Genomic DNA, 56,060 nt, shown 5'->3' with positions numbered 1-56,060 from the left:
GCGGTCGATCTTGAGCTGCTGCGCCGGCAGCTGGCGCAGGTAGTTGAGGCTGGAATACCCCGTACCAAAGTCGTCGATGGACAGGAACACGCCAATGCGCGCCAGCCCGTCGAATGTGCGCTGTGTTGCCTTGATGTCCTCCATGGCGACGGACTCCGTGATCTCGCACAGCAATTGCGACGCATCCAGGCCATGGAATTTCAACGCGTGCTCGATGCGGTCCGCCAGGCCGCTTTCGCGCAGCTGGTGCACCGACAGGTTGATGGCCACCCGCATTCGCATCCCGCTGCGGGCCCATTCGGCTGTCTGGCGGCAGGCTTCATTGATCACCCAGTTGCCCAGCTTGTTGATCAGGCCGAAACGCTCTGCCAGCCCGATGAACACCAGGGGGCTCACCATGCCGTGGCGCGGATGGTTCCAGCGCAGCAGGGCTTCCACACCACTGATCTGGCCGCGCGTGCCGTCGATCTTGGGCTGGTAGTGCAACTGCAGCTCACCCCGATCTATGGCGAGGCGCAGGTCGCTTTGCAGCTCCAGCTGCTCGGATGCATCCGAGCCCATGTGCGGCTCGAACAGCGTGTAGCAGCCGCCGCCCGCGCGTTTGGCAGCGTACATGGCCGCATCGGCGTTGGCGACCAGCTTGGTGCGATCGCCGTGATCGGGGTGCACCACAATGCCGATAGAGCAGGTGATCTGCACCTGCTTGCCCGAGACTTCAAAGGGGCGTGACAGCGACGCGAGCACGCGGTTGGCCACCGAAACGCACGCAGCCACATCGGTCACGTCCTCCAGCAGCAACAGGAATTCGTCGCCGCCCACCCGGGCCACGGTGTCGCACTCGCGCGCCTCCTGACGCAGCCGGTCGGCCGCGCTGCGAAGAATGGCATCGCCCGCAGCATGGCCGAATGAGTCGTTGATGGGCTTGAACCCGTCAAGGTCCACAAACAGCACGGCCAGCCGGTCCACCACGCGCAGGTGGTTGGTGCGGTCCAGCCGCAGCAGGGCATGAATCAGCCGGTCTTCAAACAGCAAGCGGTTAGGCAGACCGGTGAGGGCGTCTGCAAAGGCGCGCTTTTGCAGCTCGTCATTGGCGGCCCGCAGGCGCGCGTTGCTCTCCTTCAGTGACCGGGTCAGGTTCTGTGCCGTGCTCTGCAGCCGCGCATCCAGGATGGAGGTGAACAGCGTGCTGATCAGCAGCATGCCCGTGGCGATCAGCACCAGCGCTGTCAGTCCCGGGCCGCCCAGGGCGCCGGCGCTGCGGCAGACCGTCCCCGCCACAAAACTGGCGGCAGCCATGCCCGTATAGTGCATGCCGCAGATGGCGATCGCCATCGCGAACGAGGCGGCCACCTGCCAGGCCACCCGACGCGATGGCCGCACCCGGCGCAGCAGCTGGAAGATCAGCAGCGCCGCCGCAGACGCCGCCACGGCAATCAGCACCGACAACGCGACGATGCCTAGGTTCCACACAATTCCCGGCACCATGTCCATCGCGGCCATGCCGATGTAGTGCATGCCACTGATGCCCGCGCCCATCGCCAGCGCACCCAGCGCCAGCGGCAGGGGGCCGAAGCGCTCGCGGCTCGCCAATCCCAGGGCTACCGCTGCAGCGGCCACGGCCGCCAGCCAGGACAGCAGGGTCAGGCCTGCGCCAAAGCCAATCTCAATGGGCAACTGGAAAGCTTGCATGCCCAGGAAGTGCATGGACCAGATCCCCGTACCCATCACCAAAGACCCCGCAGCCCACCACGCGATTCCCACGCGCCGCTGAGACGTGCGCACGCGCCCCGCCAGGTCCAGCGTGACATAGGACGCCAGCATCGCAATGGCAAACGACGCTGCCACTACGTACAAGTTGTAGCTGAAGGGCATGAACGAACTCATGGGGCTGTCCGGGAAAGAAGTGTGAGTGATCGGGTCAGCGCGCCGCAAGGGCTATCAGCCAGCACGAAAAAAACGAGGAGGCTGGCTGCCGTGAGGCGGAGCGAGGGGATAGAGTACAGGGGGCTGCCGGGGAAGCGCCGGGCTGGAGGGCCTCGAACAAGAAGGCCGGGGGGCATCGCGGAAATGCCGCTCAGACGCTATTTGTGGGCCCAATAGCACACAAATTGTACCAATTTGTTGCAATTTCATGCCCGAATGCTTTAGAGGGAGGTGCCCACAATGGCCTTCGAGCGCGCGCCGGCCCGGGCTACGGTGTGGGATGTTTTTGTGCAAATGAGAATTGTTCTATTCTGGAATATCCTCGCGGTCCGCCTTGGCGCATGGCCCGGGGCGCGTCCATCACTTTGTCCGCCCGCCTTCCTCAGGAGATCCCTCCCATGACCACCCGCACCGAAAGCGACACCTTTGGCCCCATCGATGTCCCAGCCGACAAGCTCTGGGGCGCGCAGACGCAGCGTTCACTGCAGAACTTCGACATCTCGGGCGAGCAGCAGCCGCGCGAGATCATCAAGGCCCTGGCCCAGGTCAAGCGCGCCTCCGCCGTGGTCAACCATGCGCTGGGCCTGCAGGACGCCAAAAAGACCGAGGCGATCGTGGCCGCGGCCGATGAGGTCATTGCCGGCCAGCATGCGGGCGAGTTCCCGCTGGTGGTGTGGCAGACCGGCTCCGGCACGCAAACCAACATGAACGTGAACGAGGTACTGGCTAACCGCGCGAGCGAACTGCTGGGTGGCCCGCGCGGCGCCGGCCGCCTGGTGCACCCCAACGACGACGTGAACCGCAGTCAGTCGAGCAACGACGTGTTCCCCACCGCCATGCATGTGGCGGCCGTGGAGGCGCTTACACGCAAGCTGCTGCCCGCGATTGCCAAGCTGCGCTCCACGCTTGCGCAAAAAGCGCAGGACTTTGACGGCATCGTCAAGATCGGCCGCACGCACTTGCAGGACGCCACGCCGCTCACGCTGGGCCAGGAGTTCTCGGGCTACGTGGCGCAACTGGACCATGGTGAGCGCCACGTGCGCGCCGCGCTGCCCCACCTGTGCGAACTGGCCCTGGGTGGCACTGCTGTGGGCACGGGCCTGAACGCGCCCAAGGGCTATGCCGAGCAGGCCGCCGCCGAGTTGGCACGCCTCACCGGTTTGCCTTTTGTGACGGCGCCCAACAAGTTTGAGTCGCTGGCCAGCTGCGATGCGCTGGTGCATGCGCACGGCGCGCTCAAGACCCTGGCCGCCAGCATAATGAAGATTGCCAATGACGTGCGCTGGCTGGCCAGCGGCCCGCGCAGCGGCATCGGCGAGCTGAGCATCCCCGAGAACGAGCCCGGCTCGTCCATCATGCCCGGCAAGGTCAACCCCACGCAGAGCGAAGCCGTGACCATGCTGGCCGCGCAGGTGTTTGGCAACGATGTGGCGATCAACTTCGGCGGGGCATCTGGCAACTTCGAGCTCAATGTGTTCCGCCCCTTGGTGGCGCACAACTTTTTGCAGAGCGTGCGCCTGCTGGCCGACGGCATGGTCAGCTTCAACGACCACTGCGCCGTGGGCATCGAGCCGAACCGCGAGCGCATTACCGAATTGGTAGACCGCTCGCTCATGCTGGTGACCGCACTCAACACCCACATCGGTTACGACAAGGCTGCCTTCATCGCCAAGAAGGCGCATAAGGAAGGCACCAGCCTACGCGAAGCCGCAGTGGCGTCGGGCCATGTCACGGGCGAGCAGTTCGATCAGTGGGTGGTGCCGGGCCACATGGTCGGCCGCTGACGTGGGGCCGGGCAGTAATACCGCTGCACCGCCTTCGTCTGCGCTGCTGGCCAGCTTTCGCGACAGCTACCGCGATCTGCTGCGCTACCTGTCGCGCCGCACTGGCAATGCCGACGACGCGCGCGACGTGGCACACGACACGTGGCTGCGCCTGGCCGACATGGACCTGCGTGGCGAGCGGCCCGTGGCGTGTGAGTCCGAAGCGCGCGCCTATGTGTTCACGATGGCGCGCAACTTGGTCATCGACCGCCAGCGCCACGCGGGCGTCGTGGCGCGCCATGCGCAGAGCGACGGGCCGGGCAGCGGAGGCCTGGGGGCTGTGACTGCCCATGGGCCGGACGAATGCGAGGCGCTGATGTACCGCCAGGCGGTGGAAGCCGTCGAAGCCGCGCTCGCCACGCTGCCCGAGCGGGCGCGCCAGGTGTTTTTGCGCCACCGCGTCAACGGGGAGGACCAAGGCGCGCTGGCTGCCGACTACGGCATCTCGCGCAACATGGTGGAGCGCGACATGATGCTGGCCATGGACCGCGTGCAAGCGGCCATGGAGCACTGGCATTCAGCGGGGCGTGCGCCTGGGGCCGTGGTGCCACACGACGCGCCTGCGCGCGTGGGCAGGCGCCGGTCGCTGGCCGCGCTGCTGGGCGTTGCGGGGCTGGCGGTGAGCGGGCTGGGCGCTTGGAGGTGGTGGCGCGTGGCCGTAGCGCAGTGGCAGCAGGTCGCCTCCACAGGCCGATCGCAAACGCTGCGCGACCACCCGCTGCCCGATGGCAGCCGCATTACGCTGGACGCGCAAAGCCGCGTGCATATGGCGTACTACGCGGGCCTGCGGCGTGTGCATCTTTTGGCGGGTGCTGCGTTTTTCGACGTGGTGCGAGCCCCCGAACGCCCCTTTGTGGTGGAGGTGCTCGACGAAGTGACCCACGGTGCGGTGCGCGTCACGGTGCTGGGCACCCGTTTTGGTGTGGAGCGCAGCGCAGGCGGGGTGGATGTGCAAGTGGAATTGGGCCGCGTACGGGTGGAGTCGATCGGGCCGGAGGGAGGTGTGGTGGACACGCGCGAGTTGGGCGACGGTCAAACCCTGCGCGTGCAGCCAGGGGTGCCTGTGATGCAGACAAGTTCGACCGTGCGCGACGCGGCAGCGTGGCGCCATGGTGTGCTCGCCTTCACGGATGTCCCGCTGGCCGAAGCGGTGGAGCGGCTGCGCCGCTATTTGCCGCGCGCCGTGCACCTCGATGCCCAAGCCGCTGTGCTGCGCCTGACGGGCCAGGTGCGCATTGCGCAGGCCGATGACTTCGTGCGTGCGCTGCCTGCCGTGGTGCCGGTGCAGGTGCGAGTGGTGGACGGGCGGTGGCAGGTGGCCGGCCGATGAGGCACCCCGGGGTGCGCCATGGCCTGCAGACCCTGGGCGAGATTTTTCTAATTGAAATTGGCCTCTGGCGCTTATCCAGCAAGCGCTGGCAGCTATGAATTTTGATTTTTTACGTCGTCTGGTGCAGACGGCGTGCATATGGGTTCAGGAAGTGACTGTGCCTGTTCGTTGTATTGGGGAAAGGACGACACACCATGAACCGACCCCAGCATCTCACACCGGGCTTTGCGCCATTCCTTCCATCTCTTCCATCCCCGCCATCAAGGCCCTGTCGTTTTGCACGCCATACCCTGGCCATGGCCATATTGGCTGTGGCGGCCGTGCAGGGGCCTGTTGCCAGCGCGCAGGGCATGGCGGCCACGGCCCCAACGGCGGCGGCCACTTTCAACATTCCTGCACAGCCGCTGCCTGAAGCGCTGGCGCAGTTCGCGCGCCAGTCGGGTGCGCAACTGGCCTACCCGCCCGACCTGGTGCAGGGCCGCCGCGCCCAGCCCGTGCAGGGCGCCCGCAGCCCAGATGCGGCGCTGGCCGAGCTTTTGCGCGGCAGTGGTTTGCGCATGCGGCGCGATGGCGCCACGCTGGTGCTGGAGCGCGCGCCAATGGATAGCAATGCCGCATTGCCCGAGGTGCGTGTGGCCGCCGAGGCGGAGGTGGAAACTGCCACGGGCCCCGTGCGCGGCCTGGTGGCCCGGCGCAGCGCCACCGCCACCAAAACGGACACGCGCTGATCGAAACGCCCCAGACCGTCACCGTCATCACGGCAGATCAGATGCAGGTGCAGCGCGTGCGTGACCTGGAGCAGGCGTTTGAATACTCGGCAGGCGTGCGCCCCGTGTCGGGCTACAGCGGCTCTTACGACGCGATCTACAGCCGGGGCTTCTGGGCAGACGCGCGCAACGGCAGCCTGTTTGCTGACGGGCTCAAGGTGTCGGACAACTCCTGGGCGTCCGGCAAACAGGAGCCCTATGGGCTGGAACGTGTGGAGCTGGTCAAAGGCGCGGCGTCGGTGCTGTACGGCATGTCGGCCCCTGGCGGCGTGCTGGCCACGGTCAGCAAACGCCCCACGGCCGATGCCGTGCGCGAGGTGGTGGCCGAGGTTGGCACCTACGGGCACAAGCAGATCGGCGTTGACCTGGGTGGCGAGGTAGCCCCTGGCAGCGACTGGACCTGGCGCCTCACGGCCTTGGGCCGCGACAGCGATACGCCCGTGCGCCCCTTGCAGGACGATGCCCTTTACATCGCACCCGCGCTGCGCTGGCAGCCCTCGGCGGCCACGTCGCTCACGCTGCTGCTGCAGCACCAGCAGCGGCGCCTGGGCTATTCCTACCCGCTTCCGCAGGTGGGCACGCTGCTGCCGGGCCCGGGCGGGCAGCGCATTGCGCGGTTCCGATTTGTGGGCGAGCCCGGTTTTGACCGGCAGGATGTAGAGCAGACCACGCTCACGGCGTTGTTCGAACACCAGGTGAACGAACAGGCCAGCATCCGCCAGGGGTTGCGCTTCTTTGATTCAGAAGCCGACATCTTCTTCACCAACACCACGGCCGATGCGGCTGTGCCCACGCGCGTGCAGCGCCGTGCCATCGACGAGTTCGAGCGCGTGCGGGGCTTCTCTTCGGACACCAGCTGGCAGCAGCGCTGGCGCAGCGGCGACGTGCAGCACACCCTGATTGCCGGGTTGGACTACACGCGCTACCGCTCCGAGTCGGAGTGGTATGCCCGCTCGCTCGCGCCATTGGATCTGTACCAGCCGCAGTACGGCGCCGTGCCCGGGGCGCCTGCACCGCTGGCGTTCTCGTCAACATCGCAACGCTGGCAGGCGGGCCTGTATGTGCAAGACCAGATCAAGCTAGGCGAGCGCTGGGTGGCCCTGGCCGGCCTGCGCCACGATTGGAGCGATTACCGCACGCGGCCCTTCTTCACGGCCGGTCCGTGGTCGGTGGAGCGTACCGATGCGTTCACCGGGCGCGTGGGCGTGGTGTATCTGGCCCCGGGTGGCTGGGCGCCGTTTGCGGGCTACAGCCAGTCGTTCCAACCGCAGGGTGGCGTCAATGCGCAGGCCCAGCGGTTCAAGCCCACCGAGGGCGAACAGTTTGAAGTGGGCGTGCGCTGGCAGCCGCAGGGCGAGGGCGGGATGCTGCTGTCGGCAGCTGTGTATGACCTGCGGCAGGACAACGTGCTCACGCCCGACCCGGCCAACCCGCTGTTCAACGTGCAGACGGGCCAGGCGCGGTCCCGCGGGGCCGAGCTGGAGGTACGCGGCCCCGTCACGCGCCATCTGGAGCTGGTGGGCGCCTACGCCTACACCGACCGCCGCATCACCCGCAGCAACCGTCCCGACGAGGTGGGCCGCCGGGCTGCAGAGGTGCCTTACCACCAGGCCTCCGTGTGGGGCAACTACCAGCTGGCAGCCTGGGGCCTGCCTGAGTGGACAGTGGGCGCTGGCCTGCGCTACACGGGTGACATGGTGGACGGCACGGCCAATGCCTACCGCGTGCCGGGCTACAGCGTTGTCGATGCCATGCTCGCTTGGCAGCAGGGCCCCTGGCGCGTTGCGCTGAACGTGCGCAATCTGGCGAACAAGCAGTTCCTGATCTGCAACGGCGCGCAGTGCCGCGACGGCAACCCGCGCACGGCCACGCTGTCCGCTTCGTACCGCTGGTAGCGGCGACTCACCCGGCTCGCGCTGAGGGGTGTGGGGATATGGCTGCACTCACTGCGCGGCCTGCAGTGAACTGCCCGCACTGCGTTAGGGCGGGGTGGTGCGCAGAGTACGCTCCGTTCGTACAGGGCGTTCGCGGCGCGGTTTGCGCAAAAACTCCAGCAGCCGCCGCTCCGCCGCGCTCAGCCCGCGTGGCGATGCCGCACCGCCCAGCCGGTCCCACACGGCTTGTATACCGGGGCCCGCGTCGGACGCCAGGCGTGTGCCCAGTTCCAGCACGGCAGGGTGCACGTACGATTTTTTGCACACGGCAGGCGTGTTGCCCAGTTGGCGCGCCACTTCGGCCAGGATGGCCTTGGCGCTGTAGCGCTGGCGGGCATCGGCCCCTGTGTCGTCGCAGCCGGCCTGGGGTGTGCAGGCCAGACGCGTCAGCTCCAGCGCCTGCGCGGTGCCGTGCCAGGTGCGGAAGTCCTTGGCGGTGAAATGCTCGCCGTCCCCCGCACCACGGCTTTTGGTGATCTCGCGCAGGTAGTCGTTCACGTCGCTCGACCCCACGGTGCGCGGCGTTCCGTCTTCGTCCACGTACTGGAACAGCTCCTGTCCTGGCAGCTGCTGGCAGCGGCGCACCACGCGGGCCACGCGTGGGTCGTCCAGCGCGGCTTCCTGCTGCACCCCGCTTTTGCCGCGAAAGCGCAGCGTCAGCTGGCTGCCCTTCAACCGTGCGTGCCGTGTGCGCAGCGTGGTCAGCCCGTAAGAGCGGTTGCTGGCCGCGTACTCCTCGTTGCCCACCCGCAGGTAGGTGGTGTCCAGCAGGCGCACCAGCGTGGCCAGCACCAGGGTGCGCGTCAGCGGCCGGCCCTTGCGATGCGCGGCCAGGTCGCGTGCCACGCGGCTGCGGATGCGGGGTAGCGCGCGGCCAAAGGCCTGCATGTGCTCGAATTTGCCGGCGTCGCGCTGCTGGCGCCAGTCAGGGTGGTAGCGGTATTGGCGCCGCCCGCGCGCATCCAGGCCGGTGGCCTGCAGGTGGCCGTGGGGCAGGGGGCAGATCCACACATCGGTGTAGGCGGGCGGAATGGCCAGGCGCTGGATACGCGCGATCTCCTCGGGGTCCTTCAGCCACTGGCCATCTGGCAGGCGGTAGCGAAACGCCTTGGCTCCGCTGCGTATGCGCGTGAGGCCGGGAAGCGAGGGGCTGACATACACCAGCCCGCCGGGCAGTGGCTGGGGACGCGGCGGCGCGGCGGCTGAAGAAGGGGGGGCGGTGGGGTGGGCGGTACGTGCGGTTGGAGCAGTACCGCGGGGTTTCGCGGCTTTCGCGTGTTTGACGGGTTGGGCTGGTATGGGCGAAGGCATCGTGGAGCGACGGCAGGTAGCGCCCGCAAGAGGGCCACCCATCACACCGCCGCGCGCCCGCGTGTGGTGTAGGCGCGCTGCGTGTACGGGGGTGGGCGGCAGGCTCCCCAATCCACAGGGCTAATGGTGAGTATTTGAATGAAATTGGCCTCTAGCGCTTTATGCATAAGCGCTAGCAGCTATGAAATAGAGAGCGCCGTCGAATCCCCTTGCGCACCCTCTCAGTCACTGGTAGCCCTTGTCCGTCGCGGCAGCCCGGGGCTGCAGGCTCTAGCCGCCCGGTGCGCCGGGGCCGCCGGGCCTGCCCGCAGGCGCAGCGGCCAGCGCGCCGTTGATTGTGCGACAGGTGCCTTCCAGCGCCTTGCCGTCCGGGAGGGTCAGCGTGACTGTGTCCCCTTCCGATTTGCCTTGGCAGGCGGTATAGGCCTCGGGCGGGGGCGACGGTGGTGTGGGGCGGCCCTGCTGCGCAAAGCCGGCGGTCATGAAGCCGCACAGGGCGATACAGGAAACGGTGCGCGAGATGGTCGCGCTGAGGGTGGTGGTGCGTGCGGTGGCGGTGCGTGGGGTGGACATGGTGGTGTCGGTGGTTGAAAAACGTCGTACGAAAGGATGACCGATGGCGCCGTTGCGCCGGGACTGGCTTACGCCGCAATGGAAATCGTGATGCTGGCGGAGTACCCGCCGCTGCTGTTGGCCTGCATGGTGGTCATCTCCAGGTCGGTGCCGTCGCTGAACACGTTGTCGGTGGCGAAGGTGATGGAGGGGAGGTTGCGCACGCTGGCGCTGTAGCCCGCGTTGCTGGCGTAGATGCTGCTGAGGAGCGCGGTTGGGAAGGCCAGCTGCGTGGTCTTGACCTTGTTGCGCGCGTTGTTGGCCGAGGCCACCGTGGGATAGATCTCCAGGTGCATGTGGGGCATGCGGCCCGCATAGCAGCCCGGCACGATGGTGGTGAAGACGACGGTGCCGTTGGCGTCGGTGCCCTGCACGCCGCGCAGGTAGTTGTCGGCAATGTTGTTCGACGAGTACACCGAATAGTTGCCATCCTGCGTGCAATGCCACAGGTAGATGGCATAGCCCTCCAGCGGCGCGCAGTTGGCCCGCGTGTTGGTCAGCGTGATGTTGATCGTCAGCGGCACGCCGCCGACAGGGGTGGACGAGCCGATGGAGCTGCGGATGTCCGAGCGCACGATGCCGCTGAGTGCCAGTACGTTGTAGGTGGCATTGCTGGCCGTGAAGCCATCGGCCGGGTAGGGGCCGGCGGTTTCTTCGGGTACGACGGAGCAAGTGGTGCTGGTTCCGGTGCCCGTGCCGGTGCTGGCGTCTGTACCGGTACCGGTCGTGTCCGTCGTATCAGTCGCTGCGTTGTCACCACCCCCGCCGCAGCCCAGCAGCGTGGCCACGCCCAGCGAGCCCAAAGAGCCCAGCGCGCCCAGCGCGCGGCGCCGGTTGGCCGGGGACGACAGGCCCTGCGGGGCAGGACCAGGGATGAGCGGGACGGTGGCGAGGCGGGGCTGGGCGGAGGCGGAAAGACGGGGCATGGGAGGGCTCCTGCAAGTGGGGATGGCCCGCGCTGTGCCCACCGATTGAGGAGAAATCTGGGAGCCTGCCTTGCGCGCCTGCCACCGCTTTCCGCGCGCTCTACCCGCACCGCCGGGCTCATTACATGGCGTTGCTGGCCTCTACCAGGTCGTTGTATGCCTTCACCAGCTTTTCAACACTGCCGTCCACCATCCACGCACTTCCGGGCTTGAGCATCATGCGCTCGCCGGAGGTGTAGGGCACGTTGTCGCGCACGCGGCGATAGCGTTCTTTGGATGCCTTGCGGAACTCTTCGGCCGTGCGCTCGAAGCTGGACCATCCATGCGGCAGATCGTCCTGGATCGGCTTTACAAAAGCCAGTGCTTCGTCCGTGAGTTTTTCATAGGCCTCCAGGCGGGTGCCTGCTGCAGCGGAATCAAAGGATTCCTCGCCCAGCAGGTCGGCCAGCTGCTTGGCGCGGTTCATCACGGCCATCTGGTAGTACGGCAGCTTGCGGCCCTGGGTTTTTTCGATGCGGGCCAGCTGGGCGTTCAGCACGTTATCGTTCTCCACATCCAGCGCCTTGGAGAACGCGGCGCTGGCGTCTTCAAACGCGGCAAAGCTGGCCGCCAGGGGCACGTGCAGGGCCTTGCCTTTGGCGAACTTGTCGTCCTTGTAGTTCTCGCGGTCGTAGTAGGTGTAGGCCTCGGCGACCTGCTTGTCCATGGCGGCGAGGGTGGTGATGTAGGCCTGACCGGCGGCGTCCAGCGCGGGCAAGGCGGGGCGCATGGCGGCGGCTTGCGCAAAGTCGTTCGCACATTCCTTCACGCTGTCGCTGCGCATGGAATACAGGCCGTACACCACCTTTTCGTTGCCCGTGGGGCCGGCCTTCATGTCCTTCACCCAGCTGGCGTAGCGCGCGATGGTGCGGTGTGCGTTTTCGTTGAGCTTGTTGTAGCACCCGATGTAGCCCTGCAACTTGGCGCCCGCGTCCTCGGAGCCTGAGGGTTCGGCCGCCTTGTCCGCCACCACGGCCGTCGGGTCTGCGGCGGGCACTGGCGCAGTGTTGGCGGCGGCCTGTGTGGCCGGGGTGGTGGCGGATTCTGAAGCGGGGCTGCAACCGAGCAGCGCGGTGACGAACAGAGGCGCAAGGGCCAGCCAGCGGGGGGTGGACAAAGAGGGGGTATGCATGAATGAAAGAGAAAAGCAGCTGAAGGAGAGGGGCCGCACGTTCGCAGTTCGTTTATAGAAGGGGCTTGCGGCGTAGCGCCGGAATTCTCTGTTGCATCGCCTGCAAAGTTCCGCCGCAGATAGGGTCAATGCGTAATCAGATGTAGAGCTTGGAAGGAGGTGTCCAGCCTCGTGTCGCACGGTTTTCCCTTGTCAGGACGCGGCTGCAGGCGCCGCGCGCCAAGGGGAGGTTACGCCCCGCGTGTTGCAGTTGGACACTCATTTGCCGCCAATTCGGCGCGCAAAACTCAGGCGCAAGCAAGTTGCCGGGTCACGCGCCCCGGGCAAAGGCTTGTCGGTAGCGGGCCGGGGTCAACCCCACATGGCGGGCGAATTCGCGCGTGAAGTGAGGCTGGTCGGCAAAGCCGCAAGCGAACCCGATCTCTGCCAGGCCATGCGGGCTCTCCAGCAGCCACTGCGCCGCTACGCGCGCGCGGGCCTCGGTGACGATGTGGCGGCAGCTGAGGCCGCCGGACGCGAGCGCCCGCTGCAGGCTGCGACGCGCAAAGCCGGTGTGCCGGGCCAGCGCCTCCACCGTGTGCTGCGCGGCGGGGTCGCACAGCACGTGGCGCGCCAGTTGGTGCGCCAGCGTCGGCCAGGGCAGGGCGTCGCACAGATGGGTGGCGGGCTGGGGTTGCAAGGCGGTGTCGTTGTGAGCCTGGCTTGCGGCTGTGGTCTCCTCCCAGCGCATGGTCCATTGGACGACCTGCTTTTGCGCTGCCAGTGGTGCCAGCTGCGCGTGCAGTGCTGCCGCGTTGGTGGCAACGCCGCCCACCTTTAGGTTCACACGACAGTCAGGAGTGCTGGATGCGCCGATCTCCACCCGCAACGCGCGCGTGCCGATGGCCTGGCTCACGCCCACCAGCACGCCGAGCACGGCCAGGCTTTCGGTGGGGTGGGGCTCTTCCCGCACACCGGGGCGCGCGTGGTGGCGCAGCGTCAGGGTGCCCGGGGCGCTGGCCGTGATACTGACCTGGTGGCGCGAGTGCACATACCGCTCCAGCCGCTGCCAGCGTGCCATCAGATCGTGCACATCGGTCGCCCCCAGCAGCGCGCGGTGCACCGGGTCACCCGCCAGCAGGTCCACCCGCTGTGCCAGTTGTAGCAGCGTGCCCAGGCCGCCCTGTTGCAGCACGGCTTCGACCACGCTGCGCTTGTAGGCCAGGGGCACATGGCTGGCGGCCAGCCCGTCAATATCCGGCGGGGGCGGTGGCGGCACCAGCCCGTGTGCGGCCATGGCGCGCACCAGCAGGCGGACCATGGCGGCACTGGCAAAGTCTTGCATGGGCGGATTGTGCCGTTGGTGCTACCCCGCTAAGCCCGCGTGGACAAGGCCTGCAGCACATCCGCGCTGCGCACCGGCAGGCGGGCAAAACGCACGCCGGTGGCGTCGCGCAGCGCGTTGGCGATCGCTCCGGCCCCGGCCACCATGGCGGTTTCTCCGGCACCGGTGGGCGGCGCGCTGCTGTCGATCAGGTGCACATGCAGCGGCGGCACGTCGCCCATGCGTGGCAGCGGGTAGTCGGCAAAGCTGGCGGCGGCCACGCCCGAGCGGGCCACGGGCAACTGCTCGTGCAGCACCATGCCCAGGCACCACATAAGGTTGCCCTCGGTCTGCGCGCGCACGCCGTCGGGCTGCAGCACCAGGCCGCAGTCGTGCGCGCACAACAGCGCCGTTACGCGCACCTGGCCGGTGGTGCGCTGCACCTCCACATCGGCCACGGCAGCGGCGTAGCTCACGCCCTTGTAGATGCCGCCTGCGATGCCGCGCCCGCGCAAGGTGGTGGCATCGCTGGCGGGGCGCTCTGGCCAGCGGGCCTCGGCGGCGGCACGGCGCAGCACCTGGGCCAGACGTTCATCGGTGGTGTGCTGCAGGCGCCAGTCCAGCGGGTCGGCCCCGGCGTGGCGCGCGCATTCGTCCATGGCGCTTTCCACCACCAGGGTGTTGGGCCCCGCCCCCAGGCCGCGCCAGGGGCCGGTGTGCACGGGCAGGCGCTGGGCGGTGAACTCGATGCGCTGCTGGGCCACGTCGTACGGCATTTGTGCGCCTCGCGCCACGCCGCTGTCGCCCGCCAGGTCGGCCAGGGTCTGCATCCACACCGGCATGGCGGCGGGCGTGAACAGGATGTGGCTGCTGGCCAGCGCGTGCCACCAGTGGGTGATGCGCCCGCCCTGCACGCGCGCCCGCACACGGTGGCTGGAGGGCGGGCGCTGGAAGCCTTGGGCAAACTCCTGCGCGCGGCTCCATTGCACCTTGACGGGCGCGCCCACGGACTGGGCGAGAACGGCGGCCTCCAGCTCCACCGTGCACAGGGTGCGGCCGCCAAAGCCGCCGCCGATGCGGCAGGCCTGCACCTCGATGCGTTCAGCGTCCAGGCTGAACTGGCGGGCGAGCACATCACGCATGTAGAACAGGTCTTGGGTGCCCGCCCATACCTTCAGGGCGATGTCTTCTTTGCCTGCGTCGGCCAGCCAGTGCGCCGTTGCGCTGCGGGGCTCGATGGGCGCGTGGGCGGCCAAGGGCACGTCCATGCGCAGGTCTAGCGTCCACGCTGTGTCTGTGGGCAGCTCGTCCTTGCGCAGGCGGTGCTGCAGCGCGCCCCGGCGCAGGTGGGTGTCGATGTCGATGCGCTCGTCGATGGCCGCCTGCTCGAACGCGTTGCCATCGTCCACCTGCCACTGCACCGCCAGCGCGGCCTCGATGCGGTCGAGCGCCGAAGGCGTGCGGGCCACGATGCCCAGGCCCAGGTTGCCCATCTGCGCGAGGCGCGGGTGCTGCACCACGGCCACGCAGGCGGGGTCGGCGCGAGCGGCTGTTTCGTCCCACGCCTTGGGGCGCGAGGTGATTTCGGCCGACACCGGTGCGCGCAGCACGCGGCCGTACAGCAGGCCGGGCAGGCGCGTGTCGCCCGCAAACAGCGGCTGGCCGGTGACGAGGGCGTGCAGCTGGCCTGGCGCCACTGCAGCTTCTTTGGCGGCCCCCGTGCGCGGCTGCAGGCTGCGCAGCGCGCTGGGCGCAATGTCACGCGCGGCCAGCGTGCCCGTGGTCTGGCCTTGCGCCAGGGCCTCGCGCAAGGTGGCGCAGGCACGGGCCAGGGGCAGGGCAAAGTCCTGCACGCTGGCGCTGCCCACGGTGGCGCGCACGCGGGCGATGTGGCGGGTGCTGGGCAGTTGCAGGTGCACCTGTGCGGTCGGCACGCCCAGCTCGGCAGCGGCCAGGCCCTGCAGCGCGGCGCTGATCTGCTGGCCCATCTCGGCGCTGGGCAGCCACAGGGTGTAGCGGCCGTCTTGGTGTCGTATCCAGCCCAGCGCGTCATCGGCGGTGGAGGTGGGGCGCTTGGGGATCACCGGCACCAGGCTGCAGCCCGCCAGCGTGACGGTGAGTACCCCGGCGCCCGCCGCTGCCAAAAACTGGCGGCGCTTCATGGCTTCGCACCCTCAGCAGCCTGGTGGATGGCCGCGCGCACCCGGTGCTGGGTGCCGCAGCGGCACAGGTGGGCCGACATGGCGGCGTCGATCTGTGCATCGCTCGGGCGGGGCGTGGCGCGCAGCAAGGCCACGGCGCCCATGATCTGGCCGCTCTGGCAGTAGCCGCACTGGGGCACGCGCAGGTCCAGCCAGGCCTGTTGCACGGGGTGCAGCGTGCCGTCGGGTGTCGCCAGGCCTTCGATGGTGGTAATGGAGCGCCCTTGCAGCCCGCGCGCCGTCTGCAGGCAGGCGCGTTGCGCCACGCCGTCGATGAGGACGGTGCAGGCGCCACATTGGCCCATGCCGCAGCCAAAGCGGGTGCCCGTGAGGCCCAGGGGCTCGCGCAGCAGCCAGAGCAGGGGTTCGTCCTCCCAGCCGGGGGGCACGGTCTGGGGCTGTTGGTTCAGGGTGATGTGCATGCGGGCCTCCGTGGGTGGTACGGGGCCAGTGTGCAAAGGCGGAGGCGGTTGGTCTTGAAGATCTGCGCCAAACAGATCAGAGCGGCAACTTTGGCGTAGGGCCGGGGATTTGAATGAAAATGGCCTCCAGCGCTTGTCCATCAAGCGCTAGAAGCTATCATTTTGGAAGCATTGCACTCCACTGCGGCATGGTCTGCGCCCACCACAGCCGCAGGCGCATGGCCCATTCGGGTGTGTAGCCCAAGGTGGCAAACCGCACCTGGCCGTGCGCGTCGATGACCACCAGTGCAGGCACGGCGCGCACGCCCCAGCTGCGTGACAGGGTGCCCTGCGGGTCCACCGCCGTCTGCCAGGGCATGCCGCGCTGGCGCTGCACTTGCGCCACCTTTTCGGCGTTGCCCGACTGCATGGCCACACCCAGCACGGGCCAGTCGGTGGACAGGCTGGCGATGCTGGGCTCTTCCAGCTTACAGATGGAGCACCATTCGGCCCAGAAGTGCACGGCCACGGCCTGGCCGGGGTGCTGGGCACGCCACTGGGCCAGGGTGGTGGGGGCGGTAGCGCCAGCGCTGGGGGCCATCACCAGCGCCACATCGGGCGCAGGGCCCTGGGGCAGGTCGCGCGTGCGCCAGGTGTCTACCGCCACGATGGCGACCCAGGCGAGCGCGAGGGTGGCCAGGTGCTGCTTCCAGCTTTTGCGCAGGGACTGCGCGGCACGGGTGACAAGGGCCTTCAGCATGGCGGGGCCGTGGTGTCGCGAATCAGCGCAGCACTTCCAGCAGCCGGTCCAGCCCGCCCTGGTTGATGGCCACCTTGGCCTGCGCGCGCACGGCGGGCTTGGCGTGGTAGGCCACCGACAGGCCAGCCGCGCCCATCATGGGCAGGTCATTGGCGCCGTCGCCCACCGCAATCGCCTGCTGGGGCGAGATGCCCATGAGCGAAGCCACTTCCAGCAACGTGCGGCGCTTTTCGGCGCCATCACAGATGTCGCCCCAGGCCTGGTCCACCATGCGGCCGGTGAGTTGGCCATCTTGCACTTCGAGCTTGTTGGAGCGGGCGAAATCAATGCCCAGCCCGGCCTTCACGCGGTCGGCAAAAAAGGTGAAACCGCCAGAGACCAGCAGCGTCGTCAGGCCTGCAGCCTTGGCGGCGGTGATCAGCTCCTTGGCGCCTGGGTTGAAGCGCAGGCGCTCGGTGAACACCTGTTCCATGTGCTGCACCGTCACGCCCTTGAGCAGGGCCACGCGCTGGCGCAGGCTTTCCTTGTAGTCGGTGATCACGCCTTGCATGGCCGCTTCGGTGATGGCGGCCACCTCGGCCTTGCGGCCTGCGGCGTCGGCGATTTCGTCCACGCACTCGATGTTGATGAGGGTGGAGTCCATGTCAAACGCGATGAGCTTGTAGCTCGACAGGGACAGGGGGGCTTCAATGCCCTGGACAACAAGGCCGGGCGCGAATTCGGTAGCGTGGGTCATGGCAGAACGTGGGAGTCGTTTTTTTGGGGGGAGCACAACCTGCAATGGTATCGCCCGCGCCTGCGTACTCGATAGCCCCAAACCGTATCGCCCCGCAGGGCATAAATTCCGCGGCTCGCGGCCGAGAGCGGTCGCTTCCAGCTCTTGGGTTTGCCTTGGATGCGGACGATGTGCAATACGCGCCCATGGGCGCATATGATTTCTGCCCAACATGCACTGAGGGTACTGACGATGGCCATGCACAGAGACGGCAACGCGGGAGAGAAAGTCTCCGCGATATGGATCAACCGCAGGCAGGCCACGGCCGTACTGCTGGCCAGCGCGGCGGTGCCTTTTACCCCAGCGGGAGCGCAGGATGCAGCGGCCCCCGCATCACCTGCCGCATCCCCCGCTGCATCGGCTGCCGAAGCCCCTCTCGCCGCTATCTGGCCTGCTGACGACTGGGCAGAAAGCACGCCCGAGGCGCAGGGCATGGACTCCGCAGCGCTGGCCAAGCTCGTCGACTTTGGCGCAGCGCAGGGCATGGACAGCCTGCTCGTCACCCGACACGGCAGCCTGGTGGCCGAGGCCTTCTATGCCCCGTACCGCGAGGGGCTCAAGCATGCCGTCAACTCCACCACCAAGGGTGTCGTCGCCACGCTCACCGGCATGGCCATCCAGGACGGGCTGATCGCCTCGCGCGATGCGCCCGTGCTCGACTTCTTTGCTGACCGCAAGGTCGCCAACGCCGATGCCTCCAAGAAGGCCATGACTGTGGGCCACCTGCTGGACATGACCTCGGGCCTGAACTGGATCGAGCCGCTCAGCGACGCCGTGCCCGAGACCATGCTGCAGCTGACCCGCACGCGCGACTGGCAGGGCTTTGTGCTCGACCGGCCCATGGCCCAGGCGCCCGGCACGGGCTTCAACTACAACAGTGGCAACACCCATCTGCTCTCGGCCATCCTGGCGCTCAAGACCGGCGGCAGCACCCTGGCCTATGCGCAAAAGCGGCTGTTCGGCCCCCTGGGCATCACCGACGTCCGCTGGCGCAAGGACCCGCAGGGCCTGGAGGTTGGCGGCTGGGGCCTGTACCTGCACCCGCGCGACATGGCGCGCATCGGCTACCTCTACCTGCGCAAGGGCCAGTGGAACGGCCGCCAACTGCTGCCCGCCGCCTGGGTGGAGCAGGTCTTCAATCCCGTGGTGGACATGGGCTTTGGCACCAGCAACGGTGCGCCCGCCTTCAAGTACGCCAACGGCTGGTGGAGCATCCCGTCCAAGCGCGCGTACTTCACGGCCGGCTTCAACCGCCAGCTCATCGTGGTGCTGCCCGACCTCGACGTGGTCGTCGCCGTGACCGGCCGGCGCCACTACCCGCTGCCGCTGTTCATCGACCAGATCACCGCCGCGGTGCGCTCGCGCGAGCCCCTGCCTGCCGACGCTGCCGGGCAGGACCATCTGGCCGCCCGTATCCGCGACGCCGGGGTGGAAAAGCCCAGCGCCATCCCCACCACCACGCTCGAACTGGCCGCCACCGTTTCGCGCAAGGCCTGGCTGCTGGAGCGCAACGGCATGGGCATTCAGCGCCTCGTGCTGGATCTCACGCCCGCCAACCCGCGCTATGAGGTCACCTTCGACAGCAGCCGCCCCGATTTGCCGCGCGAGCCGGTTGCCGGCCCGCTGGGCCTGGACGGCAAGTACCGCACCGCGCAGCAGGGACCCAATGCGGTCATCGCCATCAAGGGCCACTGGCTTGATGCGCAGACCTTTCAGCTCGTCTCGCGCTCGGTGGCGGATGGCGAGGTCACCGTGGTCACGCTGAAACTCGAGGACGGCGGGAAGGCTGTGAATGTGGGGCTGGAGAACAACTGGGGGTTCAGGGCGCAGGTGCGGGGGCGCGGGGAGTAGCGTTTCGGCTTTGCATGACCATCGGCAATGAAGCTGCCAGGTTCACCACCACGGCGACAAGCCCGGCTCTGGCCAGGTTCTTCCATGATCAGGGCTGGATGGTCGCGTTTCCCGAGCGCCGGGGGCTCGGCGTGCCCCGGTTGATATTGGCGCTCTCGGCCGCATGTTGATGGTTGTCAGGTAGCCTTGGGCTTCCACTTCCCAGCACCAGCAGGTGCCTCGCCAGCAAGACCCGCTACCGATAGACCACCGATGAAGACCATTGACGAAATGCTGCACCTGGACTTGCTCACCGCCGAGCAGCACGTTGACATCAGCGCATGGATTGCGCAGTCAGCCTCTCCCGAAGAAATACTGCAGATGCCTGCGCCCCTGTGGCAGGCCCTGGAGCGCGCCAGCAAAGTGATGGGCATCGACGAGGACCTTTTGCGGCCACCGTCGTTCGATGCGGACAGTCTGGCTCTGGGCTAAGACGCTTGTGCCGCTGGCGGCAAGCTTGGCTTGGGTGTCCGGGTTGAAAAGGGCGGCATGCACTGCGCGCTGGAGTTTGTCGGCAACGGGCCGTGGAGCATTGCAGAACGTGGGAGCCGTTTTTTAGGGGCTACAGCCCGCAATCGCATCGCCTCCTCGGCTTCCCCGTGCCGGGCTACGGCGCTCAGACCGTGCGGGCCGGATCAGCGCGAAGGCGGCAGGCTCTTGCCGTTGCCCGTGCGCCCGGCGGTGGCGGGGTTGGGCGTAGGTGGTTCGTTCATCTTGACCAGGAACATGCGCAGGAAAAACGCGGCCATGCACAGCATGAACCCGATGCCAATGATGCTCATCAGCCCGTAGTCGGTAGAGAAAAGATCGTTCAGCAGCTTCATGGTGGGGCACTCCTTGTTGGTGTGATGTCCACTATCGCGCTGCAAAGGCGGATACCCCTTGCGCTGTGTCAACCATCGCTGCAGCAGCCGAGGCTCAGTCCGGCCGGGGCAAGTACAGCCGGTCCGACCATGTGGCCAGCCACTCGGGCTTGAAGGCCACAAAAATCGCCGCGAGCATGCCGGTGACAAACCCATCGCCCCAGGCCATCAGCCAGCGCGCCACCAGCGACAACTCATCGCCCACGCCGGGCAGCAGGTGGCCGCTCCACTGCGAGAGGACGCCCGCTGCAAACACACAGACCACGGTGCCCAGAAACGCACGGCCCAGCACATAGACAAACGGTTTGGTGCCCGTGTAGCGCCGCAGCAGCGCACCCAGGCCCAGCCCCAGCGTGGCGGGCACCACGCCCAGCCACACCGTGGCACCCAGCGCATCGGCCCAGGCCATCGCTGGGGAGATCAGGCAGGCCACGATGCCCACGCCCATCAGCACCGGGATCGCCAGCGGCCAGCCCAGCATCAGCACCACCAGGCAGGCGCCGGACCACTGCAGTTGCAGCGGCATGGCATGCAGCGTGGGCAGGGCCCACAGCCAGGGCAGAAACACCAGCGCGGCCAGCAGCGGCGTCCACAGCGCAGACGGCGCGCCCTGCGTCTCGTGTGCCAGAGGCTTGCGGTTGGCCAGCATGCGCCAGGGACGGGCCGCCAGAGCGGCAACCAGAGCGACGAGGACGAGGGCGGCTTCAAGCCACATGGTTCTGTTTGCTATGCTGTTAATAGCTACTAGCGCTTTCCAGATAAGCGCTAGAGGCCAATTTCATTAAAAATCAAGCAACCACCAGTGGCTGCCCCAGGCTGCGCAAGATGTCCCGCACCATCTGCGCCCGGTCCTTGGGTTCTTTCAGCTCGCGCTCGATGCGCAGCTTCTCGTTGCCCGCCAGCTTGATGTGCTTGTTCTTCTGGATCAGCTCGATGATGCGCATCGGGTCGATGGGCGGCTGGGGCTTGAAGGTGATGTTGATGACGCCTGGGGCGGCATCGACCTTGACCACGCCGTAGGGCTGGCTCAGCACGCGCAGGCGGTGCACGTCGATCAGCGTCTGCGCCTGCGGCGGCAGTTTGCCGAAGCGGTCCACGATCTCTTCGAGCAGGCCGTCGATCTGGTCCGGGTTCTTGGCGGTGGCCAGCTTCTTGTAGAACGACAGGCGCAGGTGCACGTCGCCGCAGTAGTCTTCAGGCAGCAGGGCAGGGGCGTGCAGGTTGATGTCGGTGGTGACTGAAAGAGGCGAGAGCAAATCGGGCTCCTTGCCCGCCTTGAGCGCCTTGACGGCTTCGCTCAACATCTCGTTGTACAGCTGGAAGCCGACTTCGAGCATGTTGCCGCTCTGGTTCTCGCCCAGTACCTCGCCGGCGCCACGGATCTCCAGGTCGTGCATGGCCAGGTAGAAGCCACTGCCCAGTTCCTCCATCTGCTGGATGGCGTCGAGGCGCTGTGCGGCCTGCTTGGTCAGGCCCTCGGTGTCGGGCACCATGAGGTAGGCGTATGCCTGGTGGTGGCTGCGGCCCACGCGCCCGCGCAGCTGGTGCAGCTGGGCCAGGCCGAACTTGTCGGCGCGGCTCATGATGATGGTGTTGGCCGTGGGCACGTCGATGCCGGTCTCGATGATGGTCGAGCACAGGAGGATGTTGAAGCGCTGGGCCACGAAGTCGCGCATCACGCGCTCCAGCTCACGCTCGGGCATCTGGCCGTGGGCCACGGCGATGCGGGCCTCGGGCAGGATTTCTTCGAGCTTCTGGCGGCGGTTCTCGATGGTCTCCACCTCGTTGTGCAGGAAGTAGACCTGCCCGCCGCGCTTCAATTCGCGCAGCACGGCCTCGCGGATCACGCCCGTGCCCTCGTTGCGCACAAAGGTCTTGATCGCCAGGCGCCGCTGTGGTGCGGTGGCGATGACCGACAGGTCCCGCAGGCCTTCGAGCGCCATGCCCAGCGTGCGCGGGATGGGCGTGGCTGTCAGCGTCAGCACGTCCACCTCGGCGCGCAGGGCCTTCATCTGCTCCTTGTGGCGCACGCCGAAGCGGTGCTCCTCGTCGATGATCAAGAGCCCCAGGTTGTGGAACTTGGTGGATTCGGAAAGCAGCTTGTGCGTGCCCACCACGATGTCCACCGTGCCGTCGCCGATGCCCTTGATCGCGGCGGTGATCTCTTTGCCCGAGCGAAAGCGCGAGACCTCGGCCACCTTCACCGGCCATTTGCTGAAGCGGTCCACCAGGGTCTGGTAGTGCTGCTCGGCCAGCAGGGTGGTGGGCGCGAGGAAGGCCACCTGCTTGCCCCCGGTGACGGCCACGAAGGCCGCACGCAGCGCGACCTCGGTCTTGCCAAAGCCCACGTCGCCGCAGACCAGGCGGTCCATGGGGCGGGGGCTGATCATGTCCTGGATCACCGCGTGGATGGCGGCGTTCTGGTCGGCGGTTTCTTCAAAGCCGAAGTCGTTGGCAAAGGCCTCGTAGTCCTGCGGGCTGTAGCGGAAGGCATGGCCCTCGCGCGCGGCGCGGCGGGCGTAGATGTTGAGCAGCTCGGCCGCGCTGTCGCGCACCTGCTCGGCGGCCTTGCGCTTGGCCTTTTCCCACTGGCCGCTGCCGAGCTTGTGCAGCGGCGCCTCGTCGGCGCTCACGCCGGTGTAGCGGCTGATGAGCTGCAGCTGGCTCACGGGCACATACAGCACGGCCTTGTCGGCGTATTCCAGGTGCAGAAACTCCTGCATGGCGGGCGTGCCGTCGGGGTTCTTGTTGCCCACGTCCATGTTGACCAGGCCGCGGTAGCGGCCGATGCCGTGCGCGCTGTGCACCACGGGGTCGCCCACGTTGAGCTCGGCCAGGTCCTTGATCAGCGCCTCGACGTCGCTCACCTGCTCCTGCTTCTTGCGCCGGCGCGTGGTGGGGCCGGCGGCAAAAAGCTCGGTCTCGGTGACGAAGTCAATGCCGTCTTCGATCCAGCTGAAGCCCACGGTGAGCCCGGCGGTGGCAATGCCCACCTTTTCGTCGGTCGTGCCCTGGAACTCGGCCAGCGAATCGAAGGCGGGCGGGTTCACCCCGCTGGCGCGCAGGAAGTCGAGCAGGCTCTCGCGCCGGCCATCGCTCTCGGCCAGCAGCAGCACGCGGTGCTGGGTGTTGCGGATGTGGGCGTGCAGGCGGGCCAGCGGGTCTTCCGCACCGCGGACCACCGACAGGTCGCCGAGTTTCTGGAAGTGTGGGTTGTCATCCACGTCCTCCACGCCGGGGCGGATGGACAGCTGGGCATGCTCCTTGGCACGTGTGTAGAACTGGTCGGCCGACAGGAACAGCGCCTCGGGCGGTAGCACCGGCCGTTCGGGGTCGCCCTGCACCAGGCGAAAGCGGTCTTTCGTGTCCTGCCAGAAGCGCTGGAACGCGGGCTCCAGGTCGCCATGCAGCACCACGGTCGCCTCGCCGCCCAGGTAGTCGAACACGGTGGCCGTGTCGTCGAAGAACAGGGGCAGGTAGTACTCGATGCCGGCCGTGGCCACGCCCGCGCCCATGTCCTTGTAGATGCGGCTCTTGGTCGGGTCGCCCTCCAGCATCTCGCGCCAGCGGCTGCGGAATTTGGCGCGCGCGTCGTCGTCCATCGGGAACTCGCGGCCGGGCAGCAGGCGCACCTCGGGCACGGGGTACAGGCTGCGCTGGCTGTCGGGGTCGAACGTGCGGATGCTGTCGATCTCGTCGTCGAACAGGTCTACCCGGTAGGGCACCAGGGAGCCCATGGGGAACAGGTCGATCAGCCCGCCGCGCACCGCGTACTCGCCCGGGCTCACCACTTGCGAAACATGCGAGTAGCCCGCCAGCGTGAGCTGGGCCCTGAATTTGGCTTCGTCGAGCTTTTGCTTGACTTTGAAGTGGAAGGTGTAGCCGGCAAGAAACGAGGGCGGCGCCACACGGTACAGCGCCGTCGTCGCGGGCACCAGCACCACATCGGCCTCACCCTGCGAAATGCGCCACAGCGTAGCCAGACGCTCGCTGATCAAGTCTTGGTGCGGGCTGAACGTGTCGTAGGGCAGCGTTTCCCAATCGGGGAACAGCGCGCAGCGCAGCTCGGGCGCAAAAAAGGCGATCTCTTCGATGAGCCGCTGCGCATCGGTGGCGTCGGCCGTGACGATGGCGGTGGTGTGGCCTGCGGCCTTGTCGCGCTCGGCCAAGCGGGCCAGCATCAGCGAATCGGCGCTGCCCACGGGGCGGGGCAGGGTGAAACGTTTTCCGGGGGAGAGTTTGGGGAGTTCCATGCGGACGGTAGGGGCGTCGGTGGGCCCGCCGTATCCCTGCAATACAGTGCACGCGGGCGGGTCGGGGGCAACGGGGCATTTTAGGACCTGGCCATGTTTCGCGCCCGGCGGCATCCACCGGCGCGATACCACGGAGGGCAGCTCTTGAGGCGGGCCCCTCTGACGGACATCCATCAACTCCGCGCACTGCACAGCACCTGTTCACACCGGATGGCACCGTGGTCTTGCGCCAAATGTCCCTGGCAAAGCCAGATTGCCTGTATGTCGTAGCGGCCCCTCCTAAAATCGCGGCCTCATGACCATCGACCCGCTGCTGCCGCCCTCACTGGGCACTCCGCATGCCCCTACCCCGGCGCCGGTGCGCCTGTGGGCCCTGGTGCCCTGTGCGGGTACGGGGTCGCGCGCGGTGCCCCCCCCGGCGCCACCGAAGGGTGGCGCCACCGTCTCGGCGTTTGGCGCGCTGGCGGGGGCTGCGGGCGAGCCCATGGCCCCTGCCCAGCCGCCGCAGTTGCCCAAGCAATACCATTTGGTCGCGGGCCACCCCATGGTCATGCACACGCTGGCGGCGTTTGCGGGCGTGACGCGCCTGGCAGGCACGCTGGTGGCCGTAGCGCCGGGCGACCATTACCTGGACCAGCATGTCCACCCCTCGTTCTTCGTGGTGGACTGCGGCGGGCCCACGCGGGCGGCCACGGTGTTGGGCGGACTGCGCGCCCTGCAGGAGCGCGGCGCCCAGCGCGAGGACTGGGTGCTGGTGCACGACGCGGCGCGCTGCCTCGTCACGGCCGCGCAGATCGACCGGCTGATCGAAGCGTGCCTGCAGGACTCCGTGGGCGGTCTGCTGGCCCACCAATTGGCCGACACGCTCAAGACGTCAATCGATGGCCCCGGCGGCGTGCGCGTGGCGTCCACCGTAGACCGCAGCAGCAAGTGGCTCGCGCAGACGCCGCAGATGTTCCGCATCGGCCCCCTACAGGAAGCGCTCGACAAGGTGGGCACCAATGTGACCGACGAGGCCAGCGCCATGGAGGCCATGGGCCTGCACCCGCGCCTGGTGCCCGGCGGCGCACAGAACTTCAAGGTGACCTACCCCGACGACTTTGCTCTGGCCGAGGCCGTGTTGGCCCAGCGCGGCCTCGGCACCACGCTGGCGCGCTTCGGGGGCGAGCGCGGCCAGGGCGCCAGCGAGACCGGGCGCAAGACAATTTTTTAATCAGCCCGCTAGTTTCCCGAGTGAGAAGTTCTTGTAAAACTAAGCAGGTCGAAAACGTTGTGGGGCAAGGCGCAAACCACCGCGATAGCCTTAGCTATCGCGAGGTCTTGCAACGCAGCGTGGCGGCGATTCTCGACCTGTTTATGAGACGAACTTCGCACTCGGGACGCTATGGTGCGAGAAAAGGCAGACCATGAATTTCAGAATCGGTGAGGGGTGGGACGTACACGCGCTGGTGCCGGGCCGCACGCTGGTGATCGGCGGCGTTCACATTCCGCACACCATGGGCCTGCTCGGCCATTCGGATGCCGACGTGCTGCTGCACGCGATCACCGATGCCATTCTTGGCGCGGCGGGGCTGGGCGACATCGGCACGCATTTTCCGGACACCGATGCGCAATTCCGTGGGGCCGATTCGGCCGTGCTGCTGGCCGAGGCCGCGCGCCGCGTGCGGGCGGCGGGCTACACCATCGGCAATGTGGACAGCACGGTGGTGGCCCAGGCGCCGCGCTTGGCAGCGCACATCCCCGGCATGCGGGACTGCATCGCCAAGGCGCTGGAGATCGACCCTGGCCAGGTCAACGTCAAGGCCAAGACGGCGGAGCGCCTGGGGCCGGTGGGCCAGGGCCTGGCCATGGAGGCCCGCGCCGCCGCATTGATCTACATGGCCTGAGCCTTCAGGCGGTCTGCGCCGCCCAGGCTGCCACGTAGCTCGGCGCGGCTGCCGTGTTCAGCGGGTCGACCACGGGCGCCCCGCGCACCTGCACCAGCGGCAGCACGCCCGCCCACGCGGGGTGCAACATGTCCTCAGCGTCGTCCACCGGCGCTCCGCTGCGCACCTTGCAGGCGGCTTCATCGAGGGATATGCGCAGTACGGTGGTGGCCGCAAACTCCTTGTCGTTCCCAGCGCGAATCTCGGCCTGGCGGCCGACTGCGATGTGGTCCATGAGCGCGGCCAGCGCCGCGTGCTTGTCAGCCACGGGCTCGAAGCGGCCATAGACCATGGCCGAGCGGTAGTTCATCGAATGGTTGAAGGCCGAGCGCGCCAGCACCAGGCCATCGAGGTGGGTGATGGTGACGCAGGCCTGCGCACCCTGCAGCAGCCACTTGACCATGCGCCCGCCGTTGGAGCCGTGGATGTACAGGTGCTCGCCCATGCGCCAGCAGGCTGTGGGGATGTTGTGTGTGCCCTTGTCGTCGGCAAAAGCCACGTGGCACAGGTAGGCGGCGTCGATGATGGCGTGCAGCGTGGCGCGGTCGTAGCGGGCGTTTTCGGCCACGCGGCGGATGCGGGTGCGATCGGTCGGGGGCAGGGCGGTGGCAGCGTCGTTCACTCAGTTCTTCCGGTGTCAAAGTGGATGAAGTAGCGCAATGTAGAGGCAGCGTGGCGCCAGAATAAGACCCACTAAAGAACAATTTTTTAGAGCCACTGACCACAATGGATTTTCAGCTTCTGTTTACCGGCTTCCAGTCTCAGCCGGCCCATGCACGCTGGTCACAGCAACGTCAGTTGCACGAATGCCTGCGCCGCGGTATCCGCAGCGGTACCCTGGCCGGCGGCACGCGCCTGCCCGCCACCCGCACGCTGGCGGCCGAACTGGGCGTGGCACGCAACAGCGTGCTGTACGCGTACGAGCAACTCGCCACCGAGGGCTTCATCGTGGCCAGTCGGCGCGGCAGCGTGGTGGCGCCGCTGGCCGGGCGGCTGGGTGCAGGCGCTACGCCTGCGACGCCAGCGCCCGGCGTGCGCTCGGGGCTGTCGCGGCGCGCGCAGAACATGCCGCTGCTGCCGGGCTCGGAAACGGCGGCCGCGTTTGCGCCGGGTGTACCGGCGCTTGGCGAATTTCCGATACTGCGCTGGCGGCGGTTGCTCGACCGGGCTTGGGCGTCCATCCGGCCTGCGGAGCTCAACTATGCAGACCCGGCCGGCGAGCCCGCCCTGCGCGAAACCATTGCCGGGCACCTGCGTGTCGCACGCGGCGCCCTGGTGGACGCTGCGCAGGTCTTCATCACCGATGGCACGCAAAGCAGCCTGGACCTTGTCGCCCGTGCTTTTGCCGACGCGGGCGACAAGGTGTGGGTGGAAAACCCCGGCTACCAGGGCGCGGTGGCGGCCTTTCGCGCCGCGCAGCTCAAGGCCGTGGGCATTGTGGTGGACGGTGACGGTATGGCGCCGGCCGCCAGCGACTGGCTGCGCCAGCGGCCGCGGCTGATCTACACCACGCCCTCGCACCAGTACCCGGTGGGCAGCGTAATGAGCCTGGCGCGGCGCTTGGCGCTGATCGACGGAGCGCGCCAGGCGGGCGCGCTGGTCATCGAGGATGACTACGACAGCGAGTTTCGCCACGACGGGCCGCCCCTGGCTTGCATGCAAGGCCTGGCGCCCGACGCACCCGTGGTCTACCTGGGCACCTTCAGCAAGACGATGTTCCCCGGCCTGCGCATCGGCTTCATGGTGGTGCCCCCAGCGCTCGCACCCGCGCTGGCCCTGCTGCTGGACCGCGCCGCGCCACGCGGGCGAACAGCCGAGCAGCGGGCGCTGGCGGAGTTCATCGTGGGCGGCCAATTTGCGCTGCACCTGCGGCGCATGCGCCGCCTGTACCGCCAGCGGCGCGATGCGCTGGTGGCCGCGCTGGCACATCACCTGGGTGATGTGGCCACCGTACACGGTGGCACGACCGGCATGCACCTGGCCCTGCGCTTGCATGATGCCCAGTCCGATGACGTGGCGCTGAGCGCCAGGCTAATGGCGCGCCACGGCATCATGGCCCCGGCGCTGAGCCTGCACTCCGTCGGCCTGCGCGCGCAGCCCTGGCGCGGCTTTCTGCTGGGCTATGCGCAGGTGCCGGTGGAGGCGATGGAGCCGCTAGTGAAGAGGCTGGCGAGCGTGGTGCGGGGCCAGGCGTGAGCACCTATGCGCTCTCCCGCCCGACGATCGAAAAGCCGACATCCACCACGGGGGCTGCCACAGGCCGGCCCTCGGCGCGGTCGGCAATCCACTGCGCCGCCAGCTGACCCATGCGCGCGCCGTCAATGCGCACGGTGGAAAGGCTGGGGCTCACGGTCTGCGCAAAGTCGATGTCGCCAAAGCCCATCACCGCCAGTTGCTGCGGGACGGCGATGCCGCGCACGCGCGCCTCGGTCAGCACGCCCAGGGCCAGCATGTCAGAGCTGCAGAACACCGCGTCGGTGTCAGGCGCCTCGGCGAGCAGTGCGGTCAGGCCATCGCGACCGTCCGCATGGGTGGTGGGCGATGGGCCTAGCCGCACAGCGGGCGAGCGCAGGCCCAGACGTCGCGCTGCGGCTGTGAATCCGTGCGCTCGGCGGGCCGCCCGCTCGTCACCGCCACTGAGCAGGGCCAAGTGCCGTCGGCCCCGCGCAAACAGGTGCTCGCATACGGCGGCGCCCAGCTCTTCATGCCGCAGGCCGACCAGCATGTCGATGGGGGTGTCGGTGTAGTCCCAGGTTTCCACGATGGGAATGCCAGAAGCAGTCAGCAGCCGTCGACCCTCGGGCGAGTGCATGACGCCTGTGAGCACGATCCCATCGGGCCGCCGACCCACGATGGCGCGCAGCAGCTCGTCTTCGCGAGAGTGCGCGTAGCCCACTTGGCCCACCATCACCTGAAAGCCGTGCAACTCCAGCGCATCGGTCAGCGCCTGCACCATGGCGCCGAACAGCGGCCCGGTGAGTGTGGGCACCAGCGCCGTGACCACGTGGCTGCGGGATGAGCGCAGCCCGCCAGCGACCAGATTGGGCACATAGCCCAGGGCCGCAACGGCTTCCTGCACCCGCTGGCGCGTGCGCTCTGACACCTGCTGCGGCGTGTTGAGGGCACGCGAGACAGTGATCATCGACACACCCGCGCGCTCAGCCACCTCGCGCAGTGTGACCGCTGCGCGGTCACGGCCGAGGGAGAGCGCAGATGGGAGCTTGGGCGGGCCGGAGTGGGGCATGGTGGCGGAGTCTAAAGCGCAACCCACCCTCGCTATGCCTGCCGGTCACGACCGGTGCTCTCGCACCTTCACAAAAAGTCAAAACATAGGGTTTCTACTGTGTTGTCTGACAATGATAACGTTAACATTCACGTATTCCCGCGGATTTTGATGTCTATCGCCCCAATTTATTCAGCTTGTACGACCTGATGACCAAAACTTCTCCACGCACATGACCCCCCAAGACCTCAAAACCATCATGGGCTCCGGCCTGCTGTCCTTCCCCATCACGGACTTCGACGAGCAGGGTAACTTCCGCCCCAAGACCTACATCGAGCGCCTGGAGTGGCTCGCCCCCTACGGCGCCAGCGCCCTGTTTGCTGCCGGTGGCACGGGGGAGTACTTTTCCCTCTCGGGCCCCGAGTACAGCGAAGTCATCAAGACAGCCGTGGACACCTGCCGAGGCAAGGTGCCCATCATTGCCGGCGCCGGTGGCCCCACCCGCACGGCCATTGCCCATGCGCAGGAGGCCGAGCGCCTGGGTGCCCACGGCATCCTGCTCTTGCCCCACTACCTGACGGAAGCGGGCCAGGAGGGCCTGATTGAGCATGTGGCCCAGGTGTGCAAGAGCGTGAAGTTCGGTGTGATCGTCTACAACCGTGACCGCACCAAGCTCACGGCCGAGTCCCTGGCTATCCTGGCCGAGCGCTGCCCCAACCTGATCGGCTTCAAGGACGGGGTGGGCAATATCGAGACCATGTCTTCCATCTACATGAAGCTGGGCGACCGCTTCTCGTACCTGGGCGGCCTGCCCACGGCCGAGGTGTATGCGGCGGCGTACAAGGCGCTGGGCACACCGGTGTATTCGTCGGCGGTGTTCAACTTCATCCCGAAGATGGCGATGGAGTTCTACAAGGCGGTGGCGGCAGACGACACGGCCACGCAGCACCGGCTGCTCAAGGAGTTTTTCATGCCCTATCTCGCCATCCGCAACCGGGTGGAGGGCTACGGGGTGTCCATCATCAAGGCGGGGGCGCGCATTGTGGGGCATGACGGCGGGCCGGTGCGCGCGCCGCTGACGGACCTCAAGCCGCATGAGGTGGAAGAGCTCACGGCGCTGATTGCAAAGCTCGGGCCGCAGTAGACGCGTCTGAAGCAATTTTCCTTTCCCCCACCCGAAGCCCCGCAAGAGGGCTGATGACCACCACTACCTTTGGAGACATTGCCATGCGCATCATCAAGAAACTACTCCTTGCCGCCAGCGCCAGCGGCCTTGCCCTGGCCGCTTCGGCCCAGACCGGCGCGCCCTCCCAGTCCACCGCTTGGCCAGACAAGCCTGTGACCATCGTTGTTCCCTTCCCCGCAGGGGGCTCGACGGACATGGTGGCCCGCGCCATGGCCCTGCACATGGGCGAGAAGCTGGGCCAGAGCTTTGTAGTGGACAACCGCCCCGGCGCCACGGGCACGGTGGGCGCGGGCTCGGTCAAGCGCGCGGCGGCCGACGGGTACACGTTGCTGGTGTCGTCGCTCGGTGCATTTGTGGTGGCGCCCCACCTGCTCATAAGCGTGCCCTACGACGCGCTCAAGGATTTCGACTACATCACCGTGCCGGTGCAGGCCCCCAACGTGCTGGTGGCCTCCTCCAGCCAGAAGGCGCGCACGGTGAAGGAGGTGATCGCCCAGCTCAAGGCGAGCCCGGGTAAGGTGAGTTTTGCGAGCTCGGGCAATGGTTCGTCGGACCATCTTTCGGCCGAGGTGTTCTGGCAGCAGACCGGCACCGAGGGCCTGCACATTCCGTACAAGGGCGGCGCTCCGGCCATCAATGACTTGCTGGGTGGACAGGTTGACTTCTCATTCCAGAACGTGAACGCCGTGCTGCAGCATATCCGCGCAGGCAAGCTGCATGCCATTGCCGTCACCGGCGACAAGCGCAGCCCCGTATTGCCCGATGTGCCCACGCTGGCCGAAGCGGGTGTGACCGGTGCGGAGGTGTATTCATGGCAAGGCATGGCCGCGCCCAAGGGCCTGCCTCCCGCTGTCAAGCAAAAGCTAGCTGAGGCAGCGATTGCCGCCATCAACGACCCTGTGGTGAAGAAGCGCATGGTGGACCAGGGCTTGGAGATCGTGGCTAGCACGCCCGAGGCATTTACGGCCTACCAAGCGCGCGAGTTCGCGCGTTGGAAGAACGTCATCGAGACCCGAAGAATCACCGCTGATTGAGTTTTGCCAAGGGCGCCACGCTGCGTCCTGTTCTTGTTTCAACACCATGACCACACCTTCCACTTCTCCCGCGGCCAGCACGCCAGTCATCACCGAACTGCGCGTGGTGCCCGTCGCAGGGCACGACAGCATGCTCATGAACCTGAGCGGCGCGCACGGCCCCTTCTTCACGCGAAACCTGCTCATCTTGCGCGACAGTGCAGGCAACACCGGCGTGGGCGAGGTGCCCGGCGGCGAGAAGATACGCCAGACCATCGAGGAAGCGCGCCCGTTCATCGTGGGTCGGCCCCTCGGCCAGCACAACGCCGTGCTCAACGCCATGCGCGCGCAGTTCGCGGACCGCGATGCGGGCGGTCGTGGCTTGCAGACCTTCGACTTACGCATCACCATCCACGCCGTGACGGCGGTGGAATCCGCCTTCCTCGACCTGCTGGGCCAGCACCTGGGGGTGCCCGTGGCCGCACTGCTGGGCGACGGCGTACAGCGCACCTCAGTGCAAATGCTGGGCTACCTGTTCTACGTGGGCGACCGCACCAAGACCGACCTGGCTTACCGCACCGAGCCCGGTGCTGAAAACGACTGGTTCCGTCTGCGCAACGAAAAGGCCATGACGGCCGAGGGCATCGTGCGCCTGGCCGAGGCCGCGTATGAGCGTTACGGTTTTGCCGACTTCAAACTCAAAGGCGGCGTGCTGCGCGGGGAGGAAGAGATCGAGGCCATCCGCGCGCTGCACGAGCGTTTTCCCGAAGCGCGCGTGACGCTGGACCCGAACGGCGGCTGGCTGCTGAAAGACGCGGTCCGCCTTACCCGCGACCTGCACGGTGTGATGGCTTATGCCGAAGATCCCTGTGGCGCCGAAGGCGTGTTCTCGGCCCGCGAGGTGATGGCCGAGTTCCGCCGCGCCACCGGCCTGCCCACCGCCACCAACATGGTGGCCACCGACTGGCGCGAAATGGCGCACAGCCTGGCCCTGCAGTCGGTGGACATTCCGCTGGCCGATCCGCACTTCTGGACCATGGCCGGGTCGGTGCGCGTGGCCCAGATGTGCCAAGCCTTCGGTCTGACGTGGGGTTCGCACTCGAACAACCACTTCGATGTGTCGCTGGCCATGTTCACCCATGTGGGCGCCGCCGCGCCTGGCCGCGTGACGGCGATTGACACGCACTGGATCTGGCAGGACGGTGAGTGCCTGACCAAGCAACCCTTCGAGATCCGGAATGGATTTATCGAGCTGCCGGAGAAGCCCGGTTTGGGCGTGGAGCTGGACTTGAACGCGGTGGAGCGCGCCCACCGCCTGTATCTGCAGCATGGCCTGGGCGCGCGAGACGATGCCATCGCGATGCAGTACCTGATCCCGGGGTGGAAATTCAACAACAAGTCGCCGTGCATGGTGCGTTGATGCACAGCAATCCCCACGTGCATTGCCTCCAAAACAAAGCCCTCCGCAAGAGGGCTTTGTGCTCAGAGATTGCAGCGGGGCACGACAGGGCGGTTATGCCGTCCGGTCTTCGGCGCGCCGTCTTGGCAACTGGCGCTTGACCGAGGGCCGCTGCAGGCGCTGCTTGGGGTCTGCACCCTGCGGCAAGCTCGTGGCGCGCTGCAGTTGCAGGTGGGCCACCAAGCCGCCGGTGCTGGAGTTGGCCAGCGCAAAGATACCGCCCATGCGCTGCACGGTTTTGTCCACAATGGACAGGCCGAGCCCCGCGCCCGCAGCCGCCGTGCGGGCCGTGTCGCCACGGAAGAAGGGCTTGGTGAGGTTTGACAGGTGTTCTGGTGGCACGCCGGGGCCATGGTCGCGCAGTTTGACGAGCACCCAATTCTCGCGGCCCTTCGCAGCGATGTCCACGCTGGTGATGCCGGTGTCCTCCGTCTTGCCATAGCGGCGCGCGTTTTCAAGCAGGTTGGAGATCACGCGCGCCAGTTCGACTTCGTCGGCCAGCACGTTCAGGTCTTCGGGCACCGTCATCGTGATCTGCAGCTCGCGGTGGTCCTGGACCGCGTACACACAGGACGACACCACCGCATGCAGGTTCACCGGGGTCAGCGTGACGTGGTCGGGACGCGCATAGTCGAGGAACTTGTCGATGGTGGCGTCAAGTTGCACGATGTCGGCCACCATGTGTTCGCGCGCGACTTCGTCCGTCACGCTCATCTCGGTTTCCAGCCGCAGCCGCGCCAGCGGCGTGCGCAAGTCGTGCGAGATGCCGGCCAGCATCACGGCGCGGTCCTGCTCCAGCTTGGCCAGCTTCTGCGCCATCCGGTTGAAGCCGATGTTCACCTCGCGGATCTCGCTGGTCACCACCTCTTCGTCCAGATGGCTGGCGGCAAAGTCACCGTCCTTCACCCGGTTGGCGGCGTACGACAGCTGCTTGAGCGGGCGGTTGATGAGGCGGGCGATGGCAGCTGCCCCGGCCAGCGACAGGGCTGCCGCCGTGATCAGCCAGATCAGCCAGGTGCGCCCACCGGCAGGGCTGAAACGAGAACGGTCCATCAGCAGCCAGTTAGGGTCGCCGTTGATGTTGAAGCCCACCCACAGGCCGTTTTCGCCGTTCACGTTCTGCGCCACGATGGTGTCGGGCCCGAGGCGCTGGGTGAGTTCATCGGTCAGGCGGTTGCCCAGCGCGGTGTTGTCCAGCAGCGCAAACTTGTCCTTGGGCTCGCGCGGCAGGATGCGCACGCCTTCCTGGTCCGCCATGGTCTTGATGAGCGACACCCGCGCGATGGCGTCTGAGTGCACCAGCGCGGCGCGGCTCAGGTTGACGAGGGAGGCGATCTGCTGCGCCGTGTGCAGCGTGCGGGGCTCGAACTCCAGCGCACGCAGCGTCTGTAGCCACGCCAGGATGCTGCCCACCAGCAGCAAGGCCAGCAGAAAGAACGTGCGCCAGAAAAGGTTCAGCCCCACCCGCGCGCGCTGCTCCCTCGCCCTGCGCAGGGATTCAAGCGGTGCGGGGCTGGTGGCGTCGGCTGTGGGGGGATCGGTCTGCCGGGATGATCTCGGCTGGCCGTCGGTCTTGCGCATGGAGATCAGCTGGTCCCGTCCGGCACGAAGACATAGCCCACGCCCCACACGGTCTGGATGTAGCGGGGCGCCGCTGCATCCACTTCCACGAGCTTGCGCAGGCGCGAGACCTGTACGTCCAGGCTGCGATCAAAGGGTTCGAACTCGCGTCCGCGGGCCAGCAAGGCCAGCTTTTCGCGCGACAGTGGCTGGCGCGGGTGCCGCACCAGGGCCTTGAGCATGGCGAACTCGCCGGTGGTCAGGGGCAGCTCCTCGCCATTGCGCTGCAGCGCGCGGGTGCCCAGGTCGAATGTGAAGGGGCCGAAGGTGACCACCTCGTTGTCACCCGATGGAGCGCCGGGCGCCTCTTGCGCGGGGCGGCGGCGCAGAACGGCGTGGATGCGCGCCAGCAGCTCGCGCGGGTTGAAGGGCTTGCCCAGGTAATCGTCGGCGCCAACCTCCAGGCCGACGATGCGGTCCACGTCCTCGCCCTTGGCGGTGAGCATGATGATGGGGGTGCGGTCATTGGCTGCGCGCAGGCGGCGGCAGATGGAAAGGCCGTCTTCGCCGGGCATCATCAGGTCCAGCACGATGATGTCCACCGTTTCGCGCAAGAGCAGGCGGTTCAGCGCCTTGCCGTCTTCCGCCACCATGACTTCAAAGCCTTCTTGGGTGAGGTAGCGGCGCAGCAGGTCGCGGATGCGTGCATCGTCGTCCACCACAAGAACTTTGTCGGTGCGATTGGGGGTTGTGGCCATGTTGATCTCAAGTCCAATTTGTAACAGAGCCGATTCTGACCAGTTGAAACGCCGAAGTTCGGGTTTTTGGCGGCGGTTTGACCAACTGTTACAAGTTTTGCCGAGCTTCGCACACGGTGTGCCAAGCCTTTGCCGAAGGTTCCACCCGGTGCGGTTAAGGTGGTGGCCCGCGCGTCCCCGGCAGGGGCGGCGCACTGATCTGAAGGACTTCATTGCCATGAAAAAAACTACCAAACTGATAGCTGCCAGCGCTTTGCTGATGTGCGCTGGAGCCGCTTTTTCTCAAACCGCCGCCGCGCCCGAGCTTCGCAATGTCGTGCAGCTTTCTGCCACCGGCACGGTTGAAGTGCAGCAGGATCTGCTGGTGCTGAACCTGGCCACCAGCAAGGAGGCTGCGGACGCTGCCACTGTTCAGGCGCAACTGAGGCAGGCTCTTGACACGGCCTTGGCGGAGGCCAAGCGCAACGCGCAACCCGGCCAGCTGGATGTACACACGGGGCCGTTCGGCCTGTACCCGCGCTACGGGAAAGACGGCAAGATCAACGGATGGCAGGGCCGCGCCGAGCTGGTGCTGGAAGGCCGCGATTTTGCCCGCATCACCGCCACTGCCGGCAAGATCCAGACGCTGTCCATCAGCCAGGTGTCGTTTGGCCTCTCGCGCGAGGCGCGGGCCAAGGTCGAAGGCGAGGCGCAGACGCAGGCCATTGAGCAGTTCAAGGCCCGTGCGGCCGAACTGGCCAAGGGCTTTGGGTTCAGCAGCTATGGCCTGCGCGAGGTGGCGGTCAACAGCAATGAAGTGATTCCCGGCCCGCGTCCGCGCATGATGGCGGCAGAAGCCAAGATGGGCTCGTTCTCGGATGCATCCGTGCCTGTCGAGGCAGGCAAGGCGCAGGTGGTGGTGAACGTGTCCGGATCGGTGCAGATGCGCTGAATTTTTGATAAAAATGGCCGCTAGCGTTTATTTGATAAGCGCTAGTAGCTATCATTTTTGATGAGATAGGCTACCAGCAGGCCTGCAGGCAGCGCGTGAAGTGTCTTGGCCGGCAACGCCCGGCCTACTGCGCCGCCCAGCCCCCGTCCATATTCCAGGCCACGCCCCGCACGTTATTAGCCGCAGGGGAGCAGAAGAACACTGCCAGTTCGCCCAGCTCTTCGGGGGTGGTGAACTGCATGGAGGGCTCCTTTTCGCCCAGCAGCAGCTTCTTCGCGTCTTCGTTGGACAGGCCGTGTTCGGCGGCCTTGGCGTCCACCTGCTTTTGCACCAGCGGGGTCAGCACCCAACCGGGGCAGATCGCGTTGCAGGTCACGCCTGTGGTAGCGTTCTCCAGTGCGGTCACCTTGGTCAGCCCCACGATGCCGTGCTTGGCCGCCACGTAGGCTGACTTCTGTGCTGACCCGACCAAACCGTGCACCGATGCCACGTTGATGATGCGGCCCCAGTTGGCGCTTTTCATGGCGGGCAGGGCGAGGCGCGAGGTGTGAAACGCGCTGGTCAGGTTGATGGCGATCACCGAATCCCAGCGCTCCACGGGGAAGTCTTCGACATTGGCCACGTGCTGGATGCCGGCGTTGTTGACCAGGATGTCCACCCGTCCGAACTGCGAGGCGCTGTACTTCATCATGTCCTCGATATCGGCCACGCGGCTCATGTCCGCGCCGTGGTAGGCCACCTGCGCACCGGCCGCTTCGCCCGCGGCCAGCACCTCCGCGCGGGGAGTGTCCACGTCACCGAATCCGTTGAGCACGATGTTGGCACCCTGGCGGGCCAGGGCCTTTGCGATTCCAAGACCAATGCCACTGGTGGAGCCGGTGACAAGGGCGGTTTTGCCTTTCAGCATGTGAGTCTCTCCGAATGAATTACGATGCAACGCAAGGAAAAATCGGCATGCAGGCGAGGGCCCCGCAAGCCGATTCTGCCGGCCATTATCAAGCGCTGATCCCGGATTTCGCACCCATGAATGAACCTACGCTGAACTACGTACTGTGCCCTGGCGCGGGGGCTCCAGCTCAGTCTCAGCCCGACGGTGCGCCCGCCGAAGGCGCCGCCGCGCAGCACCGCATGGCCTATTGGGAATGGAATGCCACCGGCAACCCCGCGCATCCGCATGTGGTGGTCTGTGTGCACGGCCTGTCGCGCCAGGGGCGCGACTTTGACACCCTGGCACGCCAGCTCAGCCAGCATGCGCGTGTGGTCTGCCCCGACGTGGTGGGCCGGGGCCGCAGCGACTGGCTGGCAGACGCCATGGGCTACCAGATTCCGCAATACGCCGCAGACATGCTGGCGCTGATCACGCAGCTGCACCGGCAAGCCCCGATGACCACGCTGGACTGGGTGGGCACCAGCATGGGCGGGTTGATCGGGATGGGCATCGCTGGCCAGCCCGGCCTGCCTTTGCCGGTGCCTGTGCGCCGCCTGGTGCTGAACGATGTGGGCCCCGTCATTCAGTGGGAGGCCTTGCAGCGTATCGGCCTGTATCTGGGCCAGCCCGTCCGCTTTGAATCGCTGCAGCAGGCGGCCGATGCCCTCTGGGCCATCTCCACCAGCTTTGGTCCACACACCCCCGCGCAGTGGCTGGCGCTGTCGCGCGCCATGGTGCGCGATCACCCGCAAGGCGGCTTGATGTTGCACTACGACCCCGCCATTGCTGTGCCGTTCAAAGCGCTCACCCCGGCGGCTGCGGCCGCTGGTGAGCAGGCCCTGTGGGAGCTTTACGACCGCGTTACCGCGCTCACCTTGCTGTTGCGCGGCGCAGAGTCAGATCTGCTGTCGCACGATACGGCTCAGGCAATGGCCGCACGCGGGCCGCGCGCGCAACTGGTGGAATTTGCTGGGGTGGGACATGCGCCCACACTGGTGGCGCCCAATCAGGTGGCGGCCATCACTGACTTTTTGCTGGCGCCGGAAGCGGGCGAAGCAGGATGAAAACGACATTTGCCGCTGGAGCCGGAGCTACCCCGCAACCCGACAGCGTTCCCCAACTGATCGCGGCGACGGCGCACACGCTGCCTGAGCAGGTCAACGCACTGGCTCGCGCCCGCGCGTTTGCTGAGCCGCTGATGGCTGGCGAGACGCTGGACTCGGGCGAAAACACCTTGGCCCACGCCGATGCCGTGGCGGCCATCCTCAAAAGCATCGGTGGATCGGAAGCCATGCAGGCGGCCAGCTACCTGGTGCATGCCTGCGTCCATCTGAACAAGCCCGAAGAGGTCATTGCCAAAGCCTTTGGCGCCAACTTTGCGGCGCTGGCGGTTGAGACCACCAAGCTAATGCGCGTGCAGCAGCAGGCCCGCGGCGCGGAGCCCCTGGACGACCCGGCCGTGCAGACCGAAAACGTGCGCAAGATGCTGCTGGCCTTCTCGCGCGACCTGCGTGTGGTGATGCTGCGACTGGCCTCACGACTTCAGACGCTGCGCTTTCACGCGGCCGCCAAGCGCCCCGTGCCGCCCAGCTTGGCACGCGAATCGCTGCAGGTCTTTGCGCCCCTGGCCAACCGTTTGGGCATCTGGCAGGTTAAGTGGGAGCTGGAAGACCTGTCGTTCCGCTTCCTGGAGCCCGACACATACAAAGAGGTGGCCCGCCTGCTGGATGAAAAGCGGGGCGAGCGCGAGGTGTACATGGAGCAGCTGCGGGCCCGGCTCGAATCGGACCTCCGCGCCCGCAGCATCAGCGCCACCGTGGCGGGCCGGCCCAAGCACATCTACAGCATTGTCAAGAAGATGCGCGGAAAGTCGCTCAACTTTGACCAGGTGTTTGACATCCGCGCGCTGCGCGTGGTGGTCCCCACGGTGAAGGACTGCTATGCCGCACTGAGCTGGGTGCACGAGCAGTTCAAGCCTATCGTGGAAGAGTTTGACGATTACATCGCCAAGCCCAAGCCCAATGGCTACCAGTCATTGCACACCATCGTGCGGGACGACCACGGCAAGCCCATCGAGATCCAGATCCGCACCCAGGCCATGCACGAACACGCCGAGCACGGGGTGGCCGCCCACTGGGCGTACAAGGAGGCGGGTGCCAAAGGCTACGCGGGCGTTTCGGCGAGCGGCGATTACGACGCCAAGATCGCGGTGCTGCGTCAGCTGCTCGCGTGGGAGCGCGATCTGGCGGGCGCCGTGTCGCACCGGGGCCTGTTTGAAGACCGCATCTATGTGCTCACCCCGGACGCCGCGGTGGTTGAGTTGCCCCAAGGCGCCACCCCCGTAGATTTTGCCTACGCCGTGCACACCAGCCTGGGCCACCGTTGCCGCGGTGCCAAGGTGGACGGCGCCATGGTGCCGCTGAACACCCCGCTGCAAAACGGGCAGACGGTGGAAATCGCCACGGTGAAGGAAGGCCGCCCTTCGCGCGACTGGCTGAACGCCGAATTGGGGTACCTCACCAGCCACCGCGCCAAAGCCAAGGTGCGGGCCTGGTTCAACGCGCAGGCAACGCATGAGACCGTGGCACGGGGCCGCGAGGCTGTCGAAAAACTGCTCCAGCGCGAAGGCAAGACGGCCGTCAAGCTCGAAGACCTGGCCGTTCAGCTGGGGTTCAAGTCGGCTGACGCTTTGTTTGAAGTGGTGGGCAAGGACGAGTTTTCGCTGCGGAACATCGAGACCGTGCTGCGCCCTCCGGAGCCGGTGCTGCCGCCTGACGACTTTCTGCTGCTGAAGAAAACGCGCACCAATGAAGCCGCACCCAAGGGCGGCGTTCTGGTGGTGGGCATTGATTCGCTGATGACGCAGCTGGCCAAATGCTGCAAGCCCGCCCCGCCGGATGTGATTCGCGGTTTTGTGACGCGGGGCAAGGGCGTGAGCGTGCACCGTGCAGACTGCAGCAACTTTCGCGAGATGGCAGCCCGCAATATCGAACGCGTGATCGATGTCGAATGGGGCACACCCAAGGCTGCCGCCCATACCGCGGTCTACCCCGTGGATGTGGCTGTGGAGGCCGCGGACCGCCAGGGCCTGTTGCGTGACATCTCGGAGGTGTTCGCGCGTGAGAAGACCAATGTGATCGGTGTTCAAACCCAGTCTGTCAAGGGCACGGCGTGGATGACATTCACCGTGGAGGTGGCCGATTCAGGCCGCCTGAACAAGGTGTTGTCCATCGTGGCGGGGGTCACCGGCGTGCGTTCCGCGCGGCGCCGCTGAACAAAAGTCGAAAGCCACAACCTGAGCACCCAAATTTATGGCTATAATCGTGGACTTGATTGACGACACAGGCGCGTAGCTCAGCTGGTTAGAGCACCACCTTGACATGGTGGGGGTCGTTGGTTCGAGTCCAATCGCGCCTACCAAACATCGCAGACCAGACCAGGGTTTGCAGCACAAATGCCCGCTCCAAGCGGGCATTTTTGTTGGTGCGTTCTGAATCCCGCGCGCGTTTCATCCGGGTGACCTAACGCGGCCAAAAAAGGGCCCGCACCAGCGGGCCCAAAACTCTCCAGCCGACGCCTGATTCCGCCGGCAATTCGATCCTAGAAGCGCTGAGCGGTGCTAGCGTAAGACAACTTCAGCCTTGCTTGTCCCGCAGCACGGCATTGACCTCTGCGCCGTAGATCAGCGTTGTAGCGCTCACATAAAGAAATACCAGCGTGGCAACGACGCCTGCGAAGCTGCCGTAAATGAGCGCCAGCTTGCCTGCGCTGCGGAGTGTGTAAGACAGGGTCGCCGCCGCTACTACCCAGAGCCCGGCCCCGATCAAAGCACCCGGAAGAACGGTTCTCACACGCTGCGGAATATCTGGCAGCCACCCGTACAACAGTGCGTAGAGCACGACCAGGGTGACGTAGGCCGCCCCATACCGTACGCTGTCGTACAGCCAGATCACGGTGTCGCCTTCGGCCGACACATTGGTGACCACAAGGTGCCAGACGCGGGGCATGACGATGACCGAGCTGAACACCAGCAGCAGGCCCGATCCCACCAGCACGGTGAACAGGGTCGATTTGAGGCGCGCTTTCCAGAACGGCAAGCCCCTTTCAATTCCGTAGGATCGATTGAGCGCCGTACGCACGGCCTGCATGCCTGAGGATCCAGTCCACAGGGTGATCGCCAGCCCGACCGTGAGCAGAGCCTGGTTGCGCTGGGCCAGCACCTGTTGAACCACAGGCTGCATCACTTCACGCACCAATTGCGGCGCATAGCCCAGCACACGCTCCGCCAGCGCGGCCGCGTCGCCGGGCTGGCCCATGAACCCCGCCGCTGCTGACAGCAGAAGCAGCAGCGGGAACATTGCAAGGACAGCCGAAAAAGCCAGGCTGCCTGCCTGGTTGGCGCTCTGGTGCAAAACATAGTTGCGCACCGCCTGTGCGAGCACGCCGACCACGGGCAGGTCAACGATGGCGCGGCCCAGCCATCTCAGGCTCTGCATCATGGGTTCAGACGTCCTTCCACCGAGTCGTCCAGCGTCTTGCCGATCGCAGCACCAATCAGCATTTTTGTCGCTGCCACCAGACTGCCATGTTTGGTGTCCCAGTAGTAGCCGATCACCGGGGTCACTTCAATCACCGTGATGCGGGGGTCGTCCTTGCCTTCGGTAAACCAAGTTTTCATGATGGGGTCCCACAACGCGTCGATCAGCGCCTCGTCGCGATGGATGCTCGCGGCGCCATCCAGCACCAGAAAGCCCGAGTGCTTGGATCCCTGCATAAAGATGCGGACATGGGGGTCCGCTTCGATCTCGCGGTTCTTGTGGCTGTCGGATGCACTGAGGAACCACAGATGCCCTGCATCGTCCACCTTCTCCACCCCCATCGGCCGCGTTCCACGCGTTTCGCTGTCGGGAGCGTTGGTGCTGAAGAAGCAGGACTTGGCATCCTCCGCCAACTCTCGGATGCGCTGGACAGCCTCGGGTCCGGTCAGGTGCTTGTGCGTATTCTCATGCTGGTTGCTGTTGATCGAATCCATGGCAATCTCCACAGGGGTTAAATGGAACATTGCAACTTATCCAGCAGTGCGGTGCTGTAGGAACCAGACCCTTGACATCGCCCTCAACCGTCATCGCTTCGATGTCAATGCAAGATGCGCATCCTTCGCGCGCAGCCATCGGGGCTCGCACCTTGAGGTGCCCACACGAGCAGATAGGACACTATGAGCAACTGGATCGACCTGATGCAATGGCCCGCCTTTGTGGCCTCTGTGGCTGCGGCCTGGCTGGTGGGGTCTGAAAGCGAACACCGCCGGAAGATGGGCTTCTGGGTTTTCCTTCTTAGCAATGTTTTATGGGTGTGCTGGGGCGTACCCGCTGGCGCCAACGCGGTCATTGCGCTCCAGGTATGCCTGGCGGCGATGAACATTCGGGGGTGCTGAAGGCGCGAAAGAACGAGTGAACACGGCTCGGCTTTGGCGGGCCACGAACCACGGCGTCGCCACCGTGCACCTCTGCGTCTTCACGAGACCTGGATAGCCGCCGCGACAGCGCCAATGAGGGACCGGCGCAACCACTGCGACAAGACAGGATGCCGTCTGACAGGCGGCCCACCGGGGCAGCGATACCTTCTGGGCTCCACACAGTAGGAGGAATCACCATGAACACCACAACACATCAAGCTGCCCATGCCTCCGCCGGCTATTCCGAAACCGATCCCGAGCTGGGCATGTACGACATTCGCATCTTCTGGCTTGCGGCGTTGGCTGCCGTGCTGATGGTGCTGGTGGTGGCTTATTTCAAGATGGGTTACTGAACGCCAGCCGACCTCAATGCTTTCGCACGGGAGCCGCCCTGGCCGACCATCGGCAGGGGCGGCTTCCTTTCTTGCGGCCGTAGATGTGTGTGCTAGGCGTTAGCGAACAATATTGAAATGTGGGGGTGGGTCTTGTACGGGCGGTGTTCCTGGCTCTGCGGGAGGGTCGCCCTGTGGTGGTTCAGGAGTCCACGCAGGCGGAGTCTCCACAGGTGGGAACGGCGGTACGGGCGAAGGGGCGGGGGGCGGAAGCATGGCGAGTAACTCCTTTTCTGCAACATGTCCAAAACGTCACCGTATCGCGGACAACACCTGCCGTGTGCCAGCCAACTGCCCGTTGTGCAGGCGGAGCGGACCGGACTGGTCGCCCCCGACAGTCCGGTGGCGAAGTGGTTGCACCGCTCCTTCTAGTTCGCTCGTTGGGTGCTCATTCTCCGCACGTTGACTATGGCGTCTGCATGGAAAGAGGGGCTTTGGCGGCCACGTCGGCCGGCATGCGTACCTGGGGCAGGCAGTCCGGGTACTCGCGCTGGATGAAGGTGATGAGGGCTTCTCGCACACGGCAGCGCAGGTCAAAGGCCAGGCCTGACGAGCGCGCTGACACCAGCACGCGAATCTGAATGGTGCGTTCCGTCACATCGGTAAGTTGCAGCACGCTTACGCGCCTATCCCATTCGGGCGCGGTTTCGAGCACGCGCTGCAGCTCGGTACGCAAGGGGTCCAGCGGCAGGCGGTAGTCGGCATACAAAAACACCGTGCCCAGGATCTCCGAACTGGTGCGTGTCCAGTTTTGAAAAGGATTCTCGATGAACCACTGCAACGGAATGATGAGCCGGCGCTCGTCCCAGATGCGCAGTACCACGTAAGTGCTGGTGATTTCTTCCACGCGGCCCCACTCGCCTTCGATGATCAGCACATCGTCGATGCGGATGGGTTGGGCCAGGGCGATCTGCAAGCCAGCGATGATGTTGCTGAACACGGGCCGCGCAGCGATACCTGCCACGATGCCGACCACCCCGGCAGATGCGAGCAGGCTGGCGCCCACCTGGCGCGCGCCCGGAAACGTCATCAGCATCATCGCCAGCCCCGCCATCACCACCCCTGTCATGGCCGTGCGCGACAGTACACGGGCCTGGGTGGCGATGCGGCGGGCGTTCAGGTTGTCTTCCACATCGGCCGGGTGCTGGGCGATGACGCCATTGGCAAGCCCGCTGATGGCAGCAATGAGCAGCCAGCATGCCCCCGCGATCACGCACAGGCCGTTGAAATGGCGAATGCCCTCGATGTATGGCAGATCGCTGCTGGCGGCCTGCCAGACCAGTTGCAGAGTGATGAGGGGCAGCAGCACCCGCATGACGGGTATACAGGCTAGCACCACGCTGTGGAGTACGGGGATGGAGGCTGTTGCGCGCCGCAGCACCATGGCCGCCACGCGGTGCGCAATGGCTGCGAGCGTGACGGCAAACACGGCAGCCAGCACAGTTGCAAGCCAGGGGGAAAGGGGGATACCGGCGGTCATGAGCACAACAAGGTGGGAGACAGATCAAATCAAATGCAAACGCGCACTCTGGCATCCGATCGCTGGCGTGTCTGTCGGACATGGCCCCGCACGGGGGCGCCGCGCGTTGTCGCACGCGCGACAGGGCGCGAATCGCTGCCATCAGGGTATTCCTTTGCAGATGGTGTCGGGACCCTTCCCTAGAATGTGCTGCACTGCAATACATGGGCGTCCCGCCCGAGGAGTTCGTTGTGTCCGAACAAAAAAGTGCCGCACCCAAGTCGGCCCAGCGTGTCATCAAAAAGTACCCTAACCGCCGTCTGTACGACACAGACACCTCCACCTACATCACCTTGGCAGAAGTGCGCCAGCTTGTCATGGACCACCAGCAGGTGGTGGTGCGCGACGCCAAGACCGGCGAAGACCTGACGCGAAGCATCCTGCTGCAGATCATTCTGGAAGAAGAAGCGGGCGGCGCACCCATGTTTACCGAGGCAGTGCTGGCCAACATCATCCGTTTCTACGGACACGCCATGCAGGGCTTCATGGGCGCTTACCTGGAAAAGAACGTGCAAGCCTTCACCGACGTGCAGGCCAAGCTCGCCGAGCAGTCGCAAAGCGTCACGCCCGAGATGTGGGCACAGTTCATGAATCTGCAGTCGCCCATGCTCAAGGGCATGATGGGCAGCTACGTGGAGCAGTCGCAATCCATGCTCACGCAGATGCAGGAGCAGACGGAGCAGATGCTGGGGGCCTTCGGCATAAAAAGGTAGGCCCCCTGAGCCGCTGCGCGGCTTCCCCCCAGGGGGACGCCGCCAGCGCGGCGGGGCGGCCCTTGCGCGGCGGCTGCTGGTCTTGGCAGCGCCGGTATCGCAAGCTGTGGGAGTGGATGGCCTGGCTACGAACCCGCAAGGAAACCGCTGCTGAGCCGGACCTGGGACAATACGGGGTTATGAGCGAAGCAATTGCCCCCACAAAAACCCCCAAAGTCGGATTTGTCAGCCTGGGCTGCCCCAAGGCGCTGACCGATTCCGAACTGATCCTCACGCAGTTGAGCGCTGAGGGTTATGAAACCTCCAAGACCTTCCAGGGCGCGGACCTGGTCATCGTCAACACCTGCGGCTTCATTGACGATGCCGTGAAGGAAAGCCTGGACACCATTGGTGAGGCGCTGGCCGAAAACGGCAAGGTGATCGTCACCGGCTGCCTGGGTGCCCGCACGGGCGACGACGGCGGCAACATGGTGCGCCAGATGCATCCCAGCGTGCTTGCCGTGACGGGCCCGCACGCGACGCAGGAGGTGATGGACGCCGTACACCTGAACCTGCCCAAGCCGCACGACCCGTTCATCGACCTCGTGCCCGGCAGTTTCGGCATTGCGGGCGTCAAGCTCACGCCCAAGCACTACGCGTACCTCAAGATCAGCGAAGGCTGCAACCACCGCTGCACCTTCTGCATCATCCCTTCGATGCGCGGCGACTTGGTGTCGCGCCCCATTGGCGATGTGCTCAGCGAAGCCAAGGCCTTGTTCGAGGGCGGCGTGAAGGAACTGCTGGTCATCAGCCAGGACACCTCGGCCTACGGCGTGGATGTGAAGTACCGCACCGGCTTCTGGGATGGGAAGCCCGTCAAGACCCGCATGCTGGAGCTGGTGCAGACCCTGGGCGAGATTGCCGAGCCCTACGGGGCCTGGGTGCGCCTGCACTATGTGTACCCATACCCCAGCGTGGACGAGGTCATCCCGCTCATGGCCACGGGCAAGGTGCTGCCGTACTTGGATGTGCCCTTCCAGCACAGCCACCCCGAGGTGCTCAAGCGCATGAAGCGCCCCGCCAGCGGCGAGCGCAACCTGGAGCGCATCCTGCGCTGGCGCGAGGCCTGCCCTGAGCTGGTCATCCGCAGTACGTTCATTGCGGGCTTTCCGGGCGAGACGGAAGAAGAGTTTGCGCACCTGCTGGACTTTGTGCGCGAGGCGCAGATCGACCGCGCGGGCTGCTTTGCCTACAGCGATGTGAACGGCGCCGCTGCCAACGAGCTGCCCGGCATGCTGCCCATGGAAGTGCGCGAAGAGCGCCGCGCCCGCTTCATGGCTGTGGCCGAAGAGGTTTCGGTAGCCCGCCTGCAGCGCCGCGTGGGCGCCACCATGCAGGTGCTGGTGGACCACGCACCGGCCCTGGGCCGCAAGGGCGGTGTGGGCCGCACGTATGCCGATGCGCCCGAGATCGATGGCACCGTGCAGTTGCTTCCGCCCGAAAAGATCAGCAAGCAACTCAAGGTGGGCGAGTTCACACGCGCGCGCATCGTGGGCGTGCAGGGGCATGACCTGGTGGCGCTGCCCATCTGATCGATTGTTTCAAAAATATGAGCTGCTAGCGCTTGATTAATAAAGGATTCAATGGGTTTTCGCATTGAATCCCTTTGTTAAAAAGCGCTACCAGCTCCTGGATTGATAGCGCCGCTTTCCTCACTTCGTTTATGCTTTTGCGGCCCGCACCATCCGGGCGGCACAACTTGACGAGGAAAGCATCATGGGTCTCATCCAGGCGGCGGTTGGTTCGATTGGCGGCGCGCTCGCCGACCAGTGGAAGGATTTCTATACGGTGCCGGACGGCCTGCCCCCCACGGCGGCGCTGTTTGCCGCAGTGCCGCGCGGCACCAATGCCGGGCGCGGCTCCAATACCAAGGCATCCTCCAACATCATCACCAACGGCTCCAAGATCGTGGTGCCCGAGGGTTACGGCCTGCTGCTGATGCAGGACGGTGCCATCACTGGCTTCGTGGCCGAGCCAGGTGGCTACGAATGGAACTCGAACGACCTCAACTCCAAGTCCATCTTCTTTGACGGCGGCTTTGTGGAGCCGCTTATCCGCCAGAGCTGGGAGCGCTTCAAGTTCGGCGGCCAGCCTGGGTCGCAGCAGGCGGCGTTCTTCGTGTCGCTCAAGGAGCTGCCTGACAACCGCTTCGGCACGCAGTCTGAAATCTATTGGGACGACGGCTACCTGAACGCGCAGGTGGGCGCCATAACGCGCGGCAGCTACACGCTCAAGATCGTGGACCCGATTTTGTTCGTGAAGAACTTTGTGCCCGCTGCCTACCTGCAACCCGGCCAGGTGTTTGACTTCACCGACCTCGACAACGCGGCCGCCAGCCAGTTGTTTAACGAAGTGGTGGGCTCACTCGCACCGGCCTTCAGCCTGTACACCAATGACCCGTCCAAGGGCAACCGCATCACCAAGATCCAGCAGGACTCGGTGGGCTTTGCGCAGAGCCTGTCCGCCGTGGTCGAAAGCGCTTACCAGTGGCGGTCGGACCGCGGCCTGGTCATCGCCAAGACGGCCATCGTCTCCATCGAGTACGACGCGAACACCAAGGAACTGCTCAAGACCGTGCAGCGCGCCGATGCGCTCTCGGGTGCGCGCGGCAACTCCAACCTGCAGGCCTCGGTAGCGCAGGGCATCCAGTCGGCCGGGCAGAACGCTGGCGTGGGCGGGCTCATGGGCATGGGCATTGCCACAGGTGGCCTGGGCGGGCTGGCGGGCCTGCAGCAACCGGTGGCGCCGGCACCCGCGCCAGCGGCGGCAGCGCCGGCAGCAGACGACCCCATCGCCAAGCTCACCAAGGCCAAGCAGATGCTGGACGCCGGGCTGATCACGCAGGCCGACTACGACGCGGTCAAGGCCAAGGCGCTGGGGCTGTGACTTCGCCGCTCCCCAAGGGCCCGGGCTCGCCGCAGGATGTACCCCCGGCGCCGGGCCAGTTCCCCATCGACCCCGCCACGCTGCCGGGGGCCATCCGCGATGAGCTGGCCGCTCCAGACCCAGCGGCCATCGACACGGCGTCCAAGGAGCTGAAAGACGGCCTCAACCACTGCCCGAAGTGCGGCTCCACCGAGATCCGCCAGCGTGCAGGCACCGACCAGCTGGTCTGCCTGTTCTGCCGCCACCAGTGGACGGCAGCGCGCGTGGAGGAAGAGTTTGGCCTGGGCGAGGGCATCGATCAGCTGCGCGGCACGCAGATCGCCTCGGGCGCCAAAAGCATCAGCGCGGACGCGGCCAGCCTGCGCACCTACAAATGCACCGGCTGCGGCGCCGAAGTGGTGGTCAACACCGACACCGCCATGACTGCGCGCTGCCACTGGTGCCGCCATGTGCTGGGCGTCAACGAGCAGATCGACAACGGCGCGGTGCCCGATGCCGTGCTGCCGTTCCACATCAAGAAGGACGACGCGGTGGCGCGCATCCGCCAGTTTGTGGGCAAGCGCCAGATGTTTGCGCTCAAGGCGTTCAAGGAAGAGTTCACGCCCGAGAACGTGCTAGGCGTGTATCTGCCCTACATGGTGGTGGACGCCAACGTGAGCGCCGACGTGGCCGGCTTTGGCGAGATCGAAACGCGCCGCTACACGCGCGGCGAGGGCAAGGACCAGAAGACGTATTACGACGCCGATGTGTACCAGCTGCAGCGGCACGTGGACTTCACGGTGGACGACCTGACGCTGGAATCGAGCGAGAAGCGCGGCAACCTGGACACCCAGGCCAACACCCACAACGTGATCAACACCATCCTGCCGTTTGACACCAAGAACGCAGTCAAGTGGAACGCCTCGTACCTGGTGGGCTACACGTCCGAAAAACGCGACCGCGACGTAGAGCACCTGAACCCGCGGCTGGAGGACCAGCTGCTGTCCATCGCGCGCGCGCAGGTGCACTCGTCGGTGCGCCGCTACGGCCGCGGCGTGCGCTGGGAGAAGGAGCACATCGACGTGCACGGCACGCGCTGGGTGGCCATGTACCTGCCGGTGTGGCTGTATTCGTACCAGCAGGGCGGCAAAGGCGGCATGCTGCACTACATCGCGGTGAACGGCCGCACGGGCGAAACCATGGGCAGCGTGCCGGTGCAGCAGTGGAAGCTGATCACCGCCGCGCTCACCGTGGGCACGTTCGTCGAAGCCATCGCACTCTGGCTGATAGGACGGTGAACACCATGGACGGAGATGGCGTATTGATTCTGCTGGCCCTGGGGCCGGCCAGCGCGGTGGGGCTGTACTGGATGCTGTACCGCTACTACCGCAACACCGACAAGTCGCACAGCTTTGAGCACGAGACGCACATCGTGGCCCAGCCCATCGTGGGCGCGGAGGGCGACCGCAAGGTCGATGAGATCCGCGGCACCCAGGAGACCAGCATCCGCGGCAACAACGTGAACGACTACCGCAGGCGCGTGCGGCGCACCCCGCCCGGCTAGAACTTACGGCGCGTGCTGCGACGCCCGCTCCGATTTTCAATGCACCATGAAAAAAGGCTTCCCGAGGGAAGCCTTTTTGCTGGGCAGTGCGCCGAAGATCGGTTTACACGCGCTTGCGGTATTCGCCGGTGCGGGTGTCGATTTCGATCTTGTCGCCTTGGCTGACGAACAGGGGCACAGGCACTTCAAAGCCGGTGGCGATCTTGGCGGGCTTCATGACCTTGCCGGAGGTGTCGCCCTTCACGGCGGGTTCCGTCCAGGTGATTTCGCGCTCGACGCTGGTGGGCAGTTCAACCGAGATCGCCTTGCCGTCGTAGAACACCACTTCCAGCGACATGCCGTCTTCAAGGTAGTTCAGTGCGTCGCCCATGTTCTCGGCTTCGACTTCGTACTGGTTGTATTCGGTGTCCATGCACACGTACATGGGGTCGGCGAAGTAGGAGTAGGTGCACTCCTTCTTGTCCAGGATCACGTTGTCGATCTTGTCGTCGGCCTTGAACACGATTTCGGTGCCGAAGTTGCCGATCAGGCTCTTGAGCTTCATGCGCACGGTGGCTGCACCGCGGCCGCCACGGGCGTATTCGGTCTTCAGGACCACCATGGGGTCCTTGCCGTGCATGATGACGTTGCCGGCGCGGATTTCTTGAGCGATTTTCATAGCGAGTTGCTTGGGTTGGGGCCGCTCAACGTGCGGGCGGGCAAACCGGCTGAACGGATCGGCTGGCTGCGCGCTGGTGCATGTACCGCGGCGAAAGTGCGCAGGGCGGGGGCACGGGGCGTGCCAAGCCTGATTTGCGCAAAGCCTCGGATTTTACCGTTTTTCGGCGACAAAGCCCAAAAGTTGTGTGACGAGGCTGTCCTGCGTCAACAGCCGCCTGCGGGCACCCTGGATGCAAAGCGTCCATTCGGTCAGCGTGGCGTCGTCCGGCCACTGCAGTGGGTTGGTGTCCAGCCCGTTCCAGGTGGCGTGGAACTGGCGCAGCGAGGCGGGCGCCTGTAGCCAGTCCAGAAAAGCGTGCAGCTTGGCGTGATGGGCGTTGTCGTGCTGTGGGTAGATGTGCCACACCAGAGCCCGGCCTGCCCACAGCGCGCGCACCAAGGAGTCCTCGCCCCGCACAGCGTTGAAGTCGCAGGCCCAGAGCATCTCGTCGAAGGCAAGTTGTGGGCAGTGGGGGAGGTATGAAATTGATAGCTTCCCACGCTTGATGGACAAGCGCTGGAGGCCGTTTTGGCCATTATTTTCATCGTTGCCCCGCAGCGCCGCCCGCACAGCCGCCGCCGGGCGGCCGGGGGTGACCAACAACTCGGTCGGCACGGCCTGGCATTGCTGCAGCAGGTCGGGCAAGGCGGCCGGTTCGTAGCAGAACAGCGAAACCCAGCGGGCACCTGGCGCATCGTCTGCCAGGCCAAATGCAGCCCAGTGCGCTGCGCGCCAGGCCTGGCGGTCGAAGACCTCGCGCCGGGCCATCAGATCAGGCTCTCGCAGCAGGCCGCCCGTCGCAGGCGTGAAGCCGGGGTAGAAGAACCACCGCGTCCAGCCCGCCGCCGGGCCCGAGAGGATGGGCGAGGGCAGGCGGTGGGTGCGCTCCACATACGCCTCGGCCGACAGGTATTCGAGGTTGATCCACACGGGTTGAGCGTGTTTTTGGCCCCTGACGCTTGCCTGGAAAGCGCTGTAAGCTATGAATTCAGGAGCAATATCGCAGCCGAAGGCCTCCACCATCACATCCGGCGGGGGTTCGCGCGGCCCGGGCGGCGGCGCATTCCAATCACGCACCTCCACGCCTGCGCATCCCTCGGGGGCCATCCACTGCAGGGCAGATGCATCGTCCACCCACAGCCGCACGCGGTGGCCCAAGGCGGCCAGCTGGGCCACCAGGCGCCAGCACACCCCGATGTCGCCAAAGTTGTCGATCACGCGGCAGAACACGTCCCACTGCAGGGAAGGGGGGGGGTGGTTCATGCCGGCTGTCCTTGGGGCTGCGACCGCAGGTGCTCCACCAGCAAGCGTGCCACGGTGGAAAGCGATTCTTCCGACCGCACGCACAGCGCCAGCCGCCGCTGCGCCCAGGGCTCGTTCAGCGTCACGGTGCGGATGTTCAGCGTGCCCTGGTACAGCGCTGCGCTGCCGCGCGGCAGCACGCCCACGCCCAGCCCGGCATTCACCATGAGGCACAGCGCGTCGTAGCTGGTGACCTGGATGCGCAGGCGCAGCGGCAGGCCGGCCTCGGCCGCGGCGCGGGTGAGCTGGTTGTTGATGGCGCTGCCCGGGTGCGCGCCCACAAAATCGTAGGGCAGGGCATCCTGCAGCCGCACGGCCTTGCGCCGCGCCAGCGCATGGCCCGTGGGCACCACCAGCACCAGCTCGTCGGTGCGGTAGGGCAGCAGCGTCACGCGCTCGCCATAGTGCCCCTCGTTGAGGATGCCCACGTCCGCCGCGTTCTCGGCCACCGAATGGGCGATGGCAGTGCTGATCTGCTCCTGCAGCCGCACATCCACCTGCGGGTGCTGGGCCATGAAGCTCTGCAGCTGCCCCGGCAAAAACTGTGTGATGGCCGAGATGTTGGCCACCACCCGCACATGGCCGCGCACGCCTGTGCCGTACTCGCGCATCTGCGTGGCGATGCCGTCCAGGTCGTTCAGCACGCCGCGCGCCAGGTGCAGCAGCGCAAACGCGGCGGCGGTCGGCTCGGTGCCCTTGTTGCTGCGGGTGAACAGAGCCACGCGCAACGCGTCCTCCAGGTCGGCCAGGCGGCGGCTCACGGCCGAGGCGGCAATGTGCTCGCGCGCGGCGGCGGCGGCGATGGTGCTTTCCTCCATCACGGCCACGAACAGGCGCAGGGAGACGGGGTCGAGTTTCATGGGGTGCCGATGGTAGCAAGGCAGCTCGTATGCCATGCCGGATTGCGATGGCGGCTTGTTGCATGAGCGTTTTGCACGCGGGCGGCGTGTGCGCATCATGGCGACCCAGCACCAACGCCTGCAGGAGACACACCGCCCCATGGATTCCATTGCATCCCCCGCCGCACTGCAAGGCGTGCGCGTCATCGAAATGGGCCAGCTCATCGCCGGGCCCTTCTGCGGCAAGACGCTGGGCGAGTTTGGCGCCGAGGTCATCAAGATCGAGGCTCCCGAGGGTGGCGACCCCCTGCGCAATTGGCGTCTGATCAAGGAGGGCACCTCTGTCTGGTGGCAAGTGCAGTCGCGCAACAAGCGCTCGGTGGCGTTGGACCTGCGGCAAAAGGAAGGCCAGGACATTGCCCGCCGCCTGATTGCCGAGGCCGATGTGCTGATCGAGAACTTCCGCCCCGGCACGCTGGAGGGTTGGGGCATGTCGCCGCAGGAGCTGCACGCGCTCAACCCCGGCCTCGTGATGCTACGCATCTCCGGCTACGGCCAGACCGGGCCGTACCGCGACCTGCCGGGTTTTGGCGCGATCGGCGAAGCCATGGGCGGCCTGCGCCACTTGACGGGCGAGCCCGGCCGCGTGCCGGTGCGCGTGGGTGTCTCGATTGGCGACACGCTGACCGCGCTGCATGGCGCCATCGGCGTGCTCACGGCGCTGTACCACCGCAAGGTCAACGGCGGCCAGGGGCAGGTGATTGACGTGGCGCTGCACGAGGCCGTGTTCAATGTGATGGAAAGCCTGATCCCCGAATACAGCGCCTTTGGCGCCGTGCGCGAGGCCGCAGGCAGCGCGCTGCCGGGCATTGCACCGAGCAACGCCTACCCTTGCACTGACGGCTGGGTGCTGGTGGCGGGCAATGGCGACAGCATCTTCAAGCGGCTGATGGACGCCATTGGCCGGCCCGACCTGGGAGCGGCGCCTGACTTGGCGAACAACGCAGGCCGCGTGGCCCGCGTGGAAGAGATCGATGCCGCCATCGGCGCCTGGAGCGCGCAGCGCACCGTGCAGCAGGTGCTGCACGCCCTGGGCGCCGCCCGCGTGCCCGCTGGCAAGGTCTACACCGCCAAGGACATTGCCGAAGACCCGCACTACCGCGCCCGCGACATGCTGTTGACGCAGCACACGCGCGACGGCTACAGCGTGGAGGTGCCAGGCATCGTGCCCAAGCTCTCGGCCACGCCCGGCACCATCCGCAGCAGCGCGCCGCACCTGGGCGACGACACCGACGCCGTGTTGGCCGAAGCGGGGCTTACCGCCGAACAGATCGCGCTGCTGCGCAGCAAGGGAGTCATTCAATGAACGCATCCCACGCGGTGTGGCAGGGCGCGGGCCGGCGCATCCACCTGCAGGAAGTCGGCCTGCGCGACGGCTTGCAGATGGAGGGAACGTTCGTCCCCACGGCCGACAAGATCGCGCTGTGCAACGCGCTGTCGGCCACGGGCGTGGCCAAGATCGAGGTGACCTCGTTCACCTCGCCCACGGCCATCCCGGCGCTCAAGGACGCCGAGATCGTGATGCGCGAGATCACGCGCCGCCCGGGCACCATCTACGCCGCGCTGGTGCCCAACCTGCGCGGGGCCGAGCGGGCCATCGAATCGCGTACGGACGAGCTGAACCTGGTGATGTCCGTCAGCAGCACGCACAACATCGCCAACCTGCGCATGACGCAGGAGCAGTCGTTCGCAGCGCTGGCACAGGTGATTGCCTTGGCACAGGGCGCGAACGTGGCGGTGAACGTGTCGCTGTCATGTGTGTTCGGCTGCCCCATGGAGGGTGATGTGCCTGAAGCCCAGGTCTTCGACTGGGTGCAGCGTTTTGTGGACCAGGGCGTGCGCGGCATCACGCTGTGCGACACCACGGGCATGGCCTTTCCCACCCAGGTGCACCAGCTCACCGCGGCCGCCCGCGCGCGCTGGCCGGGCGTGGAGTTCACGCTGCACTTCCACAACACGCGCGGCATGGGACTGGCCAATGTGCTGGCCGCCATCGACGCGGGGGCGGACCGGTTCGACGCCTCGCTGGGTGGCCTGGGCGGCTGCCCGTATGCGCCCGGCGCCAGCGGCAACGTGTGCAGCGAAGAGATCGCGCACGCACTCGGGCTGATGGGCTACGAGACAGGCGTCGATCTGGACTTGCTGCTGGCCGCCGCGCGGCAGCTGCCAGCCCTCGTCGGGCACGACATTCCCAGCCAGATCGCCAAGGCCGGCCCGCGCCTGGCGCTGCACCCGGTGCCGGCGGATTTCGAGGCCATCCGTGCCCGGGCGCTGGCCCGTTGAACCCAGCCAAATCCACACAACGACAGGAGACAAACCATGACCTACGTAGCTTCGGTATCCCGCCGCATGTTCACTGCCGCAGTGCTGTGCTGCGCCACCTTGGCGGCGGGCGCGCAAGACAAGTACCCGTCCAAGCCCATCACCCTGGTGGTGCCCCAGGCCGCAGGCGGCGCCAATGACGCCATTGCACGTGTGGTGGCGCAAAAGCTCAGCGAGCAGCTGGGCCAGAGTGTGGTGGTGGACAACCGCCCCGGTGCGGGCGGTACGCTGGCTACCGCCGCCACCGCCCGTGCGCGCAATGACGGCTACACGCTGCTGCTGACGGCCGACAGTGCGCATGTGATCGGCCCCGCGCTGTACAAGAACCCGGGCTTTGACCCGGTGAAGGACTTCGCCCCCGTGGCGCCTATTGCCACCGCCGGCTACGTGCTGGTGGCGCACCCGTCCTTCCCGGGCAACACGGTGGCCGACCTGGTGTCGCTGGCCAAGGCCAGCCCCGGCAAGTACTCGATTGCCTCGGCGGGTAACGGCACGCTGAACCATCTGATCGGCGAGATGCTGCAAAAGGCCGCGGGCATCCAGCTGCAGCACATCCCCTACAAGGGCTCGGCGGCTGCCGCCACCGACGTGGTGGGCGGGCAGGTGCCGCTGTCGGTGCAAAGCCTGCCCTCGGTCATTTCGTTCATCAAGGCCGGCAAGCTCAAGGTGCTGGGCGTGGTGAATGAAAAGCGCGTGGCCGCGCTGCCCGATGCGCCCACGATTGGCGAAACCCTGAAAGGCTTTGGCCAGGCGCCCTGGTATGCGCTGTTTGCCCCGGCCGGCACGCCCGCCCCCATCGTGGCGCAGCTGCAGGCCGAGGTGGCCCGCGCGCTGGAGCACAAGGACGTGCTCGACAAGCTGGCCGCCGTGGGCTGCGAGCCCTTCAAGGGCACTGCCGCGCAACTGGGCGCCTTGGTGCAGTCCGACCTGCCCAGGTGGAGCCGCGTGGTCAAGGAGACCGGCGCCACGGTGGACTGACCCGCCTAATTTCCTCTTCTCTTTCTCTTCTTTCCTTGCAACAACACCCACAACGGAGACACCGCGTGACCCTGAACCGCAAACAT

General features: G+C 66.3%; 49 protein-coding genes and 1 tRNA gene (2 of these 50 cut by a window edge). 26 read left to right on the top strand and 24 right to left on the bottom strand.

Annotation, left to right across the window (positions count from 1 at the left end):
- A protein-coding gene (locus ACK4HJ_RS10310; RefSeq protein ID WP_409830770.1) for a putative bifunctional diguanylate cyclase/phosphodiesterase crosses the window boundary here: on the bottom strand, positions 1-1,884 show its 5' portion. Its footprint begins 270 nt before the window's first position; 1,884 of the gene's 2,154 nt are visible here — the first part of the coding sequence; the start codon lies at positions 1,882-1,884; its stop codon lies beyond the left edge, outside the window.
- A gap of 437 nt (positions 1,885-2,321) precedes the next feature.
- Here ACK4HJ_RS10310 and fumC point away from each other — a divergent pair, with 437 nt between their 5' ends.
- The 4 genes from fumC (at position 2,322) to ACK4HJ_RS10290 (ending at position 7,738) form a co-directional block, all read left to right on the top strand.
- Complete coding sequence (gene fumC / locus ACK4HJ_RS10305; protein WP_409830767.1) at positions 2,322-3,707, top strand: class II fumarate hydratase; 1,386 nt, start codon at positions 2,322-2,324, stop codon at positions 3,705-3,707.
- Positions 3,649-5,076, top strand: coding sequence for a sigma-70 family RNA polymerase sigma factor (locus ACK4HJ_RS10300; RefSeq protein ID WP_409830764.1), 1,428 nt, complete (start codon positions 3,649-3,651; stop codon positions 5,074-5,076). The genes fumC and ACK4HJ_RS10300 overlap by 59 nt, the downstream gene beginning before the upstream one ends.
- 296 nt (positions 5,077-5,372) lie before the next feature.
- A complete protein-coding gene (locus ACK4HJ_RS10295) occupies positions 5,373-5,804 on the top strand; it encodes a secretin and TonB N-terminal domain-containing protein (RefSeq protein WP_409830761.1) in 432 nt (143 codons plus the stop codon).
- Positions 5,693-7,738 carry a TonB-dependent siderophore receptor gene (locus tag ACK4HJ_RS10290; protein WP_409830860.1) on the top strand — a complete coding sequence of 682 codons (2,046 nt, stop codon included), beginning with the start codon at positions 5,693-5,695 and terminating at the stop codon, positions 7,736-7,738. Before ACK4HJ_RS10295 ends, ACK4HJ_RS10290 begins: the two co-directional genes overlap by 112 nt.
- Positions 7,739-7,822: 84 nt before the next feature.
- Here the strand turns inward: ACK4HJ_RS10290 and ACK4HJ_RS10285 are convergent, their stop codons facing one another.
- From ACK4HJ_RS10285 to serB, 9 genes are all read right to left on the bottom strand, one after another.
- The gene (locus tag ACK4HJ_RS10285; RefSeq protein WP_409830759.1) at positions 7,823-9,088 is read right to left on the bottom strand and encodes a DNA topoisomerase IB; all 1,266 of its coding nucleotides are present in this window, start codon (positions 9,086-9,088) and stop codon (positions 7,823-7,825) included.
- Positions 9,089-9,358: 270 nt separating this feature from the next.
- On the bottom strand, positions 9,359-9,661 hold the full coding sequence (locus ACK4HJ_RS10280) for a hypothetical protein (RefSeq protein WP_409830757.1): 303 nt from the start codon (positions 9,659-9,661) through the stop codon (positions 9,359-9,361).
- A 68-nt stretch (positions 9,662-9,729) separates the two neighbouring features.
- Positions 9,730-10,626, bottom strand: coding sequence for an intradiol ring-cleavage dioxygenase (locus ACK4HJ_RS10275; RefSeq protein WP_409830755.1), 897 nt, complete (start codon positions 10,624-10,626; stop codon positions 9,730-9,732).
- A 121-nt stretch (positions 10,627-10,747) separates the two neighbouring features.
- Positions 10,748-11,797 (bottom strand): YiiG family protein, encoded by a 1,050-nt coding sequence (locus tag ACK4HJ_RS10270; RefSeq protein WP_409830753.1) that lies wholly within the window; start codon positions 11,795-11,797, stop codon positions 10,748-10,750.
- A gap of 310 nt (positions 11,798-12,107) precedes the next feature.
- The gene (locus ACK4HJ_RS10265; RefSeq protein WP_409830750.1) at positions 12,108-13,121 is read right to left on the bottom strand and encodes a helix-turn-helix transcriptional regulator; all 1,014 of its coding nucleotides are present in this window, start codon (positions 13,119-13,121) and stop codon (positions 12,108-12,110) included.
- Positions 13,122-13,150: 29 nt separating this feature from the next.
- Positions 13,151-15,262 (bottom strand): molybdopterin cofactor-binding domain-containing protein, encoded by a 2,112-nt coding sequence (locus ACK4HJ_RS10260; RefSeq protein WP_409830747.1) that lies wholly within the window; start codon positions 15,260-15,262, stop codon positions 13,151-13,153.
- A complete protein-coding gene (locus ACK4HJ_RS10255) occupies positions 15,259-15,723 on the bottom strand; it encodes a (2Fe-2S)-binding protein (RefSeq protein WP_409830744.1) in 465 nt (154 codons plus the stop codon). Before ACK4HJ_RS10255 ends, ACK4HJ_RS10260 begins: the two co-directional genes overlap by 4 nt.
- Positions 15,724-15,880: 157 nt before the next feature.
- The gene (locus ACK4HJ_RS10250; protein ID WP_409830742.1) at positions 15,881-16,462 is read right to left on the bottom strand and encodes a redoxin domain-containing protein; all 582 of its coding nucleotides are present in this window, start codon (positions 16,460-16,462) and stop codon (positions 15,881-15,883) included.
- Positions 16,463-16,484: 22 nt separating this feature from the next.
- Positions 16,485-17,198 carry a phosphoserine phosphatase SerB gene (gene serB, locus ACK4HJ_RS10245; protein ID WP_409830739.1) on the bottom strand — a complete coding sequence of 238 codons (714 nt, stop codon included), beginning with the start codon at positions 17,196-17,198 and terminating at the stop codon, positions 16,485-16,487.
- A gap of 231 nt (positions 17,199-17,429) precedes the next feature.
- Between serB and ACK4HJ_RS10240 the strand changes: the two genes are divergently transcribed.
- Together ACK4HJ_RS10240 and ACK4HJ_RS10235 are read left to right on the top strand one after the other, a co-directional pair.
- A complete protein-coding gene (locus ACK4HJ_RS10240) occupies positions 17,430-19,088 on the top strand; it encodes a serine hydrolase domain-containing protein (protein ID WP_409830736.1) in 1,659 nt (552 codons plus the stop codon).
- Between the two features lie 252 nt (positions 19,089-19,340).
- Complete coding sequence (locus tag ACK4HJ_RS10235; protein WP_055400951.1) at positions 19,341-19,559, top strand: hypothetical protein; 219 nt, start codon at positions 19,341-19,343, stop codon at positions 19,557-19,559.
- A gap of 203 nt (positions 19,560-19,762) precedes the next feature.
- Here ACK4HJ_RS10235 and ACK4HJ_RS10230 read toward each other — a convergent pair whose 3' ends face one another.
- From ACK4HJ_RS10230 to mfd, 3 genes are all read right to left on the bottom strand, one after another.
- The gene (locus ACK4HJ_RS10230) at positions 19,763-19,951 is read right to left on the bottom strand and encodes a DUF3149 domain-containing protein (protein WP_228894656.1); all 189 of its coding nucleotides are present in this window, start codon (positions 19,949-19,951) and stop codon (positions 19,763-19,765) included.
- Between the two features lie 94 nt (positions 19,952-20,045).
- A complete protein-coding gene (locus tag ACK4HJ_RS10225; protein ID WP_409830732.1) occupies positions 20,046-20,705 on the bottom strand; it encodes a hypothetical protein in 660 nt (219 codons plus the stop codon).
- Between the two features lie 73 nt (positions 20,706-20,778).
- Positions 20,779-24,243 (bottom strand): transcription-repair coupling factor, encoded by a 3,465-nt coding sequence (gene mfd / locus ACK4HJ_RS10220; RefSeq protein WP_409830730.1) that lies wholly within the window; start codon positions 24,241-24,243, stop codon positions 20,779-20,781.
- 295 nt (positions 24,244-24,538) lie between these two features.
- Here mfd and ACK4HJ_RS10215 point away from each other — a divergent pair, with 295 nt between their 5' ends.
- Together ACK4HJ_RS10215 and ispF are read left to right on the top strand one after the other, a co-directional pair.
- Positions 24,539-25,456, top strand: coding sequence for a 2-C-methyl-D-erythritol 4-phosphate cytidylyltransferase (locus ACK4HJ_RS10215; protein WP_409830727.1), 918 nt, complete (start codon positions 24,539-24,541; stop codon positions 25,454-25,456).
- Positions 25,457-25,649: 193 nt separating this feature from the next.
- The gene (ispF, locus tag ACK4HJ_RS10210) at positions 25,650-26,129 is read left to right on the top strand and encodes a 2-C-methyl-D-erythritol 2,4-cyclodiphosphate synthase (protein WP_409830724.1); all 480 of its coding nucleotides are present in this window, start codon (positions 25,650-25,652) and stop codon (positions 26,127-26,129) included.
- A 4-nt stretch (positions 26,130-26,133) separates the two neighbouring features.
- On the opposite strand, the gene ACK4HJ_RS10205 is transcribed toward ispF, so the two are convergent.
- A complete protein-coding gene (locus tag ACK4HJ_RS10205; protein WP_409830721.1) occupies positions 26,134-26,790 on the bottom strand; it encodes a pyridoxamine 5'-phosphate oxidase family protein in 657 nt (218 codons plus the stop codon).
- Positions 26,791-26,894: 104 nt separating this feature from the next.
- Here ACK4HJ_RS10205 and ACK4HJ_RS10200 point away from each other — a divergent pair, with 104 nt between their 5' ends.
- Positions 26,895-28,364 (top strand): PLP-dependent aminotransferase family protein, encoded by a 1,470-nt coding sequence (locus ACK4HJ_RS10200; RefSeq protein ID WP_409830718.1) that lies wholly within the window; start codon positions 26,895-26,897, stop codon positions 28,362-28,364.
- Positions 28,365-28,368: 4 nt separating this feature from the next.
- Here the strand turns inward: ACK4HJ_RS10200 and ACK4HJ_RS10195 are convergent, their stop codons facing one another.
- Positions 28,369-29,412 carry a LacI family DNA-binding transcriptional regulator gene (locus ACK4HJ_RS10195; RefSeq protein WP_409830715.1) on the bottom strand — a complete coding sequence of 348 codons (1,044 nt, stop codon included), beginning with the start codon at positions 29,410-29,412 and terminating at the stop codon, positions 28,369-28,371.
- Between the two features lie 211 nt (positions 29,413-29,623).
- On the opposite strand from ACK4HJ_RS10195, the gene kdgD reads away from it, so the two are divergent.
- The 3 genes from kdgD to gudD all read left to right on the top strand — a co-directional run bounded on the left by kdgD (position 29,624) and on the right by gudD (position 33,010).
- Positions 29,624-30,535 (top strand): 5-dehydro-4-deoxyglucarate dehydratase, encoded by a 912-nt coding sequence (gene kdgD / locus ACK4HJ_RS10190; RefSeq protein ID WP_409830711.1) that lies wholly within the window; start codon positions 29,624-29,626, stop codon positions 30,533-30,535.
- 83 nt (positions 30,536-30,618) lie between these two features.
- Positions 30,619-31,611 carry a Bug family tripartite tricarboxylate transporter substrate binding protein gene (locus ACK4HJ_RS10185; RefSeq protein WP_409830857.1) on the top strand — a complete coding sequence of 331 codons (993 nt, stop codon included), beginning with the start codon at positions 30,619-30,621 and terminating at the stop codon, positions 31,609-31,611.
- A 46-nt stretch (positions 31,612-31,657) separates the two neighbouring features.
- On the top strand, positions 31,658-33,010 hold the full coding sequence (gudD, locus tag ACK4HJ_RS10180; RefSeq protein WP_409830709.1) for a glucarate dehydratase: 1,353 nt from the start codon (positions 31,658-31,660) through the stop codon (positions 33,008-33,010).
- A 93-nt stretch (positions 33,011-33,103) separates the two neighbouring features.
- Here the strand turns inward: gudD and ACK4HJ_RS10175 are convergent, their stop codons facing one another.
- Positions 33,104-34,630, bottom strand: coding sequence for an ATP-binding protein (locus ACK4HJ_RS10175; protein WP_409830707.1), 1,527 nt, complete (start codon positions 34,628-34,630; stop codon positions 33,104-33,106).
- A 5-nt stretch (positions 34,631-34,635) separates the two neighbouring features.
- On the bottom strand, positions 34,636-35,367 hold the full coding sequence (ompR, locus tag ACK4HJ_RS10170; protein ID WP_015014739.1) for a two-component system response regulator OmpR: 732 nt from the start codon (positions 35,365-35,367) through the stop codon (positions 34,636-34,638).
- Between the two features lie 217 nt (positions 35,368-35,584).
- On the opposite strand from ompR, the gene ACK4HJ_RS10165 reads away from it, so the two are divergent.
- Entirely contained in the window at positions 35,585-36,298 is a 714-nt protein-coding gene (locus ACK4HJ_RS10165; protein ID WP_409830704.1) for an SIMPL domain-containing protein, read from the top strand.
- Between the two features lie 124 nt (positions 36,299-36,422).
- Here ACK4HJ_RS10165 and ACK4HJ_RS10160 read toward each other — a convergent pair whose 3' ends face one another.
- A complete protein-coding gene (locus tag ACK4HJ_RS10160; RefSeq protein ID WP_409830700.1) occupies positions 36,423-37,205 on the bottom strand; it encodes a 3-hydroxybutyrate dehydrogenase in 783 nt (260 codons plus the stop codon).
- A gap of 116 nt (positions 37,206-37,321) precedes the next feature.
- Between ACK4HJ_RS10160 and ACK4HJ_RS10155 the strand changes: the two genes are divergently transcribed.
- From ACK4HJ_RS10155 to ACK4HJ_RS10145, 3 genes are all read left to right on the top strand, one after another.
- A complete protein-coding gene (locus ACK4HJ_RS10155) occupies positions 37,322-38,290 on the top strand; it encodes an alpha/beta fold hydrolase (RefSeq protein ID WP_409830697.1) in 969 nt (322 codons plus the stop codon).
- Positions 38,287-40,500, top strand: a complete 2,214-nt coding sequence (locus tag ACK4HJ_RS10150) for a RelA/SpoT family protein (RefSeq protein WP_409830695.1) — start codon at positions 38,287-38,289, stop codon at positions 40,498-40,500. The genes ACK4HJ_RS10155 and ACK4HJ_RS10150 overlap by 4 nt, the downstream gene beginning before the upstream one ends.
- Positions 40,501-40,569: 69 nt before the next feature.
- Positions 40,570-40,646: transfer RNA gene (locus tag ACK4HJ_RS10145), tRNA-Val, on the top strand.
- A gap of 215 nt (positions 40,647-40,861) precedes the next feature.
- Here ACK4HJ_RS10145 and ACK4HJ_RS10140 read toward each other — a convergent pair.
- Positions 40,862-41,725, bottom strand: coding sequence for a YihY/virulence factor BrkB family protein (locus tag ACK4HJ_RS10140; protein WP_409830692.1), 864 nt, complete (start codon positions 41,723-41,725; stop codon positions 40,862-40,864).
- A complete protein-coding gene (locus ACK4HJ_RS10135; protein WP_409830689.1) occupies positions 41,722-42,258 on the bottom strand; it encodes a pyridoxamine 5'-phosphate oxidase family protein in 537 nt (178 codons plus the stop codon). Before ACK4HJ_RS10135 ends, ACK4HJ_RS10140 begins: the two co-directional genes overlap by 4 nt.
- A 620-nt stretch (positions 42,259-42,878) precedes the next feature.
- On the opposite strand from ACK4HJ_RS10135, the gene ACK4HJ_RS10130 reads away from it, so the two are divergent.
- Positions 42,879-43,034: a hypothetical protein gene (locus ACK4HJ_RS10130; RefSeq protein WP_409830686.1), complete on the top strand. Its 156-nt coding sequence runs from the start codon at positions 42,879-42,881 to the stop codon at positions 43,032-43,034.
- Between the two features lie 445 nt (positions 43,035-43,479).
- Here ACK4HJ_RS10130 and ACK4HJ_RS10125 read toward each other — a convergent pair whose 3' ends face one another.
- Positions 43,480-44,553: a mechanosensitive ion channel family protein gene (locus tag ACK4HJ_RS10125; protein ID WP_409830684.1), complete on the bottom strand. Its 1,074-nt coding sequence runs from the start codon at positions 44,551-44,553 to the stop codon at positions 43,480-43,482.
- Positions 44,554-44,756: 203 nt separating this feature from the next.
- Between ACK4HJ_RS10125 and phaR the strand changes: the two genes are divergently transcribed.
- From phaR to ACK4HJ_RS10100, 5 genes are all read left to right on the top strand, one after another.
- On the top strand, positions 44,757-45,305 hold the full coding sequence (gene phaR, locus ACK4HJ_RS10120) for a polyhydroxyalkanoate synthesis repressor PhaR (protein ID WP_409830681.1): 549 nt from the start codon (positions 44,757-44,759) through the stop codon (positions 45,303-45,305).
- A 179-nt stretch (positions 45,306-45,484) separates the two neighbouring features.
- A complete protein-coding gene (gene rimO / locus ACK4HJ_RS10115; RefSeq protein WP_409830678.1) occupies positions 45,485-46,876 on the top strand; it encodes a 30S ribosomal protein S12 methylthiotransferase RimO in 1,392 nt (463 codons plus the stop codon).
- Positions 46,877-47,060: 184 nt separating this feature from the next.
- Entirely contained in the window at positions 47,061-48,230 is a 1,170-nt protein-coding gene (locus ACK4HJ_RS10110) for an SPFH domain-containing protein (protein WP_409830675.1), read from the top strand.
- The gene (locus ACK4HJ_RS10105) at positions 48,227-49,507 is read left to right on the top strand and encodes a TFIIB-type zinc ribbon-containing protein (RefSeq protein WP_409830673.1); all 1,281 of its coding nucleotides are present in this window, start codon (positions 48,227-48,229) and stop codon (positions 49,505-49,507) included. Before ACK4HJ_RS10110 ends, ACK4HJ_RS10105 begins: the two co-directional genes overlap by 4 nt.
- A 5-nt stretch (positions 49,508-49,512) precedes the next feature.
- A complete protein-coding gene (locus ACK4HJ_RS10100) occupies positions 49,513-49,773 on the top strand; it encodes a hypothetical protein (protein ID WP_409830671.1) in 261 nt (86 codons plus the stop codon).
- Between the two features lie 103 nt (positions 49,774-49,876).
- Here ACK4HJ_RS10100 and efp read toward each other — a convergent pair whose 3' ends face one another.
- From efp to ACK4HJ_RS10085, 3 genes are all read right to left on the bottom strand, one after another.
- A complete protein-coding gene (gene efp / locus ACK4HJ_RS10095; RefSeq protein ID WP_409830668.1) occupies positions 49,877-50,431 on the bottom strand; it encodes an elongation factor P in 555 nt (184 codons plus the stop codon).
- A gap of 153 nt (positions 50,432-50,584) precedes the next feature.
- Entirely contained in the window at positions 50,585-51,736 is a 1,152-nt protein-coding gene (gene earP / locus ACK4HJ_RS10090; RefSeq protein ID WP_409830666.1) for an elongation factor P maturation arginine rhamnosyltransferase EarP, read from the bottom strand.
- Positions 51,733-52,635, bottom strand: a complete 903-nt coding sequence (locus tag ACK4HJ_RS10085; RefSeq protein WP_409830663.1) for a LysR family transcriptional regulator — start codon at positions 52,633-52,635, stop codon at positions 51,733-51,735. Before ACK4HJ_RS10085 ends, earP begins: the two co-directional genes overlap by 4 nt.
- Positions 52,636-52,774: 139 nt before the next feature.
- Between ACK4HJ_RS10085 and ACK4HJ_RS10080 the strand changes: the two genes are divergently transcribed.
- The 4 genes from ACK4HJ_RS10080 to ACK4HJ_RS10065 form a co-directional block, all read left to right on the top strand.
- Complete coding sequence (locus ACK4HJ_RS10080) at positions 52,775-53,980, top strand: CaiB/BaiF CoA transferase family protein (protein WP_409830661.1); 1,206 nt, start codon at positions 52,775-52,777, stop codon at positions 53,978-53,980.
- Positions 53,977-54,957 (top strand): hydroxymethylglutaryl-CoA lyase, encoded by a 981-nt coding sequence (locus ACK4HJ_RS10075; RefSeq protein WP_409830659.1) that lies wholly within the window; start codon positions 53,977-53,979, stop codon positions 54,955-54,957. Before ACK4HJ_RS10080 ends, ACK4HJ_RS10075 begins: the two co-directional genes overlap by 4 nt.
- A 66-nt stretch (positions 54,958-55,023) precedes the next feature.
- On the top strand, positions 55,024-55,974 hold the full coding sequence (locus ACK4HJ_RS10070; protein WP_409830854.1) for a Bug family tripartite tricarboxylate transporter substrate binding protein: 951 nt from the start codon (positions 55,024-55,026) through the stop codon (positions 55,972-55,974).
- 65 nt (positions 55,975-56,039) lie between these two features.
- Positions 56,040-56,060: the beginning of a Bug family tripartite tricarboxylate transporter substrate binding protein gene (locus tag ACK4HJ_RS10065; protein WP_409830656.1), read on the top strand. It continues 960 nt past the right edge of the window; 21 of the gene's 981 nt are visible here — the first part of the coding sequence; it begins with the start codon at positions 56,040-56,042; the stop codon falls past the right edge of the window.

Source organism: Acidovorax sp., from assembly GCF_046294525.1.
In the GTDB taxonomy this organism is placed as follows: Bacteria; Pseudomonadota; Gammaproteobacteria; order Burkholderiales; family Burkholderiaceae_C; genus Acidovorax.
Note: the sequence above shows the minus strand (reverse complement) of the source record. Positions and strands in the feature narration are given on the sequence as shown.

Bases quoted from the DNA above. Each gene is read 5' to 3' on its own strand.
- fumC (WP_409830767.1), top strand. From the start codon at position 2,322: ATGACCACCCGCACCGAAAGCGACACCTTTGGCCCCATCGATGTCCCA.
- ACK4HJ_RS10300 (WP_409830764.1), top strand. From the start codon at position 3,649: ATGTCACGGGCGAGCAGTTCGATCAGTGGGTGGTGCCGGGCCACATGG.
- ACK4HJ_RS10295 (WP_409830761.1), top strand. From the start codon at position 5,373: ATGGCCATATTGGCTGTGGCGGCCGTGCAGGGGCCTGTTGCCAGCGCG.
- ACK4HJ_RS10285 (WP_409830759.1), bottom strand. From the start codon at position 9,088: ATGCCTTCGCCCATACCAGCCCAACCCGTCAAACACGCGAAAGCCGCG.
- ACK4HJ_RS10280 (WP_409830757.1), bottom strand. From the start codon at position 9,661: ATGTCCACCCCACGCACCGCCACCGCACGCACCACCACCCTCAGCGCG.
- ACK4HJ_RS10275 (WP_409830755.1), bottom strand. From the start codon at position 10,626: ATGCCCCGTCTTTCCGCCTCCGCCCAGCCCCGCCTCGCCACCGTCCCG.
- ACK4HJ_RS10270 (WP_409830753.1), bottom strand. From the start codon at position 11,797: ATGCATACCCCCTCTTTGTCCACCCCCCGCTGGCTGGCCCTTGCGCCT.
- ACK4HJ_RS10265 (WP_409830750.1), bottom strand. From the start codon at position 13,121: ATGCAAGACTTTGCCAGTGCCGCCATGGTCCGCCTGCTGGTGCGCGCC.
- ACK4HJ_RS10260 (WP_409830747.1), bottom strand. From the start codon at position 15,262: ATGAAGCGCCGCCAGTTTTTGGCAGCGGCGGGCGCCGGGGTACTCACC.
- ACK4HJ_RS10255 (WP_409830744.1), bottom strand. From the start codon at position 15,723: ATGCACATCACCCTGAACCAACAGCCCCAGACCGTGCCCCCCGGCTGG.
- ACK4HJ_RS10250 (WP_409830742.1), bottom strand. From the start codon at position 16,462: ATGCTGAAGGCCCTTGTCACCCGTGCCGCGCAGTCCCTGCGCAAAAGC.
- serB (WP_409830739.1), bottom strand. From the start codon at position 17,198: ATGACCCACGCTACCGAATTCGCGCCCGGCCTTGTTGTCCAGGGCATT.
- ACK4HJ_RS10240 (WP_409830736.1), top strand. From the start codon at position 17,430: ATGGCCATGCACAGAGACGGCAACGCGGGAGAGAAAGTCTCCGCGATA.
- ACK4HJ_RS10235 (WP_055400951.1), top strand. From the start codon at position 19,341: ATGAAGACCATTGACGAAATGCTGCACCTGGACTTGCTCACCGCCGAG.
- ACK4HJ_RS10230 (WP_228894656.1), bottom strand. From the start codon at position 19,951: ATGAAGCTGCTGAACGATCTTTTCTCTACCGACTACGGGCTGATGAGC.
- ACK4HJ_RS10225 (WP_409830732.1), bottom strand. From the start codon at position 20,705: ATGTGGCTTGAAGCCGCCCTCGTCCTCGTCGCTCTGGTTGCCGCTCTG.
- mfd (WP_409830730.1), bottom strand. From the start codon at position 24,243: ATGGAACTCCCCAAACTCTCCCCCGGAAAACGTTTCACCCTGCCCCGC.
- ACK4HJ_RS10215 (WP_409830727.1), top strand. From the start codon at position 24,539: ATGACCATCGACCCGCTGCTGCCGCCCTCACTGGGCACTCCGCATGCC.
- ispF (WP_409830724.1), top strand. From the start codon at position 25,650: ATGAATTTCAGAATCGGTGAGGGGTGGGACGTACACGCGCTGGTGCCG.
- ACK4HJ_RS10200 (WP_409830718.1), top strand. From the start codon at position 26,895: ATGGATTTTCAGCTTCTGTTTACCGGCTTCCAGTCTCAGCCGGCCCAT.
- ACK4HJ_RS10195 (WP_409830715.1), bottom strand. From the start codon at position 29,412: ATGCCCCACTCCGGCCCGCCCAAGCTCCCATCTGCGCTCTCCCTCGGC.
- kdgD (WP_409830711.1), top strand. From the start codon at position 29,624: ATGACCCCCCAAGACCTCAAAACCATCATGGGCTCCGGCCTGCTGTCC.
- ACK4HJ_RS10185 (WP_409830857.1), top strand. From the start codon at position 30,619: ATGCGCATCATCAAGAAACTACTCCTTGCCGCCAGCGCCAGCGGCCTT.
- gudD (WP_409830709.1), top strand. From the start codon at position 31,658: ATGACCACACCTTCCACTTCTCCCGCGGCCAGCACGCCAGTCATCACC.
- ACK4HJ_RS10175 (WP_409830707.1), bottom strand. From the start codon at position 34,630: ATGCGCAAGACCGACGGCCAGCCGAGATCATCCCGGCAGACCGATCCC.
- ompR (WP_015014739.1), bottom strand. From the start codon at position 35,367: ATGGCCACAACCCCCAATCGCACCGACAAAGTTCTTGTGGTGGACGAC.
- ACK4HJ_RS10165 (WP_409830704.1), top strand. From the start codon at position 35,585: ATGAAAAAAACTACCAAACTGATAGCTGCCAGCGCTTTGCTGATGTGC.
- ACK4HJ_RS10160 (WP_409830700.1), bottom strand. From the start codon at position 37,205: ATGCTGAAAGGCAAAACCGCCCTTGTCACCGGCTCCACCAGTGGCATT.
- ACK4HJ_RS10155 (WP_409830697.1), top strand. From the start codon at position 37,322: ATGAATGAACCTACGCTGAACTACGTACTGTGCCCTGGCGCGGGGGCT.
- ACK4HJ_RS10150 (WP_409830695.1), top strand. From the start codon at position 38,287: ATGAAAACGACATTTGCCGCTGGAGCCGGAGCTACCCCGCAACCCGAC.
- ACK4HJ_RS10140 (WP_409830692.1), bottom strand. From the start codon at position 41,725: ATGATGCAGAGCCTGAGATGGCTGGGCCGCGCCATCGTTGACCTGCCC.
- ACK4HJ_RS10135 (WP_409830689.1), bottom strand. From the start codon at position 42,258: ATGGATTCGATCAACAGCAACCAGCATGAGAATACGCACAAGCACCTG.
- ACK4HJ_RS10130 (WP_409830686.1), top strand. From the start codon at position 42,879: ATGAACACCACAACACATCAAGCTGCCCATGCCTCCGCCGGCTATTCC.
- ACK4HJ_RS10125 (WP_409830684.1), bottom strand. From the start codon at position 44,553: ATGACCGCCGGTATCCCCCTTTCCCCCTGGCTTGCAACTGTGCTGGCT.
- phaR (WP_409830681.1), top strand. From the start codon at position 44,757: ATGGGCGTCCCGCCCGAGGAGTTCGTTGTGTCCGAACAAAAAAGTGCC.
- rimO (WP_409830678.1), top strand. From the start codon at position 45,485: ATGAGCGAAGCAATTGCCCCCACAAAAACCCCCAAAGTCGGATTTGTC.
- ACK4HJ_RS10110 (WP_409830675.1), top strand. From the start codon at position 47,061: ATGGGTCTCATCCAGGCGGCGGTTGGTTCGATTGGCGGCGCGCTCGCC.
- ACK4HJ_RS10100 (WP_409830671.1), top strand. From the start codon at position 49,513: ATGGACGGAGATGGCGTATTGATTCTGCTGGCCCTGGGGCCGGCCAGC.
- efp (WP_409830668.1), bottom strand. From the start codon at position 50,431: ATGAAAATCGCTCAAGAAATCCGCGCCGGCAACGTCATCATGCACGGC.
- earP (WP_409830666.1), bottom strand. From the start codon at position 51,736: ATGAACCACCCCCCCCCTTCCCTGCAGTGGGACGTGTTCTGCCGCGTG.
- ACK4HJ_RS10085 (WP_409830663.1), bottom strand. From the start codon at position 52,635: ATGAAACTCGACCCCGTCTCCCTGCGCCTGTTCGTGGCCGTGATGGAG.
- ACK4HJ_RS10080 (WP_409830661.1), top strand. From the start codon at position 52,775: ATGGATTCCATTGCATCCCCCGCCGCACTGCAAGGCGTGCGCGTCATC.
- ACK4HJ_RS10075 (WP_409830659.1), top strand. From the start codon at position 53,977: ATGAACGCATCCCACGCGGTGTGGCAGGGCGCGGGCCGGCGCATCCAC.
- ACK4HJ_RS10070 (WP_409830854.1), top strand. From the start codon at position 55,024: ATGTTCACTGCCGCAGTGCTGTGCTGCGCCACCTTGGCGGCGGGCGCG.